Origin of the sequence: Tissierella creatinophila DSM 6911 (assembly GCF_001940565.1) — a bacterium.
Classification (GTDB): Bacteria; Bacillota; Clostridia; order Tissierellales; family Tissierellaceae; genus Tissierella_A; species Tissierella_A creatinophila.
This window is the reverse complement of record NZ_LTDM01000032.1, coordinates 1-57,671: the sequence shown is the minus strand read 5'-3', so window position 1 is coordinate 57,671 and position 57,671 is coordinate 1. Positions and strand designations below refer to the sequence as shown.

The 57,671-nt window shown below is 31.4% G+C and carries 53 protein-coding genes and 1 other annotated feature (1 of these 54 running past the window's edge); of the genes, 36 read left to right on the top strand and 17 right to left on the bottom strand.

What is annotated here, in order from left to right:
- The 8 genes in view from rsmI to pulA are tightly spaced (at most 35 nt apart) and all read left to right on the top strand, a layout consistent with a single transcriptional unit that may run on beyond the window.
- A protein-coding gene (rsmI, locus tag TICRE_RS08365) for a 16S rRNA (cytidine(1402)-2'-O)-methyltransferase (RefSeq protein ID WP_233120173.1) crosses the window boundary here: on the top strand, window positions 1-317 show its 3' portion. 538 nt of this gene lie to the left of the window's left edge; the window shows 317 of its 855 coding nt (coding positions 539-855); its start codon lies off the left edge, out of view; its stop codon occupies window positions 315-317.
- A 15-nt stretch (window positions 318-332) separates the two neighbouring features.
- Entirely contained in the window at window positions 333-1,328 is a 996-nt protein-coding gene (locus tag TICRE_RS08360) for a DNA double-strand break repair nuclease NurA (protein ID WP_075727047.1), read from the top strand.
- Window positions 1,329-1,339: 11 nt separating this feature from the next.
- Window positions 1,340-3,175, top strand: a complete 1,836-nt coding sequence (locus TICRE_RS08355) for an ATP-binding protein (protein ID WP_075727045.1) — start codon at window positions 1,340-1,342, stop codon at window positions 3,173-3,175.
- A 35-nt stretch (window positions 3,176-3,210) separates the two neighbouring features.
- Window positions 3,211-5,097 (top strand): 1,4-alpha-glucan branching protein GlgB, encoded by a 1,887-nt coding sequence (glgB, locus tag TICRE_RS08350; RefSeq protein WP_075727043.1) that lies wholly within the window; start codon window positions 3,211-3,213, stop codon window positions 5,095-5,097.
- 9 nt (window positions 5,098-5,106) lie between these two features.
- Window positions 5,107-6,246 carry a glucose-1-phosphate adenylyltransferase gene (locus TICRE_RS08345; protein WP_075727041.1) on the top strand — a complete coding sequence of 380 codons (1,140 nt, stop codon included), beginning with the start codon at window positions 5,107-5,109 and terminating at the stop codon, window positions 6,244-6,246.
- 12 nt (window positions 6,247-6,258) lie between these two features.
- The gene (gene glgD, locus TICRE_RS08340) at window positions 6,259-7,386 is read left to right on the top strand and encodes a glucose-1-phosphate adenylyltransferase subunit GlgD (RefSeq protein ID WP_075727039.1); all 1,128 of its coding nucleotides are present in this window, start codon (window positions 6,259-6,261) and stop codon (window positions 7,384-7,386) included.
- Between the two features lie 4 nt (window positions 7,387-7,390).
- Window positions 7,391-8,824 (top strand): glycogen synthase GlgA, encoded by a 1,434-nt coding sequence (gene glgA / locus TICRE_RS08335; protein WP_075727037.1) that lies wholly within the window; start codon window positions 7,391-7,393, stop codon window positions 8,822-8,824.
- A gap of 8 nt (window positions 8,825-8,832) precedes the next feature.
- A complete protein-coding gene (gene pulA, locus TICRE_RS08330; RefSeq protein ID WP_075727035.1) occupies window positions 8,833-10,740 on the top strand; it encodes a type I pullulanase in 1,908 nt (635 codons plus the stop codon).
- Between the two features lie 211 nt (window positions 10,741-10,951).
- On the opposite strand, the gene TICRE_RS13760 is transcribed toward pulA, so the two are convergent.
- The 5 genes from TICRE_RS13760 to TICRE_RS08305 form a co-directional block, all read right to left on the bottom strand.
- Window positions 10,952-12,067 (bottom strand): 3D domain-containing protein, encoded by a 1,116-nt coding sequence (locus TICRE_RS13760; RefSeq protein WP_075727033.1) that lies wholly within the window; start codon window positions 12,065-12,067, stop codon window positions 10,952-10,954.
- Between the two features lie 322 nt (window positions 12,068-12,389).
- Window positions 12,390-13,049 carry an ABC-2 transporter permease gene (locus TICRE_RS08320; RefSeq protein ID WP_075727031.1) on the bottom strand — a complete coding sequence of 220 codons (660 nt, stop codon included), beginning with the start codon at window positions 13,047-13,049 and terminating at the stop codon, window positions 12,390-12,392.
- 11 nt (window positions 13,050-13,060) lie between these two features.
- Window positions 13,061-13,690 carry an ABC-2 transporter permease gene (locus TICRE_RS08315; RefSeq protein ID WP_075727029.1) on the bottom strand — a complete coding sequence of 210 codons (630 nt, stop codon included), beginning with the start codon at window positions 13,688-13,690 and terminating at the stop codon, window positions 13,061-13,063.
- 1 nt (window position 13,691) lies between these two features.
- Complete coding sequence (locus TICRE_RS08310; protein ID WP_075727027.1) at window positions 13,692-14,540, bottom strand: ABC transporter ATP-binding protein; 849 nt, start codon at window positions 14,538-14,540, stop codon at window positions 13,692-13,694.
- 4 nt (window positions 14,541-14,544) lie between these two features.
- Window positions 14,545-14,919, bottom strand: a complete 375-nt coding sequence (locus TICRE_RS08305; RefSeq protein WP_075727025.1) for a GntR family transcriptional regulator — start codon at window positions 14,917-14,919, stop codon at window positions 14,545-14,547.
- Window positions 14,920-15,108: 189 nt separating this feature from the next.
- Between TICRE_RS08305 and TICRE_RS08300 the strand changes: the two genes are divergently transcribed.
- From TICRE_RS08300 to TICRE_RS08265, 8 genes are all read left to right on the top strand, one after another.
- Window positions 15,109-15,477, top strand: a complete 369-nt coding sequence (locus TICRE_RS08300) for a hypothetical protein (RefSeq protein ID WP_075727023.1) — start codon at window positions 15,109-15,111, stop codon at window positions 15,475-15,477.
- A 165-nt stretch (window positions 15,478-15,642) separates the two neighbouring features.
- Window positions 15,643-15,872 (top strand) — a binding site (T-box leader).
- A 42-nt stretch (window positions 15,873-15,914) separates the two neighbouring features.
- Window positions 15,915-17,864, top strand: coding sequence for a methionine--tRNA ligase (metG, locus tag TICRE_RS08295; protein ID WP_075727021.1), 1,950 nt, complete (start codon window positions 15,915-15,917; stop codon window positions 17,862-17,864).
- A gap of 30 nt (window positions 17,865-17,894) precedes the next feature.
- Entirely contained in the window at window positions 17,895-18,659 is a 765-nt protein-coding gene (locus tag TICRE_RS08290) for a TatD family hydrolase (RefSeq protein ID WP_269843985.1), read from the top strand.
- A gap of 27 nt (window positions 18,660-18,686) precedes the next feature.
- Window positions 18,687-19,232 (top strand): ribonuclease M5, encoded by a 546-nt coding sequence (gene rnmV, locus TICRE_RS08285; protein WP_075727019.1) that lies wholly within the window; start codon window positions 18,687-18,689, stop codon window positions 19,230-19,232.
- On the top strand, window positions 19,222-20,085 hold the full coding sequence (gene rsmA / locus TICRE_RS08280; RefSeq protein WP_075727017.1) for a 16S rRNA (adenine(1518)-N(6)/adenine(1519)-N(6))-dimethyltransferase RsmA: 864 nt from the start codon (window positions 19,222-19,224) through the stop codon (window positions 20,083-20,085). The genes rnmV and rsmA overlap by 11 nt, the downstream gene beginning before the upstream one ends.
- A 32-nt stretch (window positions 20,086-20,117) precedes the next feature.
- Window positions 20,118-21,482 carry a hypothetical protein gene (locus TICRE_RS08275; RefSeq protein WP_075727015.1) on the top strand — a complete coding sequence of 455 codons (1,365 nt, stop codon included), beginning with the start codon at window positions 20,118-20,120 and terminating at the stop codon, window positions 21,480-21,482.
- Between the two features lie 14 nt (window positions 21,483-21,496).
- Window positions 21,497-21,862: an ArsR/SmtB family transcription factor gene (locus TICRE_RS08270; protein WP_075727013.1), complete on the top strand. Its 366-nt coding sequence runs from the start codon at window positions 21,497-21,499 to the stop codon at window positions 21,860-21,862.
- Window positions 21,863-21,995: 133 nt separating this feature from the next.
- Window positions 21,996-22,226 carry a glutaredoxin family protein gene (locus tag TICRE_RS08265; protein ID WP_075727011.1) on the top strand — a complete coding sequence of 77 codons (231 nt, stop codon included), beginning with the start codon at window positions 21,996-21,998 and terminating at the stop codon, window positions 22,224-22,226.
- Window positions 22,227-22,273: 47 nt separating this feature from the next.
- Here TICRE_RS08265 and TICRE_RS08260 read toward each other — a convergent pair whose 3' ends face one another.
- A complete protein-coding gene (locus TICRE_RS08260) occupies window positions 22,274-22,459 on the bottom strand; it encodes a DUF1858 domain-containing protein (RefSeq protein ID WP_075727009.1) in 186 nt (61 codons plus the stop codon).
- A 313-nt stretch (window positions 22,460-22,772) separates the two neighbouring features.
- On the opposite strand from TICRE_RS08260, the gene TICRE_RS08255 reads away from it, so the two are divergent.
- The 10 genes from TICRE_RS08255 (at window position 22,773) to TICRE_RS08220 (ending at window position 32,431) form a co-directional block, all read left to right on the top strand.
- Entirely contained in the window at window positions 22,773-23,147 is a 375-nt protein-coding gene (locus tag TICRE_RS08255; RefSeq protein ID WP_075727007.1) for a phage holin family protein, read from the top strand.
- Window positions 23,148-23,306: 159 nt separating this feature from the next.
- Entirely contained in the window at window positions 23,307-23,591 is a 285-nt protein-coding gene (locus tag TICRE_RS13860; RefSeq protein ID WP_408645651.1) for an iron-sulfur cluster biosynthesis family protein, read from the top strand.
- Between the two features lie 166 nt (window positions 23,592-23,757).
- Window positions 23,758-23,919 (top strand): hypothetical protein, encoded by a 162-nt coding sequence (locus tag TICRE_RS13260; protein WP_158016489.1) that lies wholly within the window; start codon window positions 23,758-23,760, stop codon window positions 23,917-23,919.
- A gap of 279 nt (window positions 23,920-24,198) precedes the next feature.
- Entirely contained in the window at window positions 24,199-25,542 is a 1,344-nt protein-coding gene (gene mgtE, locus TICRE_RS08250; RefSeq protein ID WP_075727005.1) for a magnesium transporter, read from the top strand.
- 188 nt (window positions 25,543-25,730) lie between these two features.
- Window positions 25,731-25,994: a Veg family protein gene (locus tag TICRE_RS08245; protein WP_075727003.1), complete on the top strand. Its 264-nt coding sequence runs from the start codon at window positions 25,731-25,733 to the stop codon at window positions 25,992-25,994.
- Between the two features lie 215 nt (window positions 25,995-26,209).
- Window positions 26,210-27,745 (top strand): DUF3794 and LysM peptidoglycan-binding domain-containing protein, encoded by a 1,536-nt coding sequence (locus TICRE_RS08240; RefSeq protein ID WP_075727001.1) that lies wholly within the window; start codon window positions 26,210-26,212, stop codon window positions 27,743-27,745.
- Window positions 27,746-27,808: 63 nt separating this feature from the next.
- On the top strand, window positions 27,809-28,654 hold the full coding sequence (gene ispE, locus TICRE_RS08235) for a 4-(cytidine 5'-diphospho)-2-C-methyl-D-erythritol kinase (RefSeq protein ID WP_075727000.1): 846 nt from the start codon (window positions 27,809-27,811) through the stop codon (window positions 28,652-28,654).
- A gap of 54 nt (window positions 28,655-28,708) precedes the next feature.
- Window positions 28,709-30,220, top strand: coding sequence for a spore germination protein (locus tag TICRE_RS08230; RefSeq protein ID WP_084191901.1), 1,512 nt, complete (start codon window positions 28,709-28,711; stop codon window positions 30,218-30,220).
- Window positions 30,210-31,301, top strand: coding sequence for a GerAB/ArcD/ProY family transporter (locus TICRE_RS08225; RefSeq protein ID WP_075726997.1), 1,092 nt, complete (start codon window positions 30,210-30,212; stop codon window positions 31,299-31,301). The genes TICRE_RS08230 and TICRE_RS08225 overlap by 11 nt, the downstream gene beginning before the upstream one ends.
- A complete protein-coding gene (locus tag TICRE_RS08220; RefSeq protein ID WP_075726995.1) occupies window positions 31,298-32,431 on the top strand; it encodes a Ger(x)C family spore germination protein in 1,134 nt (377 codons plus the stop codon). Before TICRE_RS08225 ends, TICRE_RS08220 begins: the two co-directional genes overlap by 4 nt.
- A gap of 12 nt (window positions 32,432-32,443) precedes the next feature.
- Here the strand turns inward: TICRE_RS08220 and spoIIR are convergent, their stop codons facing one another.
- Window positions 32,444-33,073 (bottom strand): stage II sporulation protein R, encoded by a 630-nt coding sequence (gene spoIIR, locus TICRE_RS08215; RefSeq protein WP_075726993.1) that lies wholly within the window; start codon window positions 33,071-33,073, stop codon window positions 32,444-32,446.
- 159 nt (window positions 33,074-33,232) lie between these two features.
- On the opposite strand from spoIIR, the gene sleB reads away from it, so the two are divergent.
- From sleB to TICRE_RS08165, 10 genes are all read left to right on the top strand, one after another.
- Window positions 33,233-33,946 carry a spore cortex-lytic enzyme gene (sleB, locus tag TICRE_RS08210; protein WP_075726991.1) on the top strand — a complete coding sequence of 238 codons (714 nt, stop codon included), beginning with the start codon at window positions 33,233-33,235 and terminating at the stop codon, window positions 33,944-33,946.
- A gap of 12 nt (window positions 33,947-33,958) precedes the next feature.
- Complete coding sequence (gene ypeB, locus TICRE_RS08205) at window positions 33,959-35,329, top strand: germination protein YpeB (protein ID WP_075726988.1); 1,371 nt, start codon at window positions 33,959-33,961, stop codon at window positions 35,327-35,329.
- 194 nt (window positions 35,330-35,523) lie between these two features.
- Window positions 35,524-37,476, top strand: coding sequence for a sensor domain-containing protein (locus TICRE_RS08200; RefSeq protein WP_075726986.1), 1,953 nt, complete (start codon window positions 35,524-35,526; stop codon window positions 37,474-37,476).
- Window positions 37,477-37,570: 94 nt separating this feature from the next.
- Window positions 37,571-39,103 (top strand): murein biosynthesis integral membrane protein MurJ, encoded by a 1,533-nt coding sequence (gene murJ, locus TICRE_RS08195; protein ID WP_075726984.1) that lies wholly within the window; start codon window positions 37,571-37,573, stop codon window positions 39,101-39,103.
- 220 nt (window positions 39,104-39,323) lie between these two features.
- Complete coding sequence (locus tag TICRE_RS08190) at window positions 39,324-39,884, top strand: competence protein ComK (RefSeq protein WP_075726982.1); 561 nt, start codon at window positions 39,324-39,326, stop codon at window positions 39,882-39,884.
- Between the two features lie 85 nt (window positions 39,885-39,969).
- The gene (gene murJ / locus TICRE_RS08185) at window positions 39,970-41,487 is read left to right on the top strand and encodes a murein biosynthesis integral membrane protein MurJ (RefSeq protein ID WP_075726980.1); all 1,518 of its coding nucleotides are present in this window, start codon (window positions 39,970-39,972) and stop codon (window positions 41,485-41,487) included.
- Between the two features lie 63 nt (window positions 41,488-41,550).
- Window positions 41,551-41,970 carry an Hsp70 family protein gene (locus TICRE_RS08180; RefSeq protein WP_075726978.1) on the top strand — a complete coding sequence of 140 codons (420 nt, stop codon included), beginning with the start codon at window positions 41,551-41,553 and terminating at the stop codon, window positions 41,968-41,970.
- Between the two features lie 206 nt (window positions 41,971-42,176).
- Window positions 42,177-42,740, top strand: a complete 564-nt coding sequence (locus tag TICRE_RS08175) for a sigma-70 family RNA polymerase sigma factor (RefSeq protein ID WP_075726976.1) — start codon at window positions 42,177-42,179, stop codon at window positions 42,738-42,740.
- Window positions 42,741-43,072: 332 nt separating this feature from the next.
- Window positions 43,073-44,272: a GumC family protein gene (locus TICRE_RS08170; RefSeq protein ID WP_075726974.1), complete on the top strand. Its 1,200-nt coding sequence runs from the start codon at window positions 43,073-43,075 to the stop codon at window positions 44,270-44,272.
- Between the two features lie 518 nt (window positions 44,273-44,790).
- Window positions 44,791-48,144, top strand: a complete 3,354-nt coding sequence (locus tag TICRE_RS08165) for a cell wall-binding repeat-containing protein (protein ID WP_075726972.1) — start codon at window positions 44,791-44,793, stop codon at window positions 48,142-48,144.
- 335 nt (window positions 48,145-48,479) lie between these two features.
- Here TICRE_RS08165 and TICRE_RS08160 read toward each other — a convergent pair whose 3' ends face one another.
- The 10 genes from TICRE_RS08160 to TICRE_RS08120 form a co-directional block, all read right to left on the bottom strand.
- Window positions 48,480-50,264 carry a hypothetical protein gene (locus tag TICRE_RS08160; protein ID WP_075726970.1) on the bottom strand — a complete coding sequence of 595 codons (1,785 nt, stop codon included), beginning with the start codon at window positions 50,262-50,264 and terminating at the stop codon, window positions 48,480-48,482.
- A 976-nt stretch (window positions 50,265-51,240) separates the two neighbouring features.
- On the bottom strand, window positions 51,241-51,831 hold the full coding sequence (locus TICRE_RS08155) for a hypothetical protein (RefSeq protein WP_075726969.1): 591 nt from the start codon (window positions 51,829-51,831) through the stop codon (window positions 51,241-51,243).
- A 55-nt stretch (window positions 51,832-51,886) separates the two neighbouring features.
- Window positions 51,887-52,867 carry an Abi family protein gene (locus TICRE_RS08150; protein ID WP_075726968.1) on the bottom strand — a complete coding sequence of 327 codons (981 nt, stop codon included), beginning with the start codon at window positions 52,865-52,867 and terminating at the stop codon, window positions 51,887-51,889.
- Between the two features lie 215 nt (window positions 52,868-53,082).
- Entirely contained in the window at window positions 53,083-53,826 is a 744-nt protein-coding gene (locus TICRE_RS08145) for a hypothetical protein (RefSeq protein ID WP_075726966.1), read from the bottom strand.
- A 12-nt stretch (window positions 53,827-53,838) separates the two neighbouring features.
- On the bottom strand, window positions 53,839-54,696 hold the full coding sequence (locus tag TICRE_RS08140) for a tyrosine-type recombinase/integrase (RefSeq protein ID WP_075726964.1): 858 nt from the start codon (window positions 54,694-54,696) through the stop codon (window positions 53,839-53,841).
- A gap of 155 nt (window positions 54,697-54,851) precedes the next feature.
- Window positions 54,852-55,541 carry an N-acetylmuramoyl-L-alanine amidase gene (locus TICRE_RS08135; protein WP_075726962.1) on the bottom strand — a complete coding sequence of 230 codons (690 nt, stop codon included), beginning with the start codon at window positions 55,539-55,541 and terminating at the stop codon, window positions 54,852-54,854.
- Window positions 55,534-55,944, bottom strand: a complete 411-nt coding sequence (locus tag TICRE_RS08130) for a phage holin family protein (RefSeq protein ID WP_075726960.1) — start codon at window positions 55,942-55,944, stop codon at window positions 55,534-55,536. The genes TICRE_RS08135 and TICRE_RS08130 overlap by 8 nt, the downstream gene beginning before the upstream one ends.
- Before the next feature lie 36 nt (window positions 55,945-55,980).
- Entirely contained in the window at window positions 55,981-57,060 is a 1,080-nt protein-coding gene (locus TICRE_RS08125) for a siphovirus ReqiPepy6 Gp37-like family protein (RefSeq protein WP_075726957.1), read from the bottom strand.
- Window positions 57,061-57,100: 40 nt separating this feature from the next.
- Entirely contained in the window at window positions 57,101-57,241 is a 141-nt protein-coding gene (locus tag TICRE_RS13485; protein WP_198927535.1) for a hypothetical protein, read from the bottom strand.
- Between the two features lies 1 nt (window position 57,242).
- Window positions 57,243-57,518 carry a hypothetical protein gene (locus TICRE_RS08120; protein WP_075726955.1) on the bottom strand — a complete coding sequence of 92 codons (276 nt, stop codon included), beginning with the start codon at window positions 57,516-57,518 and terminating at the stop codon, window positions 57,243-57,245.
- Between the last annotated feature and the right edge of the window lie 153 nt (window positions 57,519-57,671).

Below are 57,671 nucleotides of genomic sequence, written 5' to 3'. Positions count from 1 at the left end.
CCCTAAAAGATATCTTAACATGTTTTGGAAATAGAAGAATAGCCGTTATAAGGGAACTTACAAAGGTGTATGAAGAGATATTTAGATCTGATATAGAGTCCGCCATAGAAAAGTTTGAAACAGATGCCCCAAGAGGAGAGTTTGTACTAGTAGTTGAAGGAAAAACTGGAGAGGATATAGAAAAAGAAATAGATATAGAAAAAGAACTTTTAAAATATATAGAAGAAGGATATACCAAAAAGGCAAGTATAAAGATAGTGACAGAAAAATATAATCTACCTAAAAATGAAGTTTATAAAAAGAGTTTAGAGATATAAAGAGAGTGGTGTAAGATGTATAGCGTACATGATAAATTAAAAGAAAAGATTTCAGGTTTAAGTTTAACCCTTCAAGAAAAATATGAAGTGGTACTAAGCCTTGATAAAGAAACCCTTAGAGAGTTTATAGAAGAAGAAATAGGCAAAATAAAAACACTAGAAAAACTTAGTAAGTCCCATCTAGAAGCTTGCCAAAAAAAGGGTGGTATAGTAGGAGTAGATGGTTCAAATAACCGTGTAGGAGGAGCACATCCTCACTTTGTAGAAGCTTATCAAGCACTCGCTAAGTCTACTATATATAAGGACGAGCCTCTTTTCTTAGCAGATATATATACCCCTCTTGCTGAAGGTGAGAGTTTAAATTCACCCATTGAAAAAAAAGAAGACTTAGAAGAGATAGAAGATAAGAAAAACATAAAACTCTCTACCATAGAAGTAGAAGCTGCTATAGAAGCAGTAGAAAGGTTTAAACCATATGCTATACTTATGGATGGTGGGCTTATAAGATACAATATATATGCAAAAGCTAAATGGGAAGAGCTTAGGACTATATGTGAAGAAAAGGATATCATACTAGTAGGAGTTATAAAAGATATAAAAACTTCTATAATAGGAGATAGATTAAGAGAAAAGTATGAAGCTATAGATGCTTCATTTTATGATAGAGAACTTTTATTTGGAAAGCTTCAATATGGTGAAATGATTATCATAAATGAAATGGTAAATAAAAAGGGTATAGAAGGATACTCTTCTGGATTTATAAGGAGTTCACTTGCTCCAACTGTTATAGGAATAGATATACTAGATAGTCAAAAGACAAGTATAGAAGAGATGGCAAGACTCATCTTAACCCTAACTCCCCAAACAAGTCGTGGTATACCTCTTTGGCTAGATATGGTAGATAAAGAAGTAAAGATATCAGATGCTATAATGAAAGGCTTAATGGAAAGATATATGGATAGAGGACTTTATGAGAGGTTTTTTATATCTGAAAGAGACAAGAGAGACTAGGAGATGAAACAATGAAAGTAGTAGGTATAACAACCCAACAAGAAGTTTTTGTAGGATCAAAAGATAGAAACTTTAGAATAAATGAATTTTTAATCATAGAAGATCCATATCAAGATGATTTAATAGGAGAAGTAGTAGAAGCTCAGACATTTAACAGATATATTCCATTAAATATTTATGGAGATATGGTAGATGCTTCTGTAATAGAATCATTAAAATCATTGGGTTATAATATTGACGAAGACACCATATACATTTCTAAAGTAAGGCTTTTAAATGAGGCACTTTATCCAGTCCAAACAGGGTCTGATATAAGACTTCCAAAATTTTCTGAAGTAAAAGAAATAATGATTCAGTCAACTAGAGAAGAAGGTCTAGTTCTTGGAGTTATAAGAAATACAGATGATATGGCGCTTGATATGGATGAAGAATTTAAGGATATTCTCTATACATTTGAAGAGAGAGGTCTTGTACCACAAAAGGAAATTCCATATATAATGGATCTAAGAAGTCAGCATCACTATCCCCATATAGGAGTATTTGGTGGTTCAGGATCTGGGAAATCGTTTGGGCTAAGGGTTATTTTAGAAGAGCTTATGAATCAAAATATACCAACAATAGTACTAGATCCTCATTTTGAAATGGACTTTTCAGAAACTCCAGATTATCTAAAAGAAAAAAAGGACTTCAATGATAGTTTCAAGTGTCTTCAAGTAGGTGTTCATATAGGAGTTAAATTTGAAGACTTAAAATCTGGAGATCTTAAAAATCTTCTTGATGCTTCAAGTCATCTTACAGACTCTATGAATAATGTGGTAGATATACTATTTAAACCTAGAGATTCTTATATAAGTTTTGCAGATAGACTTAGAATGCTAACAGAAGCCCAAGAAGAAGGCAATATAGAAAAGATAGAAAACAGGATTATATCAAGCGGAGATGCAGAAGAAAAAAAGGCATGGGAAAAGAGAAAAGAACTTTTCTTAAACTACGATAAAACCTGTCCTTATAATTCTGTAAGAGGAATCCTATGGAGACTTAAAAGACTTGAAAATGAAGGAATATTTTCTAAAGATATAAAAGAGATAGAAATAGGTCTTCAAGATGGTAAACTTATGGTGCTTCAGGGAAATACTAGAATACTTCAAGTATTTAGCACTTACCTTTTAAACAATCTCTATCACAAAAGACGCGAATACAAAGATGCAATCTACAAAAAAATAGCAGCTGAATACTTTCCTCCATTTATAATAGTAACAGATGAAGCTCATAACTTTGCTCCAAAGGGGTATGATTCTCCATCTAAATCTATATTAAAAGAGATATCTCAAGAAGGTAGAAAATATGGAGTCTTTTTAATCTTAGCTACTCAAAGACCAACCCTTCTAGATGAAACTATAACAGCACAACTAAATACAAAGTTTATATTTAGAACTGTTAGGGCTTCAGATATAAAGACTATACAAGAAGAAACGGACTTGACAGTTGAAGAGACAAGGCGTCTTCCATACCTTCGTACAGGAGATGTGTTTATTTCCTCGGCTACACTAGGTAGAACAGTCTATGGAAGGATAAGAGCAGCTCTTACAACGAGCCCTCATACACTAAATCCGTTTGACGAATTAAAGCTCAAGACAAAACAAAAAGATGATGGTTTATTTAATGATATAAAAGAAAAGCTTCCAATAAATGAAGGGGATTTATTGGATACTGCTATGGAATTAGAAAGAGATACAGGTATAACTTATACAATACAAAGTTTAGAAGAAAAGTTAAATCAAATGGTTCAAAAAGGGTATATAGAGAAAGAAGACACCATTTTTGGGTATAGATATAAAAACAAGTAATACTTTTCTTTTGAACTTATGAAAGGGGTAATCTTATGGGAATAGATTATTTTTATATAGAAGAAGGTGAATTTGATGCACATCTCTTTCACCAAGGAACATTTTATGAATCCTATAAATTTTTAGGAGCTCATAAAATGCTAGAGAATGAAGGGTATGTAAGATTTATAGTATGGGCACCCAGAGCTAAAGAAGTTTTTTTAACGGGAAATTTTAACCATTGGAATGAGACAAGTCTTCCATTAGAGAGAATACCTGAAAGTGGATTATGGAATATATGTCTAAAGGGTGTATCTGAGTTTGACGCTTATAAATATAGAATTATAACGCAAGAGAACGAAGTACTTATGAAAGCAGATCCATATGCTTTCCATGCAGAAGAAAGGCCAAAGTCGGCTTCCAAATATTATGATATAGAAGGATTTCAATGGAGCGATAAAAAATGGATAAAAGAAAGAAAAGAAAAAGATTATCTTAACGGTCCACTATCTATTTACGAAGTAAATCTTTTATCGTGGAAGAAAAAAGATGGAGACATTCAGTATTCCTACGATGATTTAGCAGATGAACTTGTAAGGTATGTAAAGAAAATGGGTTACACTCATATAGAACTTATGCCAGTTATGGAACACCCATTTGATGGATCATGGGGCTATCAAATAACAGGATTCTTTGCACCTACATCTAGATTTGGAACACCCAAAGATTTTATGAACTTTGTAGATAAGTGCCATAAAAATGGAATCGGAGTAATACTTGATTGGGTTCCAGCACATTTTGCAAAAGATGGGCATGCACTTGGAAAGTTTGATGGATCTTATCTCTTTGAATCCTTAGATAGGGCAAAAGCGGAAAACGATATGTGGGGGACATATAATTTTGACTTTACAAAGCCTGAAGTTCTAAGCTTTCTAATATCAAATGCCATGTACTGGTTAGAATATTATCATATAGATGGCATAAGACTAGATGCAGTATCATATATTTTATACTATGACCTTTCTGGAAAAGGCATAAAGAATATCTATGGGGGAAATGAGAATCTTGAAGCAATAGAATTCTTTAAAAGATTAAATAGTATCATAAAAAAGAAGCATCCAGAAACACTCTTAATTGCAGAAGAATCTACATCATATGAAGGTCTTACAACTCCTTTAGAAGAAGGAGGATTAGGATTTACCCATAAATGGAATATGGGTTGGATGAATGACACATTAGAATATATGAAAATTGACCCTCTATTTAGAGGGAAAAGACAAGATCTACTGACATTTGGTCTTATGTATGCATTTAACGAAAACTTTGTACTTCCTTTAAGTCATGATGAAGTAGTTCATGGTAAAAAATCCTTATTAGATAAAATGCCAGGAAGTTATAGAGATAAGTTTGCAAACTTAAGATTACTATATCTATTTATGTATGCATATCCAGGAAAAAAACTTCTCTTTATGGGAGGAGAGTTTGCACAATTTAAAGAATGGGATGAGTGGAAATGCCTAGATTGGAATCTACTAGAATATGATAGTCATAGTAGTGTTCAAAAATTTGTAAGAGACTTAAACAAGCTATACAAAGAGGAAGAAGCTCTCTATATAAATGACACTTCTTATGACGGATTTAACTGGATTGAACACGAGAACCACAAAGAAAGTATTATAGCATTTGAAAGAATAGGTAAAAATGGTGAAAACCTTATAGCAGTATTTAACTTTACACCCGTAGAAAGGATTGACTATCCAATAGGTGTAGAGGAAGAAGGATCCTACGGGATGATTATAACAAGTGATCATAAGAGATATGGGGGAGAGACAAAGAGGATAAAAACTTATAAAACTAAAAAAGAATCTATCCATGGTAGAGATTTTAGATTAGAACTTACTTTACCATCACTTGGAGGAGTAATCTTAAAAAAGAAAAATTAGGGGGCGAAAGTGATGAATAAAAAAAAGGTAGTAGCTATGCTTCTTGCAGGGGGACAAGGATCACGACTTAAAACACTTACAAAACACATCGCAAAACCAGCAGTACCCTTTGGAGGGAAATATAGGATCATAGATTTTCCACTAAGTAATGCTACTAATTCAGGAATTTCAGATATAGGAGTACTAACTCAGTATAAGCCAGCACTATTAAACTCTCATATAGGAATAGGTTCAGTTTGGGACTATGACAGAAACGTAGGAGGACTTAGAATACTTCAACCATTTACATCTGAAGACGGGGGAAGATGGTATACCGGAACTGCCAATGCTATATTTGAAAACATTGACTTTTTAGAAGAAATAGATGCTCAATACGTTTTAATTCTTTCAGGTGACCATATATACAAGATGGACTATAACGATCTTTTAGAAGTGCATAAAGAAAAGTGCGCAGATGTAACCATAGCAGTAATGGAAGTGCCTTGGGAGGAAGCATCTAGATTTGGAATATTAAATGTAGATGAATCTATGAAGATAGTAGAGTTTGATGAGAAACCAGAAAATCCAAAAAACAATATGGCATCTATGGGAATATATATGTTTAACTGGAAAAAGTTAAAGCATTATCTAGTAGAAGACTCTAAAAACAAAAACTCAAGTCATGACTTTGGTAAAGACATACTTCCTAAGATGTTAGAAGATGGTAACAAAATGTACGCTTGGAATTTTGAAGGGTATTGGAAAGATGTTGGAACTGTAAAGAGCTTTTGGGAAGCAAATATGGATCTTCTAGGTGAAAACAATACTCTAAATCTATATGATAAAGATTGGAGAATATATACAAGACCTAAAAACCTTCCACCTCAATACATCGCTGAAACAGCTATAATAGATAATTCTCTAATAAATGAAGGCTGTGTAGTTAGGGGAGAAGTAAACAATAGTATACTTTTTAGTGAAACACGGATAGAAGAAGGAGCAGTAGTAAACAACTCAGTTATAATGTCAAATTGTACAATAAAAAAAGGTGCCAAAGTTAATAATGCTGTAATACTTGAAGGCATAACAGTAGAAGAAGGAGAAATAATTGGCAAAGAAGGTGGAGAAGAGATCTATCTTGTATCAGATGAAGGCATATTAGTAGAGTAAGGGGGAGACAAAATGGACAGATGTATAGGGATAATAAATGGTGGAGACAATGAAAATAACTTTGGCGGGCTTTGTAAACATAGACCAGTTTATATGTTGCCATTTGGCGGAAGATATAGACTTATAGATTTTACAATTTCAAACATGGTTAATAACGGCATAAAATCTGTAGCTATCTATACAGGCAAAAAGATGAGGTCTACAATGGATCACATAGGAAATGGAAACCCATGGGATTTAAATAGAAGATTTAATGGATTATTTATGTTTCCTCCAATACTAGAAAATGATTATGGACTATATACAGGGGATATTCATCAATTTCATAGTACAGAACCATTTTTTGAATACGCAAAAGAAAAATATATATTTATATGCAATCCAGATATCTTAGCTAAGGTAGACTTAAACGAAGCTTTTAAATATTTTTTAGATACAGATGCAGACTTTACTCTTATATATAAAAAACAAACAGATTCAGATGGAGACTTTATTCGTAAAGACAAGATGATTATAGACAAAGATGGAAATCTAAAGAGTATGGGTTTAAACCTTGGAACAGAAAAAGAGTTCAATCTTTTTCTAGAAATGGGATTTATAAAAAAGGACGTATTTCTAAAACTTATAAGACAATCCATTGAAAGAGGAGATACAAACTATCTAAGAGATGCTATGATTCAAAATAAAGAAAATTATAAAGTAAACACATATGAATTTAAAGGCCATGTAGAAAATATATCGGATCTAAAAAATTACTACGATGCAAACTTAAATCTCTTAAACGAGGAGATAGCAAATGAGATGTTTTATGAGAATGGATTAGTTTATACCAAGTCAAAAGATGAACCTTCAACCTGGTATGGAAGAGATTCTAGAGTGCAAAACTCTATTATAGCAAATGGATGTATTATAGATGGAAATGTAGAAAACTCCATAATATTTAGAGGAGTAAAGATAGGCAAAGATGCCATAGTTAAAAACTCAATAGTAATGCAAAAGGGAATAATAAAAAATGATGCCATAATAGTAAATTCTATATTAGATAAATATACAACTGTAGAAGCTTATGCTAGAATAGCAGGAAGCTCTACAATGCCTTATGTAGTAGAAAAAAATCAAACGATAAGAAAGGATGAATAAGTCTATGAAAGTACTTTTTACAACATCCGAATCAGTACCATTTTTAAAGACAGGAGGACTTGCAGATGTAGCTGGAAGTCTTCCTATATATCTTAAAAAAGAAGGGGTAGACATCAGAGTTGTGATGCCCCTTTATTCTAAAATAGAGGAAAAGTATAGAAGGAAAATGGACTATATTGGCTACTTTTATGTAGATTTAGGTTTTAGGCACCAATATGCAGGGGTTTTATCCTACAAATATAAAGGTGTAATATATTATTTTATAGATAGTGAATACTATTTTAAAAGAGATAAGATATATGGAGAAGTAGATGATGGAGAACGATTTATATTTTTTTCCAAAGCTGCTACAATTCTTCCTAAATTTTTAGACTTTAAAGCCGATATAATTCACTCTAACGATTGGCACACAGGTCTTGTTCCACTTTATATAGAAGACTTTAAAAAGGGGGATAGTTTCTATAGTGATATAAAGAGTGTTCATACTATGCACAATTTAAAATATCAAGGAGTATTTCCAGAATCTATCCTTCAAGAAGTCGCTGGACTTTCAAGAGACTATTATCATGAAGATGGCTTAAAATACTATGATAATATAAATATGATGAAAGCTGGAATAGTTTATAGCAATATATTGACAACAGTATCTAAAACCTATGCCCAAGAGATAAGATATCATTTCTTTGGAGAAGGCTTAGAAGGTATAATAAATAAGCATTCGGGAAAACTAAGGGGGATAGTCAATGGTATAGACTATGACGAATATAATCCTAAGACAGATAAAAAAATAGCTAAAAATTATACTTTAAAAACAATAAGGAATAAGAAACAAAATAAATTAGCCCTACAGGAAAAATATGGATTGCCAGTAGATGAAACCGTTCCGATTATATCTATGGTAACAAGACTTGTAGCTATGAAGGGTCTTGATTTAGTAAGAGCAACCATAGAAGAACTTCTTCAAGAAGATATACAATTTGTAATGCTTGGAACTGGAGATCGTGAATATGAAGATATGTTTTTATATTTTCAAAACAAATATCCTGATAAAATGGCAGCAAGAGTGTATTTCAACGAAGATGAAGCACATCTTATATATGCAGGAAGTGATATATTTCTTATGCCTTCAATGTCAGAGCCGTGCGGGATCTCTCAGCTCATTTCACTTAGATATGGAACAATACCTATAGTCAGAGAAGTTGGAGGCTTAAAAGATACTATAGAGCCTTACAATCTATATACGGGAAAAGGTAATGGATTTAGTTTTAAAAACTTTAATGCGCATGAAATGCTTTTCACCATAAAAAATGCAATTTTTATATATAAAGATAAAAATAACTGGAATAACTTAGTACAATCTGCTATGAATTCTAAAAATGACTGGGAAAAGTCATCTAGAGAATATATAGACTTATATGAGAATTTAATTAGCAATTAGGAGGAAGTATGGAAGACTTTGGGAAAACAGAAAAGAAACTTGGAAGCGACTATACTAAAGAAGAAACTCTTTTTAGAGTATGGTCACCAATTAGAGAAAATATAGAATTAATACTATATGAGAGAAAAGAATTAGATGAAAAACAGGTCTTTAAAATGGAAAAAAAAGAAGATGGAGTTCATGAACTGAGGATAAAGGGAGATCATAAAGGAAAGTTCTATAAATATCTTATAGAAGGAAAAATAGAAATAACAGACCCCTACTCAGTTTCATCGGCTATAAACTCATCTGCATCAGCCATAATAGACCTAGAAGATACAAACCCCAAAGGCTTTAGAGATCATAAAATATTGAAAAATAAAAACTTTTCAAGCCCTATAATATATGAAGTTCATATAAAAGACTTTACCGCTTCTCTAAACTCTGGGGTAGAAAATCGAGGAAAATTTCTAGGTTTTGTAGAAGAAGGAACTAGTTATGGAGATTTTACAACTGGTCTAGATCACCTAAAAGAATTAGGCGTAACACATATCTATCTCTTACCTGTATATGATTTTTTTACAGTAGATGAAAGATTAGAAAACTTTTTAAATGATGATAACTATAACTGGGGTTATGATCCAGAGCTTTATAATACCCCAGAAGGTTCTTATGCAACAGATCCAACGGATCCCGTAAATAGAATAAAAGAATTAAAAACACTTATAATGAAACTTCATGAAAATGGGTTTAAAGTAATATTGGATGTAGTATACAACCACACATATAAAGCAGAAAATAGTAACTTACATTATTTAATGCCAGGATATTACCATAGGATGACTTTAGATGGAAAGTTTTCAGATGGCACAGGTACAGGCAATGAAATAGATACCGAAATGCCCATGGTGAGGAAGCTTATAATAGATTCACTCATATATTGGATAGAAGAATATAGAGTTGACGGTTTTAGATTTGACCTTATGGGACTTATGGATATAGGTACTACAAAGACTGTGGTGAAAACTTTAAAAGATATAAAACCTGATATACTTATATATGGAGAACCTTGGGGAGGTGGAAGATCTACCTTACCATTTGAAAAGATGAGCCTTAAGGGAACACAACGAAGTCTAGGATTTTCATATTTCAATGACGACTTTAGAAATGCACTAAAGGGAGACAATAACGGTAGTTATCCAGGATTTACTCAGGGCAATCCAAAATATAAATGGAGTGTAGAAGGTGGTATAGTAGGATCTATTGACTACAACAGCACTCACAAAGGTTTTACAGACTTTCCACTAGAGTCTATAAACTATATAAATTGTCACGATGATTTAATAATATATGATAAGATGAAAAAGGTTTTTCCAGATATGATAGAAGAAGATATTGAAAAACTAAATCGGTTTGCATTTAGTGTACTTTTAACAGCTCAAGGAATACCATTTATTACAAATGGTAACGAGTTTTTAAGAAGTAAAAATGGTATAGCAAACACCTATAAATCTCCCATAACTATAAATGCCATAGACTGGAGTCTAAAAAAGAAAAATATTCACTTCTATAAATACTTTAGAGACCTTATAAAGATGAGATGCGACAATCCAGAATTTAATTTAACAGATCCTAAGGCTATAAATGAAAAACTTAAGTTTATGCTATTTGAAGCTAGTAAAAACATAATAGTATATACTATAAAAAAAGAAGAAGAAGGTTATATACTTGTGGTTCATAATGGAAAATTTGAAGATGCATATATAAATGTACAAGACATCTTAAACTTTCTTAAAAGCAAATATGATGATGATAGAAAAACTCTTGATATAGATACTATGCTTGGACTAGATGGACTAGAAGATGAAAACTATAAAAGCAACTTAAAAGAAATATATATACCCTATATGAGTACTTATGTATTTAATATAAAATAAAGTTTAATAATAAAAAGGATATAATACCGAGGTATTATATCCTTTTTTTATTACCCGATAGCTTACAATTTCACTACCCTAGCAAAAGAAGCTAGAGTAGAAAAAAGCATAGCTCCTGGATAAGTGCAACCTTAATTTACTCCGTAGGACTAAAATGCGGAGTACCTGCGGTGCAACTTTGCATCAGAAAAGCATCTGATACAAGTTTTCTTTATCTTAATATTTGAACCTTTACACTTCTTCTACCAAAATTCATTGCTTGCTTATGGGAATTAAAGAATAAATCTATTCTCTTTCCCTTTATAGCACCACCTGTATCTCCTGCTATTGCATTTCCATATCCTTCTACATAGAGTTTAGTTCCAAGGGGTATAACTCTAGGGTCTACTGCTACAACCCCTGGTCTAGCCTTCATTCCTGAGGCTGTTATACCATAACCATTATCTCCAGGTCTTTTTCCTGTACTCTGATAAGATAAGTCATAAGCCGTAGCTGTCATAACCATAGAACTTCTTACTCTGCTTGAGCTGCTTCTACTAGGTGTTTTAGAAGTAGTGGGTTTTTTAACAGTTGTTTTAGGAGCTGTTGTAGTAGTTGTTTTAGCCCTAGCATTAACCTTGACTGCAGTCTTAACTACTGGTTTTGGTGCTGGCTTTGCCTTTGTTCCAACTAAAACTATTTTATCCTTCTTTTCTACTGTTACTTCTTCTTTTAAAACAGTAGACTCTGTTAATTTATCATTTACATATTTATGGTTTGTATGTGTTGTAAGTTCTCCTTCTATACCTTTTTGCTTAAGCTTTAACTCACCTTTATAGATTGAATTACTATTTTCCTTAATACTTTCAAATGGGATCTTACTCTTTGTAACTACTACCTCTTCTTTAACTCTAAAGATTTCTATAGTAGTATCTTCTTCTATTCTTTCTGCTGGGGCTGGAGCAGTATAATCTAGTTTTCCAAGTTCTATTCTTTGATCCTTGATTACCTCTCCTACTGTTTCATATATAGAGCGTACTTCTTTTAAACTATTTTTCTCCTTTATAATGTATGTTTTTGGATTTATGATCACTATGTTTAAATTATCTTCTATTTTAGTTTCTAAAGGAAGGTTTATATAAGCACCCTCTTGAAAATCTACTTCTTCCTTTTGTAAAAATTCTTCAACAGTTTTAGAATATGAAACCATATCGGTTTTATTTCCATCAACTTCAAGACTTATCTCCTTACCACTATAGACATAAACCCCTAGAGTTAATGTTAAAACTAAACTCAAAAGTATTAGCAATTGCACCTTCTTAGAATTTAGTATCTTAAAACTTTTCATAAATTACCTCCTAAATTTTGTAACTATTTTGTAACTAATTCTAACTATCTTAACATTGTATTGGAAAAGAAATGTTTTGTCAAATTTTTTTTAAAATCTTTTTTCAAAATCCCCCTTCCCCACAACACATATATTAGTATATTCACAAAGGTTACAAATATGTAACTTTTTTTCAATATTTCTATTTATTTACATATAAGGAGTATTTTATATAAACCTAAAGATTATATAAAATGTTCATAATTAAAGGCCCTGACTTATCTGGAAGACAAGCTAGGGCCTTTTATTTTATTTTAATTATTTTTAAAATTATTTTTATTTTTTAAAATTCTTTTCTTGAATATAGAGTTTTAGAGATAAACAAAGAAGCAATATACATACTTAAACTAATTATAAAAACAATTGGAGTTATAATCTTAAAGTTCAATTGAGCGATATTCTCCAGTAGTCTAGAATTTATAAAATCTAAACCAAGTCGATTATATACATTTGGAAAAAGAATAATAAACATATAGAGTAAAATATTTATTATTTGAGCTTTCTTTGTATCGTAATACTGAATAGGTATAGTAATTGATAAAAATACCAGTAATAATGAGATGGTAAATATCATAGGAATTAAGCCAAAAGGAGATCCATTTATATTTCTAAATACTAGCTTGCTTATATTAGAAGATAAAGATATTGTTACGACTAAAAATAGTATATAAGAAAAAACTGTTAAATATCTAGCTTTAACTATATCAAATCGCTTAGTTGGAATGGAAATAAGTAGTGGCTGGACATTATATAATACATCTTTATTTGTAAGAGTCATGACAATTAAATAAGTACCAATTAAGATTGGTATAATATAGATGGCGTTTGACTTAAATAAATCTTGGTAATATACACCCACAGTTCCTACAACCAAAGCTACTAAAGCTAAAATTATATTAATAAACCCAATAATTCTTATATCTTTTAAAACTAAATGTTTCAATTAAATCCCTCCTAATAAAACTTTCTATTCTTATATAATACAATTGATAAGACCATGGATGAAAAATAGAGTAAAACTAATATTAAACCTATCCCAATTCTATAATCAGAAAATATATTAATAAAGTTAAGAATTCTATTATCTCCTATTATAAAAAAGTTTAAAAAGATTACATAGATAATTATATTTATTAAATTAGACATTTTAGGAGTAAACATAAACTCAGCTGGAAGTGAAATAGATACAAGAAATATGCTTACTGACAAGGTGAAAATAACTGTGCTAAATTTTAAAACTGATATATCAAGTAGGTTAAATAAACTTAAAAAAGATATATATAAGGTGGTAAATATAGATCCTATTAAAAAGTTTACAAAGATAGATATATATTTACTTATAACAATATCTGTTTTAGTAACGGGAAGCGACTGTATAAATAAATGTGGTTTATCTTTCATATCATAGGCAAAAGGTGTTCTTGTACTTATGAAGACAAAAGTTAAAACAGAATACATAAATGACGTATTTGAATCAAAATTATCAATAAAAAATAATAAAAGAGGTATAAGCAATAAAAGCATATAAAACGCAAATTTATTTGAATACGTGACTAAGAAATCTTTTCTAATTAAATTTAACATTTTATTGCCTCCTCGCTATATAAAACATAATATCCTCAAGAGATGGCTTTTCAATTAATACATCTTCTCCTAGTAAATCTCTTATCATGTTCTTATCATCGGTAAGGGCTTCGAAACCAACATTTGTCTTTCTAAAGCCTAAAAGACTCTTCTCCAATTCAGGAGTTAAATCTTCATTTCCACCTTTAACTACTGCGTAAGATTCTAAAATCAAATCTTTTTCCTTAGAAAAAACTATTTTTCCTTCATCTATAAATGTTATATAGTCTGCGATTCTTTCAAGATCTGTAGTTATATGAGTTGAGAAAAATATGGACTTGTTTTCATCTTGTATAATGGAATAAAGTATATCAAGTATCTCTCTTCTAAAAATTGGATCAAGACCAGAGGTAGGTTCATCCATTATAATTAGATCTGCATTATGAGATAGAGCTATTGCTAAAGCAAACTTCATCTTCATTCCTTTAGAAAGCTTGTTTATCTTTTGAGTTTCATCTAGTGAAAAGTCTTTCATATATTTCTTAAACAACTTTTCATCCCACTGTGTATAAAATGGAGCTACGATATTTTTCATTTGTTTTATAGTTAAATCTTCATAAAAGTACCCTTCATCATAAACAAAACCTATCCTATCCTTTATCTCTCTTTCAAACTTTATATTATCTTTTCCAAATACTTCAATACTGCCAGAATCCTTTTTTAAAAGATTCATAATTAACTTTATAGTAGTAGTCTTTCCCGAGCCATTGGGACCTATAAAACCCATTATATAACCCTTCTTAAGTTCAAATGATACATCCTTAATCTCGAAATTTTTAAACTTCTTATTTAAATTTTCTATCTTTAACATAGAATTAAACCTCCTCAAATAAAATTTTCAACATTTCTTCTATTTCATTATAGTCAATACCAAGCAGTCTTGATTCTTTAACAACCTCAAGCAGCTTATCTTCTATAATCTTTAGTTTTTTCTCTTTTAAAAGACCCTTGTTCTGCATAGCAACAAAAGAACCTTTGCCTTGCATTGTCTCAATAAAACCTTCTTTCTCGAGTTCTTCATAAGCCCTTTTAGTAGTTATAACTGAAACCTGAAGGTCTCGAGCTAAGCCTCTTATAGAAGGAAGACTATCTCCTACATGTAGTTCTCCTTTTATAATCATAGACTTTATTTGACTAGATATCTGCTCATATATTGGATCTGTTGAAGAGTTTGAAATTATAATTTTCATAATTCACCTCGCAAAGATTAACTTATACTGTTCACATAGTATATATACAGTATATAGTTAGTATATACAGTTGTCAAGAAAAAGTTTCATACATTAATTATCTTTATATCTTGTAAACCATTTATACTTATGGTAATATTAATTAACTTAAAATATCGGCATAAATAATATAATGATAGGAGAGATAAAATGGATAGAGAAACAAGAGAGTTTTTAGAAGGTATACAAGCTGGGATGAATGAAATAAGGAATGAAATGAAAAGTTTTAAGGATGAAATGAAGAGTGTCAAAGATGAAATGAAAAGTGTTAAAGATGAAATACAAGATTTTAGGAATGAAACCAATCAAAGATTTGACAGAGTTGAAGGACGTCTAGAAAAGTTAGAAGCAGGACAGGAAGAAATTAAAAATATCTTGCAAGAGCTGGAACCTTTAAATGCAAGCAGGCATTTAGAACTAAAGCAATCTATAGACGACTTAAGAAAAGACTTATCGACAGTTGAGATAGTTACAGCTAGTAACTATGCATATATTGCAAAATTAAAAAGTGTAAAATAAACCCATTAGAAATTTCTAATGGGTTTATTTTTAAAGATTGCTTTCTATATTTTTATAATAAGTTTTGCGTAATGTAGTTTAAGAGTTTCTAATAATTGACAAAACAGCTATATACATGTATAATATTTAGATAAATAGACAACCCTAAAATAGAAAACTTAAATATAAAAGATAGAGATGGGAAGAGTAGATTATGATTTATTTTAAAGAGAGCTGAAACTTAGGTGAAATTCAGTAAATAGATTATATTTGAAGATGGTCCCTAAATTCTATAGTCAAATAGGCTATGGCGGAGAGAACCGTTAAAACTATAGGTTAATAACCTTTTGAGATCTATTTTGTGAAAAATAGATGAATTAGAGTGGTACCACGAACTTAAGGCCTTCGTCTCTATTGGAGATGAGGGCCTTTTTATATAGAAAAATGGAGGCAGAAAAATGAAAAAGTATTATATAACAACCCCTATTTATTATCCAAGTGACAATCTACACATAGGACACACTTATACAACAGTGGCAGCAGATACATTAAAAAGATATAAAACTCTACAAGGCTATGACTCATTTTTCGTAACAGGAACTGACGAACATGGACAAAAGATTCAAGATGCGGCACAAAAAGCAGGAGTTACTCCACAAAAATATGTAGATGATATAGTAGAAGATATAAAAAAGCTTTGGGAAATGCTAGATATCAACTACGATAAATTTATAAGAACTACAGATGATGCACATGAAAAAGTAATTCAAAAGATATTTACAAAGCTCTTTGAAAAAGGTGAAATCTACAAATCAAATTATTCAGGACACTACTGTACACCTTGTGAGTCATTTTGGGCAGAAGCACAATTAGTAGATGGAAACTGTCCAGATTGTGGTAGACCAACTCACCTTGCAGAAGAAGAAGCTTACTTTTTTAAGCTTTCAAAATATACAGATAAGCTATTAAAACTATATAAAGATAATCCGGAATTTGTAGAGCCAGTTTCTAGAAAAAATGAAATGGTAAACAACTTCTTAAAAGATGGGCTAGAGGACCTTTGTGTATCTAGAACTAGTTTTAACTGGGGTGTAAAAGTACCATTTGATCCTGAACATGTAGTTTATGTTTGGATAGATGCCCTATCTTGCTATATTACAGCACTTGGATATGGTAGCGCAGATGATAGTGATTATAAAAAGTATTGGCCTGCAGATGTTCATTTAGTTGGTAAAGAGATTATAAGATTTCATACAATTATATGGCCAGCAATTCTTATGGCACTAGACTTAGAACTTCCTAAAAAAGTATTTGGTCATGGATGGATCTTATTTGACGATGATAAGATGAGTAAATCAAAGGGCAATATAATCTACCCTGAGCCAATAATAGATCTATACGGAATAGACAGTTTTAAATACTTCTTACTTCGAGAGTTTTCATTTGGAACTGATGGTTCATTTACAAGAGAAAAGTTTTTAAAAAGAATTAACTCAGACCTTGCAAATGATTTAGGAAACTTAGTTAGTAGAACTGTAACTATGGTAGAAAAATATAATGATGGCATAATACCTAAAGTAGAAGTAGTAGAGGAAATAGATGAGAGTCTTATAAACCTTGCTAGGGAGACTTCAAAAGTAGTGGAGGATTATATGGAGCATCTAGACTTCTCACGTGCCTTAGAAGAGATTTGGAAGCTAGTAAGAAGAACCAATAAATATGTAGATGAAACTATGCCTTGGGTATTGGCTAAAGAAGAAGCAGATAAGCCAAGGCTTGATACTGTACTATACAATTTAAGTGAAAGTCTTAGAATTATATCTATTTTAATAAAACCATTTATGGAAAAGACATCTTCTACAATCAGAGAACAACTTGGAATAGAAGATCAAGCTATATGGATTGACACTAAAAAATGGGGTATATTAAATGCGGGCACAAAAGTTTCAAGGGGAGATATAATATTCCCAAGACTTGATATAAAAAAGGAATTAGAAAAATTAGTAGATGCAAATGATAAACTTATAGAAAAAAGAAGACTAGAAAAAGGGGAAAAAGTTAAGATGGTAGAAGAAAAAGAGGAACTAATAACTATAGATGATTTTGACCGTGTAAAACTTAGAACAGCTAAAATAGTAAACTGTGAAAACCATCCAAAAGCTGATAAACTTCTTGTATTAACATTAGACCTTGGAGATGAAACACGACAAGTAGTATCTGGAATAAAAGAATTTTATACTCCAGAAGACCTTATAGGTAAAAAAGTAGTAGTTGTTGTAAACTTAAAACCTGTAAAACTAAGGGGTATAGAGTCAAAAGGGATGATTCTAGCTGCAGAGGATGAAACAGGAAAACTATCTCTTTTAACTACTTTAGAAGAATTAAATCAAGGAGCAAATATTTCATAGCCCGGAAAAATTAAAGGAAGTTGATAAATTATGTTGATAGATAGCCATGCCCATCTAGACGATGAAAAGTTTGAAGCAGATAGAAAGTATTTGATAGAAAACTTAGAGAAAAATGGCATAGAACTAGTTGTAAATATAGGCGCAGATATGGAGTCAAGTAGAGCTAGTGTAAATTTAGCAGATACTTATGACAATATATATGCAGTTGTGGGAGTCCATCCTCACTCAGCTAAAGAAATTACCGAAAGTTCTTTAAAAGAAATAGAAAACTTAGCTAAAAATAAAAAAGTGGTAGCCATAGGAGAAATTGGGCTTGACTACCACTATGACAATTCTCCAAGAGACATTCAAAAAAAATGGTTTAAAAAACAAATCCTATTAGCTAAACGTTTAGATATGCCAATAGTAGTCCATACTAGGGAAGCAGATGAAGATACAATAGAGATATTAAAAGAGGAAAGAGAAGGACTTAGAGGAGTAATACATTGTTTCTCAAGTGATAGAGCACAACTAAAAGAGTATTTAAACTTAGGATTTTTTATTGCCCTTGGTGGTCCTGTTACATTTAAAAAGACTGATGAGCTAAAAGAAGTAGCTAAGATAATTCCTATAGAAAAACTTCTAGTAGAAACAGATGCTCCATACCTTGCACCTCATCCCTATAGAGGTAAGAGAAATGAGCCAATGTTTGTAAAACAAACTGCCAATTTAATAGCAGAACTTAAAGGGATGACAATAGAAGACTTAGCCCTTCAAACAAATAAAAATACAAAAGAAATATTTAATATAAAGTAAAACTTTAGTTTGGAAAGAGGAAACATTATGATAAAAGAAGTTATAGTAGTTGAAGGCAAAGATGATGTAGCAGCTGTAAAGGCTGCTATAGATGCCGAAATTATAACTACAAATGGATTTGGATATGGAAATGAACTTATAAAGACTTTAAAAAAACTATCAAAAAGACGTGGTATAATTATATTCACTGACCCCGACTATATGGGAGAGAAGATAAGACGTGATATTGCAGCTCAAGTAGATGGATGCAAGCACGCCTTTTTACCACAAGATAAGACCACTAAAAAGAACGATATAGGTATAGAAAATGCAAAACCTGAAGATATTATTCTAGCTATAAAAAGAGCTAAACCTATAAAGGTAGAACAAAAGCAAATATATACAAAACAAGATATGGTTTTATTAGGACTAGCAGGGGGTAAAGACTCTAGAGATTTTCGTGATAAATTAGGTCATGAACTTGGAATAGGGTATGGAAATGCAAAACAGTTTTTAAGTAGATTAAATAATTTTGGAATATCAAAAGAAGAACTTATAGAAGGAGTTGAAAAGATAAAGGAAAATGGAAAATAGACTTTACTCAGCTAAATATTTAAAGAGCATAATAGAATCACATGGATTTAAATTCTCTAAAAGTCTTGGACAAAATTTTTTAATAGATGGAAATATTGTAAAAAAGATTGTAAGAGATGCAGGGATTACAAAAGATGACTATGTGCTAGAAGTAGGCCCTGGAGTAGGAACACTTACAGAAGAACTAGCTTTAAATGCAAAAGGAGTCGTAGCAGTAGAAATAGATAAAAGCCTTCTTCCAATACTCGATATAACGCTTAAACCTTACAAAAATATAGAAATAGTTCATGGTGATATATTGGATATAGATATAAAGTCTTTGATAGAAGAAAAAATGGAAGGTGGACCTGTAAAAGTAGTAGCCAATCTTCCATACTATGTAACTACTCCTATAATAGCTAGATTTTTAGAAGAGGATTTAAACGTAGAGTCACTTACTATCATGGTTCAAAAGGAAGTAGCTCAAAGAATGGTATCTCTCGAGGGAAGTAAAGTATACGGTTCGCTTTCTGTATTTGTAAACTTTTATTCAAACCCTGAGATTCTTCTTACAGTACCAAAGAGTGTATTTATGCCAAGCCCAAAGATAGATTCGGCAGTTATAAAATTAAATATGAAGAAAGATCTCCCAGAAGTAGATAAGGAACAGTTTTTTAAAGTAGTTAAAGCCTCTTTTTCAAAGAGAAGGAAAACTATCTTAAATGCACTATCTAGTTATGGATTTAATCTAGAAAAAGATGATTTTAAAATAGCCTTAGAAACCGCAGGTATAGACCCAAAATCTAGAGCAGAAGAATTAAGTTTAGAAGAATTTGTAAAGATTAGTAAGATTTTACCTCCCTTAGACATATAATTATATAAACGTGTTTAAAGGGAGGTTTTTTAATGTCAAAAGGATTAGAGTATACTAGAAAATTCATTATATTTAAGAAGGAATACGGAAACATGACAGCTTTAAAGCCAAAGGGTCATGGGAAATTAGAACTAAAGGGCAATCATTTAAACTTTTCTGTAAATATTCAAGGTGCTGAAGGAGGAAATTTTTATAGCATAGAGTTGATAAAGGGTAGGGAAGCTAAAAGCATAGGAAAGATATATACAAAAGATGATAAGAGTGGAAAAGCAGAATTAGATATAAATTACAAAGAATTAGAAAGAATAGGCTTTTCATTAGAAAAGATCGATGGTATAATTTTAAGAAGAGAAAATGGAGTATTACTTGGAGAGAGTTTAAATGAGAACTCTAATATTCTAAAGAGATATATCGAAGAAGTTGAAACTAAGGAAATTCAGTATGAAGATAATATTGTAGATAAAGAATCCAAACCTGATGAAAATACTCAAGTTCAAGAAGAAATTGAGCTAAAAGAAGAATTTATATCAGAAGAAACTCAAATTCAACAAGAAACTCAAATTCAAGAAGAAATTGAACCAGACCCAATACTATTGGAAGAACAATTTGAATCTAAAGAGGATTTTCAAGGAGAAGAGACAACTATAGATTTAGAAAAAGACCTAGAAGAAGAATTGCCTATTATAGAACAAATACCTATAGAGTATATAGAGGAAATAGAAGTTACATCAGAAGAAATGGAACAAATAATACCCAAAGCAAACACATTAGAAAGTGCCATAGAAGTGGAACTAGAACAAACTTCTAATGTTATAGTTCCAGAAGATATGTTTTGTGAGCAAAAATATGAACAGATAATGGAAGAAATATTTAATATACCAGAACTTGGATATGAAAACAATATTATCTTAGATGAATCTAAAGAGGTACTGAATAATAAAAAGACAAGGCAATCAAATAGCATAACTGATTATGTATTAGATATATTAAATTTTTTTCCATATAGTGAACCATTTACCATGAACCTTGAGGGGTATAACTGGTGGCAAATAGGTGCAGAAGGACCAGAAACTGATAAGAGTTTCTTACCATATTTTAGCTATGTAGTAGGCGGAAACAATAAATCCTATAGATTTGAAGATGAAGTAAATCCTAAAGAGTTGTTAGGAAAATATGGACATTATATCTTTGGGTTATATAATGAAGATGATAAAGTTAAATTTTACATCTACGGTATTCCAGGAAAGTTTTCTTTAGAGGAACACCCTAAACTTGGAAAGACAGGATTTAATACATGGTTTGAAGGCAGAGAAGTGCCGGGGTACTGGTTACTTTATATAGAGCCAGAAACAGGGAGAATACTTTATCCTATAAACCCAATGATACCTAAATCATAATAAAGGAGCATTTTATGGAAAAAACAAAAGATAAAGAAGTTTGTATAGGTCATTTTGCCAAAAAAGATTTATTAAATGACATAAGTGAGTCTTTAAAGTCTGAAAATGGATTAGATCTTTTAAGCAAAATATTTAAGGCTATGGGAGATGGTTCTAGGCTAAAAATAATCTACATTTTATCCAAGTCGCCTCTATGCGTATGTGACATTGCTCAATTACTAAATATGGATCAATCTCTAGTATCTCATCATCTTAGAACTCTTAGAAACTTAAATTTAGTAAAGTTTAAAAGGCACGGGAAGCAGATTGTATATTCATTGGATGATAAGCACGTTTTAGATCTATTAGTTGAAGGTCTAGAACACACTGCCCACTTATAGTCTAGAAGTGTATATTAATTGAGGAAAATCTTAATTGGTTATTTGGATTTAAATAGGGTATCATATTTAATAATAGCAAATTTAAAAAGAAATTTAAAAAAGAAATTAAAAAGAAATCTATAGGAGGAGAAAAATGGAAAATATAACTGTATACACTAGTAGTACTTGCCCTTATTGTACACTTGCAAAAGAATACTTAGATGAAAAAGGCTTAGAATACACAGAGAAAAACGTACAAAAAGATTCTGCAGCAAGAAAAGAACTTATGGAAATGGGTCATATGGGAGTTCCTGTAATAGTAATAGGAGAAGAACAAATCGTAGGTTTTGACAAAAACAAAATTGATTTAAGCATAGATAAGTAATATTAAAAAAGGCTTCCTTAATTAAGGAAGCCTTTTTTAATATTACTTTATTTATTTAATGCCTTCATCAACTCATCTAAATTCAAACCATGAACCATAGCAGCTTCTTCTAAGCTTTCCATTTGGGAAGCAGGGCAACCTACACAGCCCATACCAAACTCCATTAGAGTTTCAACAGCTTCTGGCTTCTTTCTAATAAGTTCACCTATAAGCATATCTTTAGTAATCTCCATATACAAAACCTCCTTATTATAACAATAGGAAAGATCTACTTTTATCTTTTATAATTTAGAACTTTCCGTTTATGAGTTTTAAGAAAAGCTAAATTTTTTTATCTAACATAAGCTTTTTTTATATCATACCCATATAGTAGCATATAATTATACCTTTTTCTACTTATATTATAAAAAAATTGCAAATAATTTAAAACAAAATTACTGTAAATAATTTACAATTGTAATTTTACATAAAAAATTTGAATTAGGAAATTAATATATTGTAAGATTGAAATTTATTTAAATTGCATATAAATAGGAGGAACAATTGATGGATGATAAAAGAGATAAACAAAAAGATGTAGACAAAGGTTTTGACCTAAGTAGATTATTATTAAGAGTAGTTATATCTTCTCTTGTAATAGCAATTGCTGCATTCTTTTCTCCAGGCTTTTCAATTGATGGACTAGGAAGCTTACTCTTAGCAGCAGTAGTTATAGGAGTGCTTGACTATCTGATTCAAAAGTTTACAGGAGTAGATGCTTCTCCGTTTGGTAGAGGGATTGTAGGTTTTTTAGTAGCTGCAATTATCCTTTATGTAACAAAGTTTTTAGTAGCAGGTTTCCATATAAATATGGTGGGAGCTATTATAGGAGCTTTAATTATAGGAGTAATAGATGCAATAATGCCAGGAAGAGCAATATAGAAAACACGCTTAGAGATTTTTCTCTAGGCGTTTTTCAAATCTTATTGTAACTAAGTTCCTCTACCTTATATTTATACTCACTTTTCCTTTATTGTTTACACAAATAAAAGCCGGGTATAATATAATATAAGAAATATTAGAAAATAGGAGTGATTTATTATGGTTATAGAAGTAACTGATATTGCTAAAAAAGAATTAGACGAGGTTTTAAAATCAAAAGATACAGAGAAACGACTTAAAATTTATGTAGCAGGTCATGGTTGAGGTGGACCTTCATTTGGAATGGCTCTGGAAGAGCCTGAAGAAGAAGATTTAATAATAGATGCAGAGGGATATCCATTTATAGTAGGTGACGGTCTAGAAGAAATATATGACAAATTTGTTGTAGATTATAACAATAGTTCATTTAGAAGAGGGTTTATGATTACTCCTGAAAAACAATAATTACAAATCATAAAGAATTGGAGTGAATATTGTGGTTATAGAAGTAAGCAAAGAAGCTAGAAAGAAACTAGATAGTATACTAGAAAAAAAAGACCCAATAGAACTTGTTAAAAAAAGACTTAGAATCTATGTCTCAGGTAGAGGTTGAGGTGGAACTACACTTGGATTGGTTCTGGAAGAACCTAAAGAAGGAGAGCCTGAAGTAGAAGTGGATAACTATAAGTTTGTAATAGGAGAGGGGCTAGAAAGTTTATATCAGAGGTTTATGATAGAATTTTTGGATAGCAAATATAGACCAAAGTTTGTAGTTCTAGCTAGAAAAGAATAAAAAGGGATATAAACCTGTTTATAGAGCTAAACTTGTAGCTCGTGGTGAAGAGTCATAGATAAAAATCAAAAAAATAGACTTTTAAGTCTATTTTTTTGATTTTTATTAAAAAACTGTGCTATACTAATATATGTGTACAAATTAACATGATAAAAAGAGGAGTGATGATTTTGGAACCTGTACCCAAACCCTACAATTTAAAACAGCATCTAATATATGGAAGTTCCAAGATTATACGGATTCTTAGGTTCCTTCATATATAAAAAAAGGAGGAAAAAAATGAATCAATCAGATATTTTACAATTAATTGAACAAAAAAGATATGTAGAGCTAAAAAGAGAGTTAACAGATATTAAACCAGTAGATATAGCAGAGATAATGGATCCAATTGATCCTAATATTACACTACTTATATTTAGAATGTTACCTAAAGATATAGCGGTGGAAGTATTTGCCCACTTTTCAAATATACAACAAAGGGAAATCATAAATGCCATCACAGATAAAGAATTAATCTATATCCTAGATGAGCTATTCTTTGATGACATGATAGATATGATAGAAGAAATGCCTGCCAATGTAGTAAACAAGATTCTACAACACTCTACTAATGAAGAGAGAAAACTTATAAATCAATTTTTAAAATATCCTGCAGATTCTGCAGGAAGTTTAATGACAATAGAATATGTAGAACTAAATCAAAATATGACAGTAAAAGAATCCCTAGACCATATAAAAGAAATAGGACTAAATAAGGAAACAGTCTATACTTGTTATGTAATAAATAAAAACAGAGTTCTAGAAGGAATAGTATCATTAAGAGTGCTTGTTACAAGTGAAGAAGATGAGATAATAAAAGATTTAATGGTAGATGTAGAAGATATAGTATTTGTAAACACGCATGATGATCAAGAAACAGTTGCAAATATATTTATAAAATATGGATTTTTAGCACTTCCTGTTGTAGATAAAGAAAGAAGACTTACAGGAATAATAACAGTAGACGATATAATGGATGTTATGGAACAAGAGGGCACAGAAGACTTTCAAAAGATGGCAGCTATGGCACCAACAGATGATGCCTATCTATCTACAAGTGTATTTAAATTAGCTAAGAATAGGATACCATGGTTACTGATTCTTATGATAGGTGCAGCATTTACAGGGGGCATCATAACTCGTTTTGAAGATGTATTAAGTTCTATGGTAATTCTTACAGCTTTTATCCCAATGTTAATGGATACAGGAGGAAACTCAGGAAGTCAGTCCTCTACTCTTATAATCCGTGGTATAGCTATAGGAGAAGTAACACTAGCTGACAAATGGAAAGTACTTTGGAAAGAATTTAGAGTAAGTATTATAGTTGGTGTAGTACTGGGCTTTGTAAACTTTTTAAAAAATATTTATTTTGATAAAGTTGGATTAGATGTAGCAATAACAGTATCAATAACTCTTGTTTCAACCGTAATCATGTCCAAGATGGCAGGAGGAATACTTCCTTTAATAGCAAAAAAGTTAAAGTTAGACCCAGCTATAATGGCAGGTCCACTTATAACAACATTAGTTGACTCTTTTGCACTTATAATATACTTTAGTATAGCTTCTATGTTTCTTGGATTATAAATAAAATTAGAAAAAACAATAAAATTTAAAAAAGTATTTGACTTTCATATCCATAAATAGTATAATAATTCTTTTATTGACAAATTGGATTTTTTGTGATATAATAAAATAATGAGTGTTGCAGCACTCCTTCTTCCTCTTTGAAGAGTAAAAAGAGAGAATCCAATGGAAGGTGGTCTCGCTATTATATGGACAGTGTAACTAAAATTCGTAAGGACTTAGAAGGATGTATTGGCAAAACAGTTATCTTAAGAGCAAATAAAGGACGTAAAAGAATTGTAGTAAGAGAAGGTATACTAGAATCAGCTTATCCAAATCTATTTGTTGTAAAGATAGCAAATGAATATGATAGTATTAGAAGAGTATCATACACGTATTCAGATGTATTAACTTCAACTGTAGAAGTTACTATATGTGAAGAAGAACAAGAAGAAAATGTAAAAATATCATAAAGAAAACTTGCATCAGATGCTTTTCTGATGCTTAGTTGCACTTATACAGGAGCTATGCAATAGCCTAAATCTTCGATTTAGTGATATTGTAAGCTATCGTATAAAGAAAACATAATTAACACTAGAAAATATTCTAGTGTTTTTTTGTATTCATATTTCTAAACTAAGCCTCATATACATATATAAGAATAAAAGTATTATAGGGGGGATTACAATTGTCCATTGAAATTATAAAAGAAAATTTTAGTATTGAGGAAATAGTTGGAAGTGGAGAGACTCAGAACTTATTAGAAACGGAAATATACTTAAACATCCCAGTAGAAGAAGTTGAAAAGATAATCTGGGTTGAAGGAAAAGTGATTATAGGAAATACTATGATAATAAAAGATAAGATATTAGTTAGTGGGTCAGTTCGCTATCATCTACTTTCTAAAGACAAAGAAGAAGGTCTTCATGTTTTAGAATCTTCTAAAGAGTTCAATGAAGAAATAAATATCCATGGAATAAAAGAAGATATGGAAGCTAAGGTTCAAGGAAAAATCGAATATATCGAGTATGAACTAGAAGAAAACAAGATAGCTGTAAAGACTTTAATAAATCTAGAAGGACAAGTAGAAAATCTTAAAAGCCTAGAGGTGATAAAAGAAATAGGAGATTCAACTACTCTAGAGACACAAAAAGAAAGCTTAAACTATAGAGAAAGTTATGGAAAGGATAAGTCTGCTATAGATATAGAAGAAAATTTTACCATAGATTCTTCTAAAGGTGAGATAGAAAAGGTTATAAAGTTCTTTGTAGATCCGCAAGAGATAGAAAGCACAGTTATAGAAGATAGAATAGTTCTATCAGGTGAAGCTCTAGTAACTATTGTCTATTTGGGAGATGGGGAAATCTATTCCCACAAGGAAACTCTTCCATTTAATCACTTTTTAGAAATACCAGGAGCATCAGAAGGGGCAAAGTCAGCGGTTGATTTAAGAGTAGAAGAAGCAAGCTATGAGATACTGCAAGATGAAGAAGATCGACTTAGACGTGTAAATGTAAGTATAAAACTCCAAGCTGAAGGAAAAGTATATAGACAAAATTCTAAAAAACTTTTAATAGATGCTTACTCTATCAAAGAAGAGATTTATTTGGAAAAAGAAGAAATCTCTATATTAGAAGATATAGACACAGTAGAATATGATGAAAAAATAAGTCTGGAAATTCCTCTAAATGCAATAGATGTATTAGATATTAAAAGTGAACACTTTATCTTAGATAAAGTATATGAAGATGGAAAAATAATTGTAGAAGGAATACTAGATTTAAACATCTACTATATAGATAGAATAGAAGGTGAGATAGATAGATTTAAAGGAGAGTTTCCATTTAAAGTAGAAACCCCTTTTGAAGGAGAAGAAGAAAAGTATATACTAAATATATCTAGCAAGCTAGATTTTTTAGACTATACAATAAAGAGGGACAATATAGCTATAGATACAAGTATATTTTTTCAAATAGCACTTAGAAAAGAAAAAAGGATATTTGCTATAAAAGATATAGAACAAACTGGAGAGATGATAGACAAAAAAGCTAAACCAAGCATTATAATCTATATAGTTCAAAGGGGCGATCTACTATGGGATATAGCTAAGAGATATAATACTACAACTGGAGAAATTTTAAGTTCAAATGGATTTGTAAGTGACTACCAGTTAAAAGTAGGAGACAAGATAATTATAGAGAAAAACTTAGAACTATTAGTCTAATCATATAAAATATATAGATACTATGATATAATACTCCTGAAACTTTAAATAAGGAGAAAATAGATGAAAGAGTTAATCTTAAATTCACATGGTAAGATAAATTTGAGTTTAGATATCTTGTACAAAAGAGATGATGAATATCACGAAATAGAAAGTATTATGCAAGAGATAAGCTTAAAAGATAAACTTACATTTAAACAACAAGAAAAAGGAATAACAATAGAAACTAACAGTCCACAAGTCCCTATAGATTTCCACAACTTATCGTATAAAGCCTGGGAAAAGATGAAGTTATACACAGGAATAGAAAAAGGTATATATATAAATATAGAAAAAACTATACCAGTTTCTGCAGGTTTAGCTGGAGGAAGCAGCAATGCTGCTAGCACAATTAAAGCAATAAACCATCTGTGGGAGTTAAACCTTTCCCAAAAAGAGCTTATGGATATAGGAAAATCAGTAGGGGCAGATATACCCTTTTGTATAATGGGTGGAACTGCTATAGCCCGTGGTATAGGAGAGAAACTTACATCTCTAAAGCCATTTAAAGATGTAAATATACTAATATGCAATCCAGGTATAGAAATCTCTACAGCATATGCCTATAGTAGATTAAACTTAAATAGTGAAAGATTAGATACAAAGGGTTTAATAGAAGCTATAGAAAAAGGAGATATAAAAGAGGTATCTAATTGTCTTGGAAATAAGATGGAAGAGGCAATTATAAAAGAGTACCCTATTATAGAGACTATAAAGAAAACTATGAGAGAAAATGGAGCCTTATCTAGCCTTATGAGCGGAAGTGGTTCTACTGTATTTGGAATATTTGAAGATGCACAAAAGATGCTCTTTACAAAGGAAAAACTTTTAAAGACTTATCCTTTAACTTACTGTTGCAAAACAATATAGAGTATAAAACACCCACCTATTGGTAATTATATAATACGAAAGGTGGGTATTTCTATGATTAAAACTGTTTCAAAAGATATAGATGAAAACTTAAAATATATAAAAGAGGTATTAAAAGGTTCAAGTGATTTAGTTATCAGAGAGTTTGAGATAGGTGATGTATTTAGAATAAAGATGGCTACCATTTATATAGATGGACTAAGCAGTAAAGAATTTGTATCACAGTTTGCTATAGGGAGTCTATTTAAAGAAGAAGAATTAAAATCCTTTACCTTAGAGGGCTATAAAACCTCAATTTTAGATGCAATTAAAAAGGACGGACTCTCAGCTGCCGATATCTCAGAAAAAGAAGACTTTGAAGAGATTATAACAGATATTCTTTCCGGAGAGACCATTCTTTTCATAAATCATTCTACAAAGGCCATAAAAATAGCTACAAAAGAATTCCCAGCAAGAGGAATAGATGAACCCAAGACAGAAAGTCTAGTAAGGGGTCCTAGAGAAGGGTTTGTGGAGTCACTAAGATTTAATACTGCACTAGTTAGAAGAAGGATAAGAGATAAAGGTTTAAATATAGAGATGTACCAGATAGGAAAGAGATCTAAAACTGATATAGCTCTACTCTTTATAGAAGATATAGTGGACCCGAAATTTTTAATCGAGGTAAGAAAAAGACTAGATGCTATTGATATAGATGCAATAATAGATAGCTCTACTTTGGAATACCTAATAGAAGATAATTATCTATCGCCATTTCCACAAATAGAAAATACAGAAAGACCAGATAGCGTATCAGCTAGTTTATACGAGGGAAGAGTATCTTTGATAGTAGATGGTTCACCTTTTGTGCTAGTTCTTCCTGCTACTATTGGAACACTACTTAACTCATCAGAAGATTACTATAGTAGGTGGATAGAGGCATCAGCTAAAAGAATTTTAAGACTTATATCAGTAGTCTTAATTCTTTTTCCATCTGCACTTTATGTCGCTATAACAGTTTATCATCCAAGCATACTTCCAACTAAACTCAGCTATTACTTAGCTGCAAGTAGAATAAACGTACCCTTTCCAGCTCTAGTAGAAGCCATTATGATGGAATCTACAATGGAACTTTTAAGAGAGTCTGGAACTAGACTATCAGGACCTATAGGGACAACTATAGGTATAGTCGGTGGTCTTATAATAGGTCAAGCAGCAGTAGAGGCTGGAATTGTAAGCCCTCTTATGATAATAATAGTAGCTATATCATCAATAGCAACATTTGCAGTGCCATCCTATGAACTCTCAACTGCCCTTAGACTCTTTAAGTTTATACTTATAGTATGTTCAGGTGTGCTTGGACTCTTTGGACTAATGCTAGGTGTTATTCTAACTGGAACCCATATACTCAGTTTAAACAGCTTTGGGATACCTTTTAGTTCCCCATATTCAGGTCTTGGAATAGAAGAAGGAGATTTAAAAGATACATTTGTAAAAGCTCCCCTTAAAAGATTATGGTTAAGACCTGGATTTACATTTCCAAAGAATAAGAAAAGAATGAAAGAAGGGAAAAAACATGAAAAATGATCTTAAAATCTCTCATATACAATTAAGAGCTCTTATAATTAGTGCAGTCATAGGGGTTGGAATAATATCCCTTCCCAATGACTTAGCTAATATCTTAGAAAAAGATGGATGGATTTTAATAGTCTTAAGTGCTCTCTTAATCTTTCCCATAATATTTATGATAAATCATATATTTAAAATAAATCCAGGAAAAGACTACTTTCAAATAGGAGAAGAAACTCTTGGAAAAGTTATATTTACGATATGTAAATTGTTGTTTTTAGCCTATTTAATAGTTTACTGTTCCTATGAGGTGGCAATTTTAAGCCAACTTATAAAGGCATTTTTACTTCATATCACACCAGTTGAAATTATAATATTTTTATTTGTCTTAACTAGCGTGTATATATCAAGTATGGAGATAGATATAATAGCAAGAGCAGGGTACTTTATATACCCTATAATACTCATATTTGCAGGGATATTTTTCTTTATATCACTTCCAACAGCAGACTTTTCCAATGTTTTACCGGCATTTCAAAGTAATTTTAAAAATATACCAAGAGGCATAGTATCTACATTTTTTTCATTTACTGGATTTGAAGTTCTTTTATTTGCACTTCCCTATGTAGAAGATAAGAAAAAGGCTTTAAAATCTAGCATGATAGCTCTAGGGATTATTACTTTTATATATCTATTAATGTTTTTTACAACACTAACTCAATTTTACTTAAAACAGCTCCAAGGACAAAATTTTTCGCTTGTTATGATAGCAAAAACTGTAGATTTACCTGGTTACTTTCTTCAAAACCTAGATGGAGTGGTTATGGCCATATGGATCTTAGTCGTGTTTGCAACATTTGCACCTGCATTTTTTGGAGCAGGTAAAATACTATCAAATACTTTTAGGACTAAAAGTCATAAATACTTCCTGCTAGGCTTAGTACCAGTTATTTATTATCTCGCTCTAGTTCCAAAAGACTATATAGAGCTTCAAAGAGATATGCTAAAGATATTGAATATACTCTCATTTTTATCTATAGTAGTTATACCTTTTTTAATATTTATAGTGGGTATTATAAAAAGGAGGATAAAGGCATGAAAAAGATAATTCTAATAGCTGTAATCTTAAGTCTTACATTTACAACTGGATGCTGGGATATGAAAGAAATAAACGAAAGAATATTTCCCTATTCTGTAGGTCTTGACATAGTGGATAAAAAAGACTTTAAAAAAGGAAGATATGAAATCACCTTTACCTATCCCAATATAAACGCTCTAGGAAAGCAAGCCATACAAGAAGATATAGTATACTTAGCAAGCATAAGGGGCAACAATATGTTTGAAGGAGCTTCAAATGTAAGTGATAGACTTCAAAAACCAATGTTTTTAAGGGACTTAAAGGTTGTTGTCATTCCAGAGAGCTTAGCACGAGATAAGAATCTTATAAAAGAGATAATAGATGGCTTGAGTAGAGACTATATAGTAAATAAAGTAATAAACTTTGTAGTAGTTAAAACTACTGCAAAAGACTTTATGCAAACAGTGTCAAAATCAAAAAAGCAAACAGAAATAGAAGGCTTGCTCTACGGATTACTCCGAAACGAACAAGGTTCAACTAAATTTATCAATAGTACTTTAAATAGTTTTGTAAAAGATATGTATTCATGTGGGGCTACATTAGTACCAGTAGCTAGAAGGGAAGGTGAAGATATAATAGTAGATAGTAATGCTGTTTTTAAAGACTATGAACTAATAGGTTATCTTAATCAAGAAGACAATAGAAATATAGGACTACTGACAAATAAGACAAAAGACCTTAGCATAAATACAGAATATGAAGGAGCTGATCTTGCGCTAAGAACTCCAAGGCCTAGGCTTAAAAAACAACTTATAAAAAGTGAAAAAAATTTAAAGATAAGATACTCAATAGAACTAAGAGGTCAAATGGAAGAATATATACTTGGAAGAGGTGATCAATTAGATAACAAAGAAAAGGTAAATGATATGGAGAAAACTTTAGAAAAAGATCTAAAAAAGAGCATTGAAAAGACAATAGAAAAGCTACAAAAAGATCTAAATACAGATACAATAGGTGTTGCAGAACATCTTTACAAATTTAATCCCAAAATATGGGAGGAAATAGAAGATGACTTTGATGATATATTTCCTCATATAGATATAGACTTAGATATAAATATAACTATTAGAAGAAGAGGTCTTACAAAATAAGACTAAAGAAGTTTAAACTTCTTTAGTCTTATCTTTTGTAAAAAAGGGTTTAAAAAAATCAAATATTTTAGATTTCAATTTAAAAGGCCTAGTTTCATCTACTACAAACTCATTTAAGGGGCTATCTTCGTCTTCTTCTATCTCTATAGCATTTGAATGAGTTACATCAACAAGGCATATTGGAGGAAACATAACACACCACCAGTTTGCACCTTTTGCCTCACCTATTTCCACTATTAAAGCTTCATAGTCACCTTGAGGAAACACTAAATTGCCATATTTTCTAATTGGAAAAGATTCCTCTCTTAAATCTACATTAACAGGATAATCTTTTCCCCATCTTTTTATTACCTCTTTAGAAACATCTTCAATAGTTTTGGTGTTTTCTAAAATTATCTCACGGCTTTCATCTATAGAAGTAGAATCTTGAAACTTTTCGCCAATAGCAGTTAAGATAGCATCTCTAACCTCAAGCTTTAAAGCTTGATCTTCCTTTGTATCACTATTAGCCCTTACATGAAATCTTATAACAGGGGGAATACTATTTGCTATAGGAAGTCTTTGTTGCAGCAAAGTCCCTCCTATATAAATAAAAAATATTAAAATGCTAGATACTATTAGTATACCCTTTTTATATTTCATCTTTAAAACCCCTTTTTAGTTAATATTTAAAGCTCGTCCTTAGTAATATTTTCGCCAAATATAGAAATAATATACATATAATTAAAAGTTTTTAAGTTTTATGTATAATTTTAGGTATTTTGCAAAAAATAAGAAAAACATTTGAGGAGGAAAAGAGGCATGAAAAAAAAAGTTTTTAAGATTTTAGTTCTTACGCTAGTTGTTTTAAATATGTTTTATTTTTCATATCCACAGAAAACAGTAGAAACTGCCAATAGATTTAATATATTTGCACCAAGAAGTCTTTATTGGGGTTCAAGTGGTCAAGATGTAAAGACAGTTCAAGACAAACTTCTACGTTGGAAATATTATGATGGAAGTGTAGACGGAATATATGGGGCTAGAACCTATAGGGCTGTAAGAAGGTTTCAACAAAAAAACGGACTAAATGCAGATGGAGTAGTAGGTCCATCTACAGCTCAAGCTATGGGAATTAACACAACTAGCTCTTCATCAGCCGGATCAACCCAAGGAGTAAATAGAAACGCAGATGAGTATCTATTAGCAAGAACCATACACGGTGAAGCTAGAGGAGAACCATATATAGGAAAAGTAGCAGTAGCAGCTGTAGTACTAAATCGAGTTAAGAGCCCAAGCTTTCCAAACACTCCAGCAGGAGTGGTATATCAGCCACTAGCATTTACTGCAGTAGCCGATGGACAAATCAATCTAACGCCAAATAAAGATGCAATAAATGCAGCAAGAGATGCTCTAAATGGATGGGATCCTACTAATGGATGCTTATACTATTGGAATCCTGCAACAGCAACTTCTAAATGGATTTGGTCTAGAAAAGTAACTCTAAAAATAGGTAAACACTGGTTTGGAATATAGGAGGAGATACAGATGAATAGAAAAAACCTAATCGCACCAGGTATACTTATACTTTTACTTGTAGCAAGTATAGCTTGGGGTTATGAACAATTAAATGTAAAACAAAACTATGAAGTAGCACTAGATAACCACTATCAGATGTTATTTCATGATGTGAAAACCCATGTAGAAAATGTTCAAGTAGGACTATCTAAAGCATTAGTTGCAACGACAAAAGATAAAAACATAATGCTTTTTTCACAGATTATGAACGATGCAAACTCTGCTCAAGATAAGCTTGGACAGATGCCCGTAAGTCATAATGATATAGCAAGTACTGAAAAGTTTTTAACACAAGCTGCAGACTATAGCTATTATCTAATTCAAAGACATTTAAACGGAGAAGATATAACTCCTGAGCAGAGAAAGCAACTTACAGATCTACAAAAAGACGCCTCAGCTTTTAATGGGGAACTCTCAATTCTCCACGAAAACATGGCAAATCCTGACTATGTATATGGTGTAGCATATATTAATGAAATGAAAAAAGGGGAAAAAGCTAATTTAGAAGAAAACGCCTTTCATACTAGTTTAATAGACTTTGAATCAAATGTATCAAAAGGTCCTGAGCTTCTATATGATGGACCATTTGCAGACCAAATGTTAAAAGGCAAGCCAAAAGGACTTAGTGGAGAAAATGTAAGTGTAGATAAGGCAGCAAATATAGCTTTAGACTTTTTTGGTAAAGGAAAGGTTGAAGATATAGAAAGCTTTGAACAAGGTGAAGGAACTGATGAACTAAGAATCCCCACCAACACATTTCATGCCTATATGGACAATGGGAAAAAAGATTTAGCTTCATATATAGCTGTATCTAAAAAAGGTGGAAAAGTAATTTGGATGACAAACCCAAGACCTCTTGGCAAGAAAAAGCTATCAAATGATGAAGCTCAAAAAGCAGCTCTAAAGTTTCTAGAAGAAAAAGGATTTAAAAACATGGAGCCAAACTATTCTTTAAATTACGATGGATACACACTATTTAATATGGCTTCAAAAGAAGGAAATGTAACAATCTATCCAGACTTAGTAAAGATAAAAGTAGCGCTAGATACAGGTGAGATAATAGGAATGGACGCATCGCTATACTATCTAGCACACCATAAAAGAGAAATCCCAGCACCTAAAATAAGCATAGATGATGCAAGAAAAGTACTAAAAAACAAATTTAAACTAAGCTCAGAACGATTAACAATCATCCCAAAAGGAAAAGAAGAAATCTTAGCATATGAATTTAAAGGCAAATATGGCGATGGAGAGTTTATAATTTATATAAACGCTCAAGATGGTAAAGAAGAACAGATACTTCAGATAATCAAAAGTGAAAATGGAACACTAACATTTTAAAAAAGGCTCGAAAGAGCTTTTTTTATTTTTTCCTTAAAATTCCCCATATTCCTACCGATAATAGAATAGAATGAAATAGGACATCTATTTTTTATCCACGGGATATACAATTGCATTTCTCATGGATATGGGCAGATTTGCATCATAAAACAATCTGATGCAAGTTTTCTATACAAAAAAGGAGGAGAGATATATTGACATCATCAGAAGCGAAAGCAAGAAATTTAAGATCAGCACTTAACTTTACTATTATCTACACTATCATGTCTTTTACTTGGCTTATATCAGGACAGGTTGTAAAAGACAATATAGAAGCTGCAGGTAATATAGAGAGGTTAAGTTGGACACATATGCATATCATAAACGTATTACTAAGTAGTATATTTGTCTTTATTATGATTTATATAGTGTTAAAACGCTTTAATACAGATCAAACAATCATAAAAAACTATCTAAACGAATTAAAGATAAAAAGTACTACTATAGAAAAGGCAGGAAGGAGTATAAGACTCCAACGTGAACTCATTGATAATGTACTAGAGAGTGCAGATATACTCCTAGTAGGGATAGATCAAGATTTCAATATAACTAAAATAAGTAACAATATTGAAGTAGTCTCTTCTTTTAAAATTGAAGAAGTAAAAGGAAAAAATATAAATCGGTTTATAAATTCACAATATATTGAAGAAATAAAAGAAAATATAAAAGAAAAGGAAAAGTATAAATTAGAATTACAATTAGATACTAAATATGGAGAAAAGATATATATGCATGCTACTATTAAAAAAAATAAAAGTAGTGATAATAGCATAATAGACTATAGCTTAGTGCTTTGCGATATATCAGAAAGAAAATTACTCCAACAAAAGGTTACCTATTTGGACTCGTATGACCCTATAACATCACTTCCAAATAGAAATCTCTTAGAAAAAGCATTTAACTCGCTCTTACCTACCCTAGAGAAAAGTGGAAATCCAGTAGCACTCCTTTATATAGATATAGACGACTTTGCATATATAAATGAAACACTAGGACATCATGCAGGAGACCATCTGCTTATGGATATGGCAAACAAGTTAAAACTTGCTACAAAAGGTACAGATATCTTAGCAAGAATAACTCAAGATAAATTTGTAGTAATCTTTACAGATGAAAAATCGCTAGATAGTATAGAAGAAAGAGTAAATAAGATATTAAAAGATACTAAAATGAGTTGGCAATATGAAGAAGAAAAATATATGATATCAAGCACCATAGGTGTATCTCTATATCCTGATGATAGTCTTGAATTTATAAGTCTTTTAAAAAATGCAAATATAGCCCTAGAGTGTGCAAAAGAAAGTTCTAGAACTAGTTACCAATACTATTGCAAAGAGAATAACTGCGAAGCAATAAATGAACATACAATGCTCTCTAATATAAAGCTTGCTTTAGAAAATAAAGACTTTCAAATGTACTATCAACCAATCATAAACCTAAAAACAGGAAAGATAGAAAATATTGAAAGCCTTATAAGATGGTTCCATCCAGAAAAAGGATATATCCCTCCAGATCAATTTATACCCATAGCAGAAAAATCAGGCATAATAGATCAAATAGGAGAATATGCACTAGAAGAAGTATTTAGCCAAAAGAAAAAGTGGAATGACTCAGGTTTCTACCTTGAAAAAGTATCTATAAATATATCAGCTGTAAATTTTAGTAGAGCAGAGTTTTCAAGCTATATAAAAGAGAAATTACAAAGACATGGATTAAAAGGAGAAGAAATAGTTTTAGAACTTACAGAAACTAGCTTTTCAACACATAAAAGTAAGATGAAAGAGAATATAGAAGAAATAAGAAGTTTTGGAGTCGAAATAGCTATGGATGACTTTGGAACAGGATACTCTTCACTTGCAAGGCTTAAAGAACTACAAATAGACTATTTAAAACTAGATAGACTATTTATAGTAGCCCTTATTGAAGAAGATGGGCAAGAAGTTATAAAGTCACTTATATCACTTGCAAATGCCCTAGGTAAAAAGGTAGTAGCAGAAGGTATAGAAACAGAAGAACAATTCTCCATACTAAAAAAACTTGGGTGTGCATTTGGGCAAGGCTATTTTTTAGCCCGTCCTATGCCAGCTATGGATCTAATATCATCATAAAAATAAAACCATCTAAAACAGACTAGAAATAATAATCTCTAGTCTATTTTTATGATATAATATCTAATATTATAATGAAAAAAGAGGTAAAAAAATGGAAAAGAAAAATAATCTTGCAAAATCTGCAACTATGATAGCCCTTTTCACACTGATAAGTAAAGGAATGGGCTTTCTAAGAGAAATAATGATAGCATATAAATATGGATCAGGCATGAAAACAGATACATACTTTGCAGCAATGACAGCCACAGTACTAATCATGGGTACAATTGGAGCTGCACTTAATACAACCCTTATCCCTATATTTTCAGAGATACGTGCTAAAGGAGGCAAAAATGCTCAAAAGATATACTTAAACAATATGCTCAATATAGTGTTTTTAATAACCGTTGCAATAGCTATCTTTGGATATATATTTTCTCCACTTATAATAAAAGTTCTTGCCAAAGGATTTGAAGGAGAACAGTTTGACTTGGCAGTAAAGTTAAATAGAATAGGTATGCCTATAGTAATCTTACTGGGGTTTACATATGTACTTTCAGGCTATCTACAAAGCAATGAAATATTTGGACCACACGCAATCATGGGTATACCATACAATCTAGTGTTTTTAATGGGGCTTTTATTTTTTGTAAGTTCAAAAAATATACAAACACTTATGGTAATAAGTGTTCTAGCAACACTAACACAAGTCTTAATTCAAGTGCCAGCTGTACTAAATACAAAATACAGATATAAACCTAGGGTAAATCTAAAAGATCCTTATCTTAAAAAAGCCCTAATCCTAGTAATGCCGGTATTACTAGGATCGGCCGTAAGTCAAATAAACGTTATAATAGATAAAACACTAGCATCAGAACTAGTAGAAGGAAGTATGTCAGCCCTAGTATATGCCTCACGGATAAATGAAATGATCATCTCAGTATTTGTAGCGGCAATAGCAACTGTAGTATTTCCAATGCTAAGCAAAGCATTTTCAAACCAAGATATAAAAGAGATAAGAGCTATCTTTAAAAAAGGAGTAAATATAATCCTGCTTATAACAGTACCTGCAACAGTTGGGATAATGCTACTTGGAGAAGATCTTGTAAGGATATTCTTTGAAAGAAAAGCTTTTGATGCTAGAGCAACTATGATGACAAGTGGAGCTCTCTTTTACTATTCTATAGGGCTAATTGCAAGTGCACTTAGACTTATGCTAAACAAGATGTTCTATAGCTTTCAAGATACAAGGACTCCTATGATAAACGGAGCAATAGCAGTTATAATAAACGTAATACTAAACTTGTTTTTCATCAGATTTATGGGGCATACTGGTTTAGCCTTAGCAACTAGCCTTTCAGCTATAGTAACTACAATTCTCCTTTTTATAGATCTTAGAAGTAGAATAGGAAAACTTGGACTTACAAAGATAGCTTTGACATTTATAAAAGTATCTATCTCAAGTGCGATAATGGGAGTGGTAGTATATCTCCTTTATTTTAAAGTTGGTGCACTTCTTCCAGATAAGACAATAGTAGAGCTATTAAGTTTAATAGTTTCAGTAGCTATAGGTATGATAACTTACTTTCTTCTATGTATAATTTTAAAGGTAGAAGAACTGGGGTTAGTACTAAAAATAAAATAGTTGGAAGATAATGGAAAGTTTTACTTGTAAATTTTCTAAAATATGATATCATATAGATGGATAAACAAATTAATTTGTTAGAAATAAGAACCCTTTTTTAAAAACTCAAGTGCTTTTAAGCCTTGAGTTTTTTTGTATATTAAAATCATCTTTGGGATTGACTACAAACTTAAGTTCTGTTATCATATAACAAAAGAACGTTTGTTTAGGGGGTTTGATTATGAGGGATTTAGTACAAAAGAGGATAATAGCTATGATACCGCACTATACAGGGGAAGGTGCAAACTTTACACAGGTACTACTAATGGATGGAGAAGAGGTCTTACTTAGAAAAACAGTCAACTCTACTTTGAAATGTCTTTGTAAATTTTATCATTACGACTTGACTGCTTCTAATAAGACTTGTGGAGAAATGCTAGGAGTTAAAAAGACTCCGCCCATACCTATAAACTCAGATATGGTTTTTATAGCAATTAAAACAAGAACACCAGTAGGAAAAGATGATGGAGCATACTCCTATATAAACATAGAAATGATAAAAGAGATCCGAGAAAATATAATACATTTTAAAAATGGAAATCATCTAAAAGTAAGTTGCACCAAAAAGATAATAGAAAAAAACATAAAGCAGGCAAAGCTTTTAAAAGAAATGATGCAGACAAGGAACACAGTTATAAGGGAGAGAGAATCAGTGTATAGAAAAGAGATAGAAAGTCTTAGAGAGGACTTAGAAAGGGCATATAAGAAATTACAGGAGATAGAAAAGACTATTTGTAAGTAATTGTATTTGAGAATAGAAAATTGTGGTATACTAAGAGTATTGTTTTTTTATATATAAAGAAGAAGGAAAGAAGGAGTAATAGTAAATGAAAAAGACAGCAATACTTTTAATGTTTTTAACGATAATCTCTAAAATAATGGGATTTTTAAGAGAGATAAGCCTTTCATACTTTTATGGCGCTACAAATGTATCTGATGCATATATAATATCCATCACAATCCCAACAGTAATATTTGCACTAATAGGAGCAGGTATATCCACAGGCTTTATACCAATGTTTTCAAGTATAGAAGGAGAATATGGAGAAAAAGAAGCTAAAAAGTATACTAATAACCTTATAAATATAATCATACTACTTTGTACATTTATAGTAGTGTTTGTTCTCTTTTTTACAGAGCCAGTAGTTAAGATTTTTGCATCAGGTTTCCAAGGCGAAACACTAGCACTTGCAATAAGATTTACCAAGATAAGTATAGTAGGTATATATTTTACAGGAATTATAGCAGTTTTCTCAGGCTTTTTACAGTTAAAAGAAAACTTTGCAGTTCCAGCACTTATAGGAATACCAATGAACATAATAGTAATGTTTTCACTATTTTTAAGTTCTAAAACAGATATAATAGTTCTTTCAATAGGTACAGTACTAGCAACACTATCCCAGTTTATCTTTTTAATACCTTCCATTAGAAAGAAAGGATATAGATATAAGTTTATACTAGACTTTAAAAACAAACATATAATAAATATGGCCCGTATTACAATACCAGTAATAATAGGAGTCTCAGTAAATCAGATAAATGTACTTATAGATAGAAGTTTGGCATCAGGTATATCAGTAGGGGGAATATCAGCTCTAACATATGCAAATAGACTAAATGGATTTGTACAAGGGCTATTTGTAGTTAGTATCTCAACTGTAATGTACCCTATGATATCAAAGATGGCAGCTAAGAAGGATATGGATGGTTTAGAATCCTCAATCATAGAAGCTATAAACTCTATAAGCATATTGGTAATTCCTGCTACAGTAGGAGCCATGGTATTTAGCAGACCAATAGTAAAACTACTCTTTGGTAGAGGTGCTTTTGACCCTGTGGCACTAGAGATGACATCTAATGCACTCTTTTTCTATGCAATAGGTATGATAGGTTTTGGACTTCGTGAAGTATTATCTAGAGGATTTTACGCACTAAAGGATAGTAAAACCCCCATGATAAACGGAGTTATAGCAGTAAGTACAAATATAGTTTTAAATATAATTCTTTCAAAATTTCTAGGTATAGGAGGATTAGCCCTAGCTACAAGTATTTCAGCTATACTTGGTTCAACACTTTTAATCATAAGTCTTAGAAAAAAACTAAACCGTTTTAGTTTTAGAAAGATATTTAAATCCTGGTTAAAAATCCTATTAGCTTCACTTATCATGGGAGCGGCAGCATACTTCTCCTATAATTTCTTATTGAGTATATTTAGAGAGAGTTTAGCGCTCCTTGCTTCTATAGGAGTGGCAGGAGTAGTATATTTAGCTATATTGCCTTTTTTAAAGCTTGAGGAAGTGGAGAATATGATTGCTATTGTTAAAGGAAAACTTGGTAAGAGATAAGTTTAAAATTCTTCCTTTTTGGTTAGACTCACAAGTAACAATACCAAAAAGGAGAATTTACTTATGCAAAAAAATATAGCTAAAATGAGTATAGGTTTAAGTGTGTCTGTTAGGGATCGAGATGGTAAGCTTGTTAAGCAGGTGTTTGATCCTATTATATATAGAGGTGACTTCTTGCCTTGTACTCGAAATAGGACATATAGAACCACAAAGCAATCTCAAACTGCTGTGAATTTAAGAGTTTATGCAGGTGAGCAGACTTTTGTTGAAGACAATCTGGAACTTGGGAACTTTGTCATCGAGAAGATACCTAAAAATGATGTGGGAAAGGAAAAAGTTGATGTAACTTTTCACTTAGATAAAGATCTAATGCTCTATATTTCTTTAAAGGTAAAGAGTACAGGTAGGGAAGAGACAAGAGTTATAGATACAAAGATTATGCAAGAAGATATAAGAGTCTTTAATAAACTTTATAATAGATAAATATCTAGGAATAACATCCATTCTAAAGAGAGTTAAACTAAAACCATATAAGAATAAGCTCCATTCCATTTAAAAGAGCCCGAATAACGACTATTTTCTAATCAGAATAGCCTCCATTCGGGCTTTTTCTTTTTTCTAGCGGTAATATAAACTACTCTTACCTAGGAAAAACAAAAGAAGGCCTTCTTGATCAGGAGAGACTTAGAATGTATGAAGAATGGAATGGTTTAGTATTAAGTGCAAAAGAAGGAGATTTACGATCAAAAGAAGAGATATTAGAAAGACTTTTACCACTAATAATAAGTAGCATAAAAAAGTATTATAATAGAAGAGACTTTTACGAAGAACTAATTCAAGAGGGATATCTTTGTATATTGGAATCGATAGAAAACTTCAAAGTGGGTAAAAATGTATATTTTTTAGGATACGCCAAACTTCAACTGAGATATCTCTATCTAAATAAAAACAGAGAAAAGACTCATATCTCTCTAAATACTAAGATAGGAGAAAAGCAAGAAGATGAAATCTTAGATACACTAGGGAGCACTGAACTAGAACCTCTATCAGATATACTAGATAGAGAAATCAAACAAGCATTAAATAGCTATCTAATCTATTTGACAGATAGACAAAAGGAAGTTGTAGTCTTGTTTTATGTAAATAGACTGAGTATAACAAAGATAGCAGAAAGACTAGGAGTAAGTTATAGAACAGTAGTAAATACTAAGACTAGGGCTATTGAGATACTTAAGGGATATTTAAAAGAATAACTTAGGTTAGAATGATAAATTATAAAAACGATCGTAAAGCTTATAAATTTAAGAAGTATAGTCACACGTAAAAAAATAAGCATCCAACGCCGCTACCGCTTTGATGGACTGCTTAAACAATTTTTTTACTTAGTGAATACTTCTTTAAATTTAAAGCAACATACGAGTCTTATTTTATAATTTATCATTTTACTTTACTTAAACTTTTAAATTTTGACGTTGTTAAAAATATATTGTTTTAAAATCTATATTATAAAATTCCCCTTGTATAATCTACCCCTTTATTATAAAATAAAGCTTGAACTTCAATTCTAAGGAGGAAATAATTTAAAATGGACGATAAATTTGAACAGATATCTATAAGTGAACTTATAAATATACTTATAAAAAGGAAAAGATTAATAGCAGGTGTAACTCTAGGGTTTTTGATCCTTGGGATACTCTCTTCATTTGTATTTACTAAACAAAAATATGCATCAGAACTCTCCCTTGAAATAAACAATATAGAGTCAACTACATCTCCTCCCGTAGGAGAATCTGGATCTGTATACAATATATTAGAGAGTATAGCACATACGAACGATATGGAGTTTGAAGATTATTTGGAGGAAATAACATCAGATGAAGTGCTTGAAAAGACAATAAAAGATTTAAACCTAGAAGATACATATACTACTGAAAGTTTAGAAAGTGCTCTTTCTGTAAGTGCTGATCCGGAATTAAAAACTATAAACCTAAGACTTATATCAAAGAGTCCTAAAGGAGGATCAGAAATAATAAATAAGATACAAGAAAATTTTGCAGAACACATAACAAATATATCGCAAGAAAACGCTCTACAAACACTAGAGGTAATAGAAAAGCAAATGGAAGTAGAAAAAGAAAAATATGCTGAAAGTTTAAAAGAATATGAAGAAGCTATGAAAGATAAGAGTAGTGCGCATGAATTAGAACTAGAAATAGAAGGGGTATACGAAAAACTAACTGAGTACAAACTAAGCTTAAACGATCTAGAGATAAAGAAAGAAGGAATATTAGCCGCTTTAGAAAAAAGCACTAGCTCTGGTGGAAACAGTGGTATGATCCTAAGACCTAGTGAGAGTAACAACTATGTATACTTGGATTCTAGTAAAAAGGCATTAGAGGTAGATCTAGCTGAAACAGAATCGAGAATGAAAAGCACTAAAGATAAGATAAAGACTTTACAAGAAGATATAAAGAAGATTGAAATAGACTATCAAGAAGTAGACTTTGCAGAAAGTTCTATAAGACAAAAAGTAGAGCTTGCAAAACAAAGCTATGAAGTGTTTTCTCAAAAATACCAAGAGTTAAAAATGTCAAGCTCTATAGATGTTGGAGGCATAAGTATAAACACTTTATCTGAGCCATTGCCTGAAGGTAAAGCAGTAGGTACAAGAAAGGTGGTTAAACTTGGAGTGTTTTTAGTACTAGGTATGATGTCAGGAGTAATGGCAAGTTTTATAGTAGAATATGTTGATATAATGAAGAATAAAAAACTAAATAAAAAATAAACTTAAAAGTATCGGCTTTAAAGCCGATACTTTTTTTATACGAAAGTAAATATATTTAGTAATATCTTAGTATTATTAGAAACGATTTACATTAAGTATATTTAATAACTTTTATGGAAAATATAGGTTGAGTTAAAGTTTGTTTTATGCTAAACTATTATAGGTAAGTAGACCTTGATTTTATTACATAGGAAATCTAAATCAATCCATTTTCCGATATATGGAAGAAGATGGATGGAAATGTTTCTATGTTTTTTCAACTTAAACATTGCAATACTTGTCCAAATAGTGTAATATATTAGATAAGTATTGGAAGATAGTTGAAAAAATGTAATATTTAGGATTTAACTGTTTTCCAGGTATTATATAAAAGTTATATAATATGTTCTAAGGTAATCCTTACTAAGTATAACTTGGTATTTTAAAAGGAGGGATTTTCAATCAAATCTAATTTAAGTACCATTAGTAACAACAGTAACAAAAGTAACAAACACCAAAAAACCAAAGGGGGAATTATTTTGAAAAAGTATAGCAAATTTTTCGCTGTCCTTTTAGCAATAGCTATGGTATTGCCAGGGATAGCACAAGCAGCTCCAGTAGCTGAAGAAGTAAAAGTAGAAAGACTTGCAGGATCAGATAGAGTAGAAACTTCTATCAAAGTAAGCCAAAAAGCTTATGACAAAGCTGATACAGTAGTATTAGCAGGATATAATGGAGAGGCAGATGCTTTAACAGGTACGCTTTTAGCAAACGCTAAAAAAGCTCCATTACTTTTAACATATAAAGATAAATTAGATACTAAGTTAGTAGCAGAATTAAACAGACTTGGTGCTAAAAATGTTTACATTCTTGGTGGAGATACTGTAGTATTCCCAGCAGTTGAAACTGCTCTTAAAGATGCAGGATTTAAACCAACAAGACTTAAAGGAAATACAAGAGTTGAAACTGCAATAGCAATAGCTAATGAAGTATTAGGCTCAACAACTCCAGCAGAAGCTTTTGTAGTAGAATACAATGCATTAGCAGACGCATTAGCTGTTGGATCAGTATCAGCAATGAAAAATGCTCCAATCCTTATAACTTACAAAAATGATGTACCAGCTAAAACTGTAGAAGCTGTAAAAGCTATGCAACTTAAAAAAGCAACTATAGTTGGTGGAGTAGTAAGTGATAAAGGTAAAGCAGAATTAGAAAAATCCATAGCAACTGTAAACGTAGTAGCTGGATCAAACAGAGAAGAAACTGCGTTAAAAGTAGCAAAAGAATTCGTAACTAGCCCTAAAGCTGTAGTTATGGCAAATGGTTATAAATATGCAGATGCTTTAGTTGGTGGATACTTTGCAGCAATGCACAACGCTCCAATGCTTTTATCTCAAGCAACTAAAGTTAATACAGAAGTATTAGACTATGTAAAAGCAGCTCATGTTAACACTTTTGTACTAGGTGGAGAAACAGTAGTAAATAAAGTTGTATTTGATAAAGTAGTAGATGCTGTAAAAGGCGAAGTAAAAGATGAATTAAAACTTGAATCAGTAAGTGCTATTGGCGCTAAAAAACTTGAAGTTAAATTTAATAAAGCGTTAGATACTTCAAAAGCAGTATTCGGAGTAAAAAGAGGAACAATTCCAGTAAACACAGATAAAATAGAATTTGCTGAAGATAAGATGTCAGCGACTATAACAACAACAACTAACCTTACAAAAGGTGATTATACAGTATCAGTAACAGGATTAACAAATGAAGCGCTTACAGGTACAGTAACAGTAGAAAATGAAAAAGTATCAAAAATTAACGTAGGACCTAAAGCGCCTAGATTAACAAATAATAATAAAAAAGCATTAGTATCATATGAAGTATTAAACCAATATGGTGAAAAAATGATAGGCCAAACTATTAATTGGACAATATCAACAGGAGAAGCGGCTAGTGCTGGAACTGCTGATAAATCATTTGAAATTACAGCAGCAAATAGTGCTGATTTTGTTCCAGGAGCTAAAGTTTATATAACTGGCGTACATGCAGCTAGTGGAACTGTTGTTAATACAGAAGTAGAAATCGTATTAGCGGCTCAAGCTAGTGTTGTTGAGTTTAAGGGTGTATACAATACTACTAAGGGTGAAATTACAAACTTGCCAGCAGGATTTGATAATAACAAATATGTATTATTATTAAAAGTAAAAGATCAATATGGTAATAAAATTGATTCACCAACTCTATCAGATCTATTATTTACATCTAATAACCCAGGATTTGTAGATCCTACATCATTCTCAGCAGGTTCAGATGTTACGATAAATAATGTAACTTATAAATCAGTAAATTTAGTTGCAGGTACAATGGCAGCTAAAGGTGGAAAAGTTACAATACAAGCAATATCAAAATTAACAGGTGTAGCATCTTCATATCTAATAGATGCAGAAGCAAAAGCCATGGTAAAAAGTTTTTCAATCTCAGCACCGGCAAAAATGATAGCTGAGAAAGAAAAAGTTGAAATACCATTTACAGCTTTAGACCAATATGGTAATGTTGTAACAAAATATGATGATTTAAATGGAAATGTAACACTATCACCAGCGTTTGCAGCAGGAACTGGACTTAAATTCACAAAGCAAAATGATGGAAGTGCAAAACTAGAATATACAGCTCCAGCAACAGGTGCTACAGAAACTACTGATTTACCTGTATATTTAACATCATTAGTAACAGAAGGTGGAAATTTCTCAAGCTTAATGTTAAGTGTTAGGGAAGAAGCTAGACCAACAACAATTTTAGGACTAGATACTAAAAAAACACAATCAATAGCAGCAGGAAATAGTATGGAAATTCTAGGTACAGACTTAGTTATTCAAGATCAATATGGACGTGAAATGACTAAAAAGGCCAAAGAAGATTGGTTAGGAGCAACTACTAATGTAAATAGAATAGTAGTAACGTCAGAAAAACCAGATTCAGGAGATGTTTCCCCATTTGAAGTTGAATCAACTTATTCAGGACAAAACTCTGATGGAAAAGTTAGACAAATTGATACTAATACAGATAAATTTACAATAAAAGCAAAAACACCAACAACAGGATTAAATAAAACAGAAAAACTAGTGTTTGCATTATCAACTGATAGTGGATCTACTACCATAAATGCAAGTGCTAAATCACTTACATTTACAAGTGTAGGACAGTCGCTGTATTCAAGCTATGAAGTAGAAGATTTAGGTACTATGTATAATAATAAAACAACAGATTCAGCAACAGACCCAAAATTTAATAAGACTCTTAAAGTATATGGAGTATTAGCAAATGGAACAAAGGTATTATTACCTTCAGGAGATTATAATGTTACCACAAATGCAGGTGATAACTTAAAGGTAACAAATAATGTTATATCTGACCCATCAAGTGGTGGATATGTAGCAGCAGATTTCTTAGATGACAATAATAAAGCTAAAAATATTAAAGTTAATGTATTAGTTACAGTAAAAGATGGTAGTGGAGCTGCAGCTGCAATTCTTGAAAAAGAATTAGTAGTATCAAGCAAAGCACCAGAAGTTACAACTATTACATTAGATACTGAAGAAGTAACTGATGGAAAAGCAGTTGTTAATCCAGCATCTGGTGGTGCTATCGATGCAACTTTATTAAAATCAGTGCTAGATGAAGTAAAAGATCAGTATGGAGTAGCTATTGTTGAAAATCCAACAATAACAATAACTAAACTAGTTAAAGTAGAGGGATCTTCATTGACAGTAAATTCTAATGGTACAACAAGTACTAGTATAGCAACAGCTAAAATGGGTGATAAATTCACTGCAACATTTAAATATGGTAGTGGAAAGGCTGTAGCAGTAGACTTTACAGTAGGAATAGCAACACCTTAATAAAAATAAACGAAACGTTACTATGGAAGCTAGTTAACTAGTGAAATTAATTGAATCAGTCCTCAGGGAAATAACCTTAATGATTATTTCTTTGAGGACTTTTTTTAGTTTTTACAATCCAAAACGAGTCTCACTTTCAAGGTTATCCGCTATGGTACTTGGTACCTTCGTAGACTACGATAACAGACATATTGCTAGTTACATAGTGGAAATATGGATTGAACTAAATAAACAAACTAGATCTCCCAGCAAGTATTTCTACCTGTGAGAGATCTAGTTCAATTTTTTAGCATTCCTTAGTTAGGATAGCTTTTGAGATTTGAATATTTTTTTTATTAAAGAGCTGCAATAACTTTTACATAAGAAACTACTTGACTAGCAGATCCTTTAGATATAGTTACATCAAATGTTATTTTTCCTGCTACACCTGGAGTTGCGTCTACTTTAACAAAATTTGAAACTATTCCAGTTAAGTTAGCATCACTTGTGATTAATGCCGTTCCATCTACTGCACTTTGTACATTTGTTTGGATAGTTGTGTTGTTTACTGCTAAATTATTTACCGCTGTATTAACTTGAGAAATTGCCGTTGCAACATTAGCAACTGAATCTACAATCCCTTTAACCTTAAATGATTTGCTTAATCCATCAACAGTTGCAGTAACTGTTACTATTTCATCTTTTTCAAGACCAGCAATTGCTAAGTTATAAGCATTTTGATTAGTTAATGTTACAGTATGTGCTACTGCAGGAGTACCAACCAATTTAAATTCTTTTAATGTTCCCGCTTCACCTGTATCTACTTTACTAATTACTCCATAACTGTCTATAGCTATAAAGTCTACAACTGTATTAGCAGCTTTAGCTGGTGTAAAGAAATTATTTTCCGTAGCATCAACAGTTGTTAATTCTGTTAATTTATCATATGCTTCTTTATTAGCTGGAGCTGTAGTACCTTCAGCTACCATTTTAAACTCAGTAACTTTTGGAGCTACTTTAGATATAGTTACTTCTTGAGTAAGTTGTTTACCAGTTGCATTAATTGTAACAACTAAAGTTCCTTTTTGCTCAGTAGCTTTTTCATCGTATGTTGTATTAGCTAGTGCATTAACAACATTTATTTTGTTAGTTGCTTTTGTATAAGTTAAATTTGATGAATTAGTTACAGTATATTTACTAGTATCTAATTGTACTTTTTTACCATCATCTAATACACCATATACCTTTAATTCTTTATCGTAACCAGTAACTGTTGTATTAGCGTTATCATCATTATTATAATCTAATAATCTACCTACTTCTTCTACTTCATATGAAGCATATTCAGTACCATCAGTTACACGGAATTCAATTTCTTGAGAGCTTCCAGCTATAAGAGTCCAGTTTCCTCCAGCTTTTTTCTCTTCAATAGCAAATTCTACTTTTTCAGCGCCATTAGTGCCTCTGTTTAGAGTTATATTTCCTTCATTATAAATATATTTAGTTGTTCCACCATTTGCAATAACAGTATTTGTTGCATTATCTGTTACAGCTATACGGTATCCATTACTGCCTGCATTAGCAGCTAATGTTAATGCTGTACCAGTAGTTGATGTCATTGCACGACCATATTGATCTTCTACTACTAAATCACCTTTAGCTAGATTTTTATCTGCTAATAATACTGCTGAAACATCTTTAGCTAATCCACGAACTACTGTTGGTTTAGCAGCCTCTTTTACTTGGATATTAACAATTTCAGATTTAGCTGTTGAAGATAAACCTACTAAAGATACATAACCAGCTTCTGAAGGTGTTCCTGCTGAGAATCCTATTATACCTTTAGAATCTTTACTAATAAGAGTAGTCCCACCATTTACTTTAATGCCTCTAGTTGAATCATTTAATACGTCAAGATTAGTAATGGCATTACCTTCTTTGTCAAGAACTGTTACAGGTACAAATAGAGCCTCGTTAGCAACAGCTAGCCCCGGTACTTCAAAAGTAATCTTATCTGCACGTTGTGCTTCTGCAACTACTATAGAAGAACTTGCACTTTTACCTGTTGTAGGAGAAATTAACATTACTGTAGTAGTACCAGCTTTAGGTGTACCAGTTAAACGTAATGCAGTTTTTTCCACACCATTTACTTTTACAGTTTCAAAAGAAGATGCTAATCCAACTATTAATGGATTTGTATTGTTTTTTAGTAAAGAATCTAATGCTGTAGCTTTAACTTCTTTACCGTATTGATCTTTTCCTTCTACTAATAAATAAAACGCTTCTCTACTTAAATTAGTAGTTTCACTTAATGTTTTACCATCTTTGTTATAAACACCATTTATATTTATTTCAGCTACTTGTGATGCTGCAGATACTGTTAATGTTTTAGAAGCTGATTTACCACTAGAAACATGTACTAGAGTTAATACAACTGAATCTCCCTCTTTAACAGTTGAAGAATTTGTAGGGATTGTAGCTAAACCTTTAACTGCAGTTACTCCAGGTTGAACTGTCGCTCCAGCAGCAGATGGGTTTACTGTATAGTTAGCAGTAACATCTTCACCATATTGGTTTTCAACTTTATATCCAACAGTTACTTCAGTTTTACCAGTATTTAATACAGCTTTATCAGATAATATTTCAATTTTTTCTACACGTTCATTTTCAATAGTTACTGAACCAGTTAATGCTTCTTGAGTAAGACCAGTTACAGTTACATTATATTCACCAGCTGTTAATTTACCAGCTAATTCAAGTGTAACTTCTGTTTGTTCTGCATTCCAAGACTTTGAACTAACATTTGAAGTTATAGAACCTTTTTTAACTGTAAATACTGCTTTTGAAGTATCTACTGCTTTATTAAACTTAACTTTTAACGCCTTTGCATTAATAGCACAAAACGACCTGTTTTTATGTATGTGATAAAGCCCTTAACCTCACTGAACTCAAAGGGTTGAAGGCTTCTTTTATACCTATTTTAGTCCTCATTCATATAATGAGTATCATAATACCTACCTATAGTTTTAATAAGCTTATTATTCATAAAGGTTTTATTATGTATTTTGATCCTATTATAAACTCCATAACAAAATACTACTTAACGTTATTTTACTACTAAAAATAATCATCTATATATCTAACCAATGCCATTTGTGTAGGTAAAAGTATTTCTAGTTTTAATTCATTCATATAGATAAACTCTTTTCCATTTATCAGACCTAAATTATGAGTACTATCATGCCTTAGTTGTAATAGTTTATCTGATAGAAATTTAAAACCATTATATCTTTTTAGATTTATTTTTAATTCTCTTTTATAATAAGTATTAACATAATAAAGATTTTGAAAGCTTATATATTCATATCCATACTTATTCTTCAAATAACTTTCTAACTCTTTTCTCGACCTAATGGTTGTATTATTTAATTTTTCTATGAGAAATCTATGTAAAAAGAGTTCTAGTGCTGTAAAACTTATGTTATATATAGAACAATAATATACATGATCCATACTGTAATTAAAATCATCGTTAGTCTTATCATCCATGCTTGATTTTACAATTATCTCTTTTTTTCCAATTGGATATACAGCTTTATAATTTAGCGTTATCATATCAATAATTCCAAGATAAACCTTCGCTGATTCACTTTTCACATTATTAAGAAGTTCATGATTATATAAAAAGCCTTTGTAGAATTCCTCCAATTTATAGCTCCCTTTCCATTTCCATTTCCATTTACATATACATATACATATAAAATTATATATCTTTTATATCGTGCCAATTAGCTGGGAAACCCATTTCTACAAGTACGTCTTCAGTACTTATTGTAGATAGTTGATTGGATAGATTATCAATATGTAATTTAACTAAATCTATAAACTCATCAAATGAATCTTCCTTCAATATCAGCTTGAATATTATTACGATTGCAAACAAATCATTCTTTCCATAAGTTGGATTTCCACCTTTATCTTTAGTAATGTTCATCTTGCTATGTAATGGATTGGTTTTAATCATATTAGGCTTAGTATTATTTTTTATAGCTTTAAGATTATAAAAACGTTCATCATGAGCACATGCATTTCTGTAAATTGTAAGTATAAATAATATCTTAGTCATCTCATCAGGCTTAAGTTTAAGCTTTTTCCCAATATCATTTTGGTCTTTTTGAATCAAATAACTGTAAAACATACTTATAGTTCCTAATGTAAGTGAGTTGACTAAAATCCATAATGGTACATAACCATAAGTCAGCATATAGTGAGAAATAGCTGGGTTATTCTTAGAAAGTTGTCTTGATATATCTCTCTGAATGTTTGCAGTAAGTTCTGCAATATTCCCTATTTTCTGAGCTGCTGTCTTTCTTTCCCAATGCTTTACTTTAATATCAAAGTTAGAAATTTTCAAGTAGTTATCGTGCCCATACTTTTTAGAAAAATCATGAGAGATTATAGACTTTATATTATTTTCAATTTCCAATATGTATTTCATACATATATTTCTTAACTCACGATCGAATAGATAAAGACTATATAACTCATTAAAGTTAGTGCCTTCTTTATACTTCTCATCATCTCCTGTATGAGTCTTATCAATAAACAGTTCTTTATATCCATTTATTACATTGTAGTAATTTTCTCTCTCTAAAACACTTTTAACCCCAGGATCTGATATATCAAGTCCCCTGGAGTCTAATTTTTTAATCTGATCTTCTATTGTCGAAAATAACTTATCCATATTATCACCTATTATCGTATAAATATAAAAAACCCCGGGCCCGTAGGTCACCGGAGTATGATCACTAATATTATATGCAAACAATACTCTTACTATGCATTAATTATACTACGAATTTATCAATTTGTCAAAACTCAAAGTAAATTAAGTTCTATTTGTAATTATTATATATTAATAGTATTCTAGAGTCAACTATCTTTACATCTATTTTTTAATTACTCATTTTTGAGAAGTGTTTCAATCTCTTTTTTAAAGCCATATTTTTGCAGGTACTCTATTAGTGCTCCTTCCATGACATCTCTTTGAGTTACATTATTTTCCTTGCTAAACTCTGCTGCCAGTTTTGCTACCATGTCACTCATATAAATTGCTTTAGTTCTAACTAGTCCTGGAACTATATATCTTGGAAGTTTTCCATCTTCTTTGGTTCCAGATAGGAGTTGGTAGATGTCATCCCGCTTTTCATAAAGAAATCTTATAAATGGAATATACTCGTCTATATCTGTTGGTGAGTTTATAAGTTTAGGTATAGTATTTTCTATCTCTTTATCTATAGTTTCTTCTTCCTCAATTTTACCAACCGTCTTTATATAGTTTGCTTTATAAGCATTCCACTCATACCCTTTGGTTGTCATGTATTCTGCCATCTCTTTATGGTCTTTAAATCCTTCTTGTTTTGATATTACTCTGGGATCTGGGTTTTCCTCATCAAAAGCATTTATAATGCTGACTACCTTTGTAGGTGCATAACTCTTTGGGTCCCTATCTAGTTTATTCGCCTTGTTCTGTTGTGGTACATATTGATTAGCTTCAACATCATATCTAAAGTTCCTTCTTCTCATATACATATCCAAACTCTTATAATTCTTATACCCAAGTTCATCTGAAACTTCATCTCTTGTTTGGAATTTAAGCATTTCTATTATCTTTCTTACCTTTGCGTTATATTCTGCTTCCATCTTTATCTCCTCCTATAGTAGGTTTACTGCATCACTTAGTTTTGTCATATCTTGGTGCAGGTATCTTGTAGTTACTGCAAGGTTTGCATGTCCTAAAAGTTTTTGAATACTTACAACTGATGCTCCTTTTTCTAAAAGATTAGTTCCAAAAGAATGTCTTAGTACATGGGCTGATACATCCTTTTCAAGTCCTATCTCATCTGCTGCATCTCCAATTACCTTATTTATATAACTGATTGAAACTGTTCCTGTTTTCTTTAAAGCAAAGAAGTTTTCTGTTTCTGCATTTCTAATATTTAGTAAATAGCTTTTTAGAATCATATGCAGCTTATTATTTATTGGAATGTCTCTGTCTTTTCCACCTTTTCCATCTATGATGTGTAGTACTCTTTTTTCTAAGTCTACATCTTCAAGCTTTAGGTCAATCATCTCTGAAACTCTTCCACCTGTGTAGAACATGGTTTCAACTACTGTTTTAATAACTGGCTGCCTTATTACTTCTATCAAATCTTCAAATTCTTCTTCTGTTAAAAAGTCTCTTTCCTTTTGCTTTACTTTTACTGGTTCTAATAGAGCTGCTATGTTTTTATCCGCAATGTCCTTCTTGGTGCAGTAGTTGTAAAAGCTTCTTAAAATATAAACTGATCTACTTCTACTGGCTGATGCTATTCCTCTTTTCTTCTGGTCTAGCAGATAATCCTCTATATCTGAAAGCGTGATGTCATTTACATACATTGGACAGTTATGCTTTACACTTAAAAAGTTATCGAAATATCTGAGTTCTTTTTCATACCCTATGATGGTTTTTTTAGACCTATCAATTAATTTCATGTATCTTGCAAACTCCTTAATGCCTTGATTTAACAACATTTCATCTCCTCCTCTAGTCTAGGTAGTAGCATATTACAATGGTTCATAGCTATTAGCAAGCTATACTTCACTTATAATTAGCTAATGATTTAACTAGTAATATTAAGATTTTGGGGTTAAAAAAATAAGACCTCAAGGGAAATCTCCCTCAAAGTCTATCTATTATAAATCATAATAGTTGATTCAAACCCTGCTCGTTTTAACTTTTCCATTTGAGCTTCTGCATTGCTTCTTTCTTTATAGGAACCTGCCATAACTCTATAAAATGTTTCTTTACTATTACTTGATGCAGTTGGTTTGCTACTAGAGGCTGCATATTTAATTCCAACCTCATCAAGTATTGCTTTTGTAATAGCTTTAACTATTTCATTAAACTTACTATCAAATATCCCATTGTCTTTGGTGTTATCTATAAAACCTACTTCAATTAAAACTGCAGGAGATCTTGTTTCTCTTAGCACATGGAAGTTTGCCCTCTTTACTCCTCTATCTACAAAACCTACTCCTACCAAGTTCTTCTGTATTCTAGTAGCTAGGCTTTTAGCTTTTGGAGTCTGTTTTGTAAATGTAAAAGTTTCTACTCCATTTGCCTTTTCTGGTTTAAATGCGTTTCTGTGAAAAGATATAAAGTAGTCATAGTTACCTTTTCTTTCAAAACTACTTCTTTCACTTAAACTCATGCTTTTATCTGTAGCCCTTGTTTCATCAACATTTATACCATGTTGCCTTACTTCTTTTGCTACAGCAATTCCTAGCTTTAAAACATCATCTTTCTCTTTTCTCCCTTTATACAAAGCCCCAGGATCGCTTTTCCCGTGGCCATAATCGAAACACAAGCTAATCATTGGCATCATCCTCCTTATTTAAGTCCTTAAATATGTTTCTTAAACTATTTGGTATTGGAAGTCCTATCTTGCTACTGTTCTCTAAAATACTTAATCCTTCGTTGGAAAGATAGAAGAATATTACTGCCGTTCTTACTGCACTACCATTTTTAAGAATGTAAAAATCTATGGTATGACCTACTCCTACAAATATGAATATAAGCATCTTCTTAAATATTCCTCTAAACCCAATACCGCTCGATAGTTTCTTTTCTATGACTCCTACCATAACTCCACTTACATAATCTATAACTGCAAAAGCAACTAGAGCATAGAGCAGCTCATCAAATCCACCTATAAACCAGCCGACATACACTCCGATTACTGTAACAACGAACTGTAATGTGTCTATTACCTCTTTCATCTAATCCCTCCCTGAGAGCATAAAAATAGACACCTATTAGATGTCTTCAATTTTCCTCTTTATCTTTTCTCCAAGTGTTAGCGGTTCTTCACCAAATATTACACTAAGCCTAAAACCACCAGCTTCATATATTTCAGTTACTTCTGTAATTCTAGTGCCAACTTCTACATTCCAGTCCTTATTTTGAACTGTTACAATATCTCCTAAGTCCCAATCCTCCTGGTACTTAAATGGTCCTGTGGGAAGAACTTCTGCACTAAAAGAGATTATTCTCTCATGCTCTTTTAGTTTTGCTGCACCTCTAGCTGGTAGGTCATTACTATCTTCTAAATCTCTAGCATCTACAAATATTACTGACTTTTCAAAGCCCGAAGCTTCAGTTCCCATCATTATTATTTCCCTATCTATTCCTTCACCTTGACCTGCTACAATAGCATAATTTCCAAAGCCTATTAAACTATCCGTGTATTCCTGGGACTTTACATTATCAAACTTAGATGAAAAGATAACTGGTGGGTGTATATTTTGACTAACTGAAAAGTTCCTTCCATTATATACATCAAATATATAGCTCTTAGATTCAAAGTCTGGATAGATTATAAAACCCATATCTGTTAGCCTACTAATTTTTTCAAGTTCTTCAGCTAGGTTTTTATATCTACTACTCCACTTTATATTTTCTCCCCTATTTTTGTTTTCAGATACTGTGAAATTAGGAAACTCCATGCCTTCTATATCTAAACAATTCCTTTTAATATAATGCTTCATAATTGTTTCAGTGTTTCCTTCTATTGTATCTTGAGCTTGATTTATTGGTGGAATTGTAATTCTTTGACTTAAGAAGTGTGAAAGTGAATAACCTTTAATTGTTAGGATCTCTTCTCCAGCTTCATTCACCTTTATTTCCTTATGCCTTATAATTCCTACCTTGAACTTATCATTTCCAAGCATGACGAGATTTCCTACATTTAGCCTATCTGCATTTTGAACCTTTATATTTGTTACAAGCTGAAATTCTCCATAGGAATAATGTTTTCTGGTAAAAGAAAAGGAAAGGTAGTTGTCTACCTCTCCCAGTAAGTCTAATTCTTTTGATAGTATCCTAATTGCTTTCATCTGTATCTTCCTCCAAATAAAAAAACACCCTCTTTAGGTGCTACTGAATATCCGCTAATACAGATTCTACTACCTCTTTTAAATTACCTAGTGCTGGTACCTGGTCTTTTGTATAAACTCCAGATAGGATAAGCGGAACCCATACATTTTTAACTAGTCCTGAGTTTTTATTAAATACCATTTTATTCACCTCCCATCATCATTAATGTGACTTCTGCTAGAGCTTGTTGAAGTCCTTCAATTTCTGAAGTGATCTCTTTATACTCAATATACTGTGGTGAATCGATATACTCCCACCATACCTTATTAGTTTTCTTATCTGCTTTTATTAGAGGTGTTTTACCTACAGGTGTTTCTTGAACAGGTAAGGACTCAACTGCTACAGCCCTTGCCTTATCTTCCTTTGTTAAAACACTTTCATCATAAACTATGCTTCCACCTTCAAATACATAAATCATTGTCTATTCCCCCTTATCTATTTTCATATAGCTCGTTGCAGAACTCTGTAGCGAGCTATTTTACTGCATTTCAATCTATTGAAATGGCTGGGATTCCCCCGATTTTGGGTATATATACAGTATCAAGTTGTTTATAACTCAAAACGGAAATTG

Bases quoted from the DNA above. Each gene is read 5' to 3' on its own strand.
- TICRE_RS08190 (WP_075726982.1), top strand. From the start codon at position 39,324: ATGAGGGATTTAGTACAAAAGAGGATAATAGCTATGATACCGCACTAT.
- murJ (WP_075726984.1), top strand. From the start codon at position 37,571: ATGGAAAAGAAAAATAATCTTGCAAAATCTGCAACTATGATAGCCCTT.
- TICRE_RS08270 (WP_075727013.1), top strand. From the start codon at position 21,497: ATGGAAAAAACAAAAGATAAAGAAGTTTGTATAGGTCATTTTGCCAAA.
- ispE (WP_075727000.1), top strand. From the start codon at position 27,809: ATGAAAGAGTTAATCTTAAATTCACATGGTAAGATAAATTTGAGTTTA.
- glgA (WP_075727037.1), top strand. From the start codon at position 7,391: ATGAAAGTACTTTTTACAACATCCGAATCAGTACCATTTTTAAAGACA.
- TICRE_RS08310 (WP_075727027.1), bottom strand. From the start codon at position 14,540: ATGTTAAAGATAGAAAATTTAAATAAGAAGTTTAAAAATTTCGAGATT.
- TICRE_RS13760 (WP_075727033.1), bottom strand. From the start codon at position 12,067: ATGAAAAGTTTTAAGATACTAAATTCTAAGAAGGTGCAATTGCTAATA.
- TICRE_RS08265 (WP_075727011.1), top strand. From the start codon at position 21,996: ATGGAAAATATAACTGTATACACTAGTAGTACTTGCCCTTATTGTACA.
- TICRE_RS08360 (WP_075727047.1), top strand. From the start codon at position 333: ATGTATAGCGTACATGATAAATTAAAAGAAAAGATTTCAGGTTTAAGT.
- TICRE_RS08125 (WP_075726957.1), bottom strand. From the start codon at position 57,060: ATGAAAGCAATTAGGATACTATCAAAAGAATTAGACTTACTGGGAGAG.
- murJ (WP_075726980.1), top strand. From the start codon at position 39,970: ATGAAAAAGACAGCAATACTTTTAATGTTTTTAACGATAATCTCTAAA.
- TICRE_RS08300 (WP_075727023.1), top strand. From the start codon at position 15,109: ATGGATAGAGAAACAAGAGAGTTTTTAGAAGGTATACAAGCTGGGATG.
- TICRE_RS08245 (WP_075727003.1), top strand. From the start codon at position 25,731: ATGGACAGTGTAACTAAAATTCGTAAGGACTTAGAAGGATGTATTGGC.
- TICRE_RS08355 (WP_075727045.1), top strand. From the start codon at position 1,340: ATGAAAGTAGTAGGTATAACAACCCAACAAGAAGTTTTTGTAGGATCA.
- TICRE_RS08230 (WP_084191901.1), top strand. From the start codon at position 28,709: ATGATTAAAACTGTTTCAAAAGATATAGATGAAAACTTAAAATATATA.
- TICRE_RS08315 (WP_075727029.1), bottom strand. From the start codon at position 13,690: ATGTTAAATTTAATTAGAAAAGATTTCTTAGTCACGTATTCAAATAAA.
- rnmV (WP_075727019.1), top strand. From the start codon at position 18,687: ATGATAAAAGAAGTTATAGTAGTTGAAGGCAAAGATGATGTAGCAGCT.
- TICRE_RS13485 (WP_198927535.1), bottom strand. From the start codon at position 57,241: ATGGTATTTAATAAAAACTCAGGACTAGTTAAAAATGTATGGGTTCCG.
- TICRE_RS08120 (WP_075726955.1), bottom strand. From the start codon at position 57,518: ATGATTTATGTATTTGAAGGTGGAAGCATAGTTTATGATGAAAGTGTT.
- spoIIR (WP_075726993.1), bottom strand. From the start codon at position 33,073: ATGAAATATAAAAAGGGTATACTAATAGTATCTAGCATTTTAATATTT.
- TICRE_RS08150 (WP_075726968.1), bottom strand. From the start codon at position 52,867: ATGGATAAGTTATTTTCGACAATAGAAGATCAGATTAAAAAATTAGAC.
- glgB (WP_075727043.1), top strand. From the start codon at position 3,211: ATGGGAATAGATTATTTTTATATAGAAGAAGGTGAATTTGATGCACAT.
- pulA (WP_075727035.1), top strand. From the start codon at position 8,833: ATGGAAGACTTTGGGAAAACAGAAAAGAAACTTGGAAGCGACTATACT.
- TICRE_RS08140 (WP_075726964.1), bottom strand. From the start codon at position 54,696: ATGTTGTTAAATCAAGGCATTAAGGAGTTTGCAAGATACATGAAATTA.
- TICRE_RS08130 (WP_075726960.1), bottom strand. From the start codon at position 55,944: ATGAAAGAGGTAATAGACACATTACAGTTCGTTGTTACAGTAATCGGA.
- sleB (WP_075726991.1), top strand. From the start codon at position 33,233: ATGAAAAAAAAAGTTTTTAAGATTTTAGTTCTTACGCTAGTTGTTTTA.
- TICRE_RS08175 (WP_075726976.1), top strand. From the start codon at position 42,177: ATGTATGAAGAATGGAATGGTTTAGTATTAAGTGCAAAAGAAGGAGAT.
- TICRE_RS08180 (WP_075726978.1), top strand. From the start codon at position 41,551: ATGCAAAAAAATATAGCTAAAATGAGTATAGGTTTAAGTGTGTCTGTT.
- mgtE (WP_075727005.1), top strand. From the start codon at position 24,199: ATGAATCAATCAGATATTTTACAATTAATTGAACAAAAAAGATATGTA.
- TICRE_RS08275 (WP_075727015.1), top strand. From the start codon at position 20,118: ATGTCAAAAGGATTAGAGTATACTAGAAAATTCATTATATTTAAGAAG.
- metG (WP_075727021.1), top strand. From the start codon at position 15,915: ATGAAAAAGTATTATATAACAACCCCTATTTATTATCCAAGTGACAAT.
- ypeB (WP_075726988.1), top strand. From the start codon at position 33,959: ATGAATAGAAAAAACCTAATCGCACCAGGTATACTTATACTTTTACTT.
- glgD (WP_075727039.1), top strand. From the start codon at position 6,259: ATGGACAGATGTATAGGGATAATAAATGGTGGAGACAATGAAAATAAC.
- TICRE_RS08170 (WP_075726974.1), top strand. From the start codon at position 43,073: ATGGACGATAAATTTGAACAGATATCTATAAGTGAACTTATAAATATA.
- TICRE_RS08260 (WP_075727009.1), bottom strand. From the start codon at position 22,459: ATGGAGATTACTAAAGATATGCTTATAGGTGAACTTATTAGAAAGAAG.
- TICRE_RS08255 (WP_075727007.1), top strand. From the start codon at position 22,773: ATGGATGATAAAAGAGATAAACAAAAAGATGTAGACAAAGGTTTTGAC.
- TICRE_RS08290 (WP_269843985.1), top strand. From the start codon at position 17,895: ATGTTGATAGATAGCCATGCCCATCTAGACGATGAAAAGTTTGAAGCA.
- TICRE_RS08135 (WP_075726962.1), bottom strand. From the start codon at position 55,541: ATGATTAGCTTGTGTTTCGATTATGGCCACGGGAAAAGCGATCCTGGG.
- rsmA (WP_075727017.1), top strand. From the start codon at position 19,222: ATGGAAAATAGACTTTACTCAGCTAAATATTTAAAGAGCATAATAGAA.
- TICRE_RS08220 (WP_075726995.1), top strand. From the start codon at position 31,298: ATGAAAAAGATAATTCTAATAGCTGTAATCTTAAGTCTTACATTTACA.
- TICRE_RS08145 (WP_075726966.1), bottom strand. From the start codon at position 53,826: ATGGAAGCAGAATATAACGCAAAGGTAAGAAAGATAATAGAAATGCTT.
- TICRE_RS08305 (WP_075727025.1), bottom strand. From the start codon at position 14,919: ATGAAAATTATAATTTCAAACTCTTCAACAGATCCAATATATGAGCAG.
- TICRE_RS08225 (WP_075726997.1), top strand. From the start codon at position 30,210: ATGAAAAATGATCTTAAAATCTCTCATATACAATTAAGAGCTCTTATA.